The sequence below is a fragment of the Niabella aquatica genome, from assembly GCF_054779315.1.
In genome coordinates, this window is record NZ_BAAGYM010000021.1 from 1 (window position 1) to 57,671 (window position 57,671).

Consider the following 57,671-nt stretch of genomic DNA (forward strand, 5'->3'; position numbering starts at 1 on the left):
CGGATAACCATCTGACGGTTGGAAACTTTTTGCTTCAAAGTAACCGCCAGCTCGTTGTAATGGTTACGGATATTTTTGGTTTCACCCCAAACAGGCTGCCAGGTTTCATCAAAAGCAGCCGTTTGCTGGTCTGCCAGCTCAAAATTGTTGTACAGGGAAATACCGCTCCTGGTAGCAGCATTACTCTTTTGTATTTCCGTATTAAACTCCTGCTTTACAGAATTGTCCAGCAATTCTAGACCCAGCCTGCTTTTCTTAATAACCGCTCTCCCTTTATAATTTAACGCGTAAGCGGGTGAGCCATCCTGCTGTAACGAAAAATTCATGAGGAAATTACCATCAGGAGATTTTAACTGCTGAGCTTCTGCATGTAGAACAGCACTCACAATTAAGGCTGCAATCAGGAACTTTTTCATCATATTGTTTTGAATTATTACTTTTTTATTTTAAAATTTTGAGAACAACACATGCGTGGGGCGCCAGGCTTTTGGAAAATGATAACATTTCCCCTAAATCCTGATGTAACCAAATATCTCTTACCTTTTTTGCTCCCTTCAGGCCCAGGTCGGAAAAACTAATTTTTCTTGTTTTGAAAGCGGATTCTCTGTTAAAAAGAGCCACCACCCAGTCACCATTTGATAACTGGCCGGTCCACACCTGACTTTTTTCATCAGCAGGATCGCTGGCGAGAGGTTTGCCGACAAAACCGTCTTCCCGCAAAGCCAGCAACTCTTTGTTCTGGTACACCCATAGATTATCCCCGATAGAGTTATACCGGTCTGCAACAGTGACGGCCCCACCAGAAATGATACATGCAGATACCACGCTCTTTTTCTCCTCGTTATTTGAAAAAGTGTTGATCCGTAAGAAGTCCGGATCAAGGATCATTTTGCCTCGTCCTGAAATTTCAGACCAGTAAATAAGCCCATCCATCGCATTGGCATAAACAGACCAGCCCGTTCTTTTTACCCCCCGTGCATTATCGCTCCATTTCCACCACTTACCATCGCCTGCATCTTCATTAATCCTGATCATGTGTCCATACTTCTTTTCCAGCTCCGCATCATTATACAGGTGCGGCATTACCAGGCTAAGCAGCATCCCGTTCTCATCACAGGCTTCTTTTATCCATTTCAACGCTGTTTCGTAATAAGCACGAGGGCGTTTGGGGCCTACCGTGCCCATGTACCGGTCCCAGCCATCTTCAAACCAGGAAAGGAAATCCACTCTTAAATACTTCACACCCATGTCAGCATAAAACTGCACATAACCTTTTACATATGCTTCGGCGCCGGGCTTGTCCACCTGTACCCATTTAAACCAGGTAGCGTTCTCCCCCTCGTTCATAATGCTGGACAAAGGAATGTTTGTTCCTTTTATTTTTATTCCTTTGTCCGCTGCAGTTTTAATTACCCACAGCGGATTATTATAAATACCCAGCTCCATGCCCCGGCTTTTCAGATTTCGTGCCCACCAGGCATAGTCGTGTTTCCAATGTGTGGAATGCGAAGTGCGGTATCCGTCCCCGTTAAACTGGCTGTCATCTCCCCATCCGTCAATACATACCATTTTATAGCCATAATCTTTCAGGTTCTTATCCATCCAGTCTATGTTCTTTTCCCATTCTTCTTCGGGAATATAACCGTCAGTAATGATGTTATACTCGTAAGGGCTCCAGTACAATGGCCCTGTAAACGGGTTTTGTAAGGAATCTGCCGGGTGGATATCGCCATTGTTAGAATGCGACTTTTGGCAGCTGCTAACGGCAAGGAGTGCGAATGCTATGTAGCAGAAAAATCTCATCTGTATCTTTTACTGTTTAACGATTGAAATAGTTTCGTGCAACTGGTTAAATGTGATCTTGTAATTACCCGCTTCTGCGATCTTCCATTTATTATCCGGATTGCCCCCGGGAACAAAAATGGCATTGGTACTGCCGGGCCCTTCACCATTCACAGGTGGCATAAAGAAATCTGTACCCCAGTTTCCGGTAGAAACAGGTATTTTAAATTCACCGGCGCTTAAAGGACCTGTATAGGTAAACTCGTAAGGATTTCCCGGTGTTGCTACCATTGGTGTTGGCGTTTCAATATTCCATCCTGCAGGGGTAGCATCACCTACTATCCACATACCGGTATAAGGTGTAAATGGTACAATTTTAATAAATGGAGCGGTGCTGATGTTGAGCAAAATTTTGTACGGTCCGGGTTTGGCTATCCGCCATTTGTTGTCGGGGTTACCGCCGGGTATTAATTTAACTTCTGTGCTGGTAATATCCGGATTGTTGGTAGGCGGCATAAAGAAGTCGGTGCCCCAATTGCCGGTAGCCGTGGGAATTTTGAACTCGCCCGCATTCAGCACTTCGTTGAATTTGAACTGGAAAGCATTAGTGGGGTCCTTGCGCATAGGATTAGGATTTTCAATGTTCCAGCCGTTGGGCGTGGCATCGCCCACCACCCATAATTCAGCATAAGCGGCGCCGGTTGCAGCAGGCGTTACTTTAATGGTTACTGTGTTCGACACTGCCGAAATGTTTTTTGAAGGAACCTCTCCCAGCAGCGTTATAGTAAGATCGGCGGCAGTGCCTATTTGCATACCTAAACCATCCACCAGGATATTATTAAGCTCTCCGTGGTTAAATCTTTTGCTGATGGCCCCCGACGCTACATCAACAGAATCTTTCACCTCCCCATTTGATAAAACAAGCCGGTATCTTACCATAGAATTGGCAAACGCATCCCAGGTTACTGTTACGGCTTCATCGCCCGGCTTTGCAGAGTTGATGACTACATTATCTGCCGAGGCAGACAGCTCGCCTGTTTCAAATGGAAAGGGTGTAGGTGCTTTAAGCTCTTTTTTACAGGCCTGCAAAAAGAACACCGCTATAAAGGCTAACAAAAGCCCGGGCATCGCCTTTTTTGCTGTATCGACACTATTGTTATTCATTGCAAGTAGTTTATAAGAAAATATAATAGCTGTTAGATATGCTGAATTAATAACCAGGGTTTTGCTTTAAACCAGGCGTAAGGCTGATGACATTTTGCCCGATCGGATAAATCCTGGTATGGTCGTCATTATCGGGTTGTTTATCCCACCAGGCACCTACATTGAATTTTCCCCAGCGGATCAGATCGGTTCGCCGGCGCGCTTCAACTAAAAATTCACGTCCCCATTCATCCAGCATTTCCTGGTCGTTGAGCTGTACGCCGCTGGACTGGTACAAGCTTGCAGAACCTGCAGGATAATTACGTTTGCGCACCGCATTTAATAATACCGCAGCAGCGGCCTTATCCCCTGCACGGTATTTACATTCTGCAAGAGAATAATAAACCTCTGCCAATCTTATTTCAGCATAGGCTGATGCAATGGCGTTGGGATCGCCTGTAGGGTAAACAGGATACTTTGCTACCCATATACCGGAGTTATCATCCGCGTGATTCATGTTCGATTCTTTATCAGCAGGCTTTTCGCCAGGAGGCGTATCTTTGAACCAGCCTACCTGGTCACGCGCAAAAATGGTATAACCGCGGTTACTTTTTACCAGTTGACTGGGATTGTTATAATAAGGCAGATACCCGTAAAGGAACATGCCTTCTCTCTGGCTGTTGCCAAGGTTTTTATATTTTTTCAGCCTGAGATCATCAGCATACCGCTGAAACTTAATAAATGGCTTTCCCATAGAGAAAGCATATTCCACGCTGTCTACATCGCGGCCCGGCTGCAAGGCATAACGGGTATTCATACCGCCAAAGTCGGTAAAGCCGAAGAAATGCTGTGCCTGGTGCGGACCCATCCACCAGTACATATCTGCACTATAATGCCAGTGCGTACGTGCTAAAGTAGATGGAAATCCAAAAATCACTTCCGCCGAGTTGGCGTTGTCATAATCGAATGGCTTATACCAGGTATCTTCCAACCTGTAGTTGCCATACTTACCATCAATAATATCCTGGCAAACAGCTGCACATTCAGCCAATTTGCTTTGGCCGATATATACTTCTGCATTCAAATACAATCTCACCAGCAACGCCGCTGCCCCGCCTTTTGTCCAGCGGCCGATACCCGTAGCGCCCAGATCCTGCCTGAGAGGTAACCCGGGAAGGGCATCTTTCAGCTCCTTTTCAATAAAACTGAATGTTTCTTCGGGAGTTGCCTGGGGGGGCATCCCTGTTTGCCCTTTAACTTTTGTTACAATAGGTATATTACGGTACAGGTCAAAAGCACGCAGGTTCATCCACGCCCGGTGCACTTTCAGCTCAGCGATGAAATCAGCCTGCTCGGCCGCTGTAATGTTTACTTTATTAATGTCAACAGCCTCTATGTCTTCCAGTGAGTTGGTAGCCAGGCTGATCCCCTGGAACAATGCATTCCACATATCGCTGGTATAATCATCCTGGATGGTCCAGGTGTGGTAGTGCGCACGCTGGTATTTTCCGCCATCAAACCAGTCGCCGTCACGGTTTGGCGTCATTAACTGGTCTCCGGGCAGCTCCTGTGCGTAAAACAGCCCACCCCCCTGGATGGTCCAGTATCCATGTTCAAAAGAACGCAGGAAATCCCGGATTACATCATCTCTTGTCTGAAGAAAATTTTCAGAAGTAATGCGGTCGTATAATGTTTCATCCAGTTTGGTACAACCTGCAAATAAGAGCACAACTGCACCATATAATGGGATGAAAAATTTATTAGTAAAATATTTCATGTGTATATTTTTTATTATTTTTTATTGCCACATGGAATAGCCAGGATAATCTCCCAAGTAGTCCTTTGGACATGCTTTTGGATATAAATAATTTTTATGGCTATTTCATTTTCAATAATGATTATAAGTTTTAAAATTTTACCTGCAAGCCTACAAGCAATTGTGTGGTAGATGGATAATAAGAAAGCGATGTATTAACACCTGGCGCTAACCCGTTTATTGAAACAGATTCCGGGTCGCCGGTAGTGAATTTTGTAAACGTGTACAGGTTCCTGGCAGCGCCATATAAGCGGATAGAGCTGACCTGTTTTATGGGCGATTTAAAATTATAACCTAACGTAACGTTATCAATTTTTACGAAATCTCCTTTTTCCAGAAAGTAATCCGACAGCGTGGAATATGTTTGGGGGTTGGTAAGCGCAGCATATTTTCCATCACCGTAGGCAGACTGTAATACATTGGCGCCCCCCTGTGTAACCGGTGTGCCAATATAAAACGCCGTGGTATTGAATATATCATATTTGAACGCTCCTCTAAGGAAAACAGAAACATCTAACCTTTTATAAGTAAATGTATTTCCTAAGCTGGCGGTATATAATGGCAGGCCGTTGCCTACAAATTGCTTGTCATCTTCTTTTGCCGTATTGCCGGGAATAATATTCCCGTTTTTGTCATATACCATCAGCCGGCCTGTGGCATCAATACCTGCAGACTTGTACATATAAAAACTACCGATACGGCGGCCTTCTTCAAGCCTTTGCGCCGGGCCCGGGGATCCGGGAGCAGGCATACCGGCCATATACTGATAGTTTTGCCCCTGGTACACATTATTAGAAAAAGAAACAAAATTGTTATTATTAACAGCCCCGGTTAGAGACGCGGACCAGGAAAAATCGTTGTTTTCAAGCACCCTCGCATTTAACTGCATTTCCAATCCCGAATTTTTCATGGTGCCCACATTGGCGAAAGTAGTGGTTTGTACAAACGGCGGCACCGGCACGTTGTAATTTCCCAGCAGGTCTTTATTGGTCCTGATATAATAGTTGATGCTACCCGTCAGCCTTCTGTTCAGCAGATCGAAATCAACCCCCAGGTTAAAGTTCTGGGCTTTTTCCCATTGCAGGTTATAATTGGTATTCTGGCTGGGGCCCCAAACCTGGTAAGAACCGCCATTGAACGTAAAATAACCGTAGCCTGAATAAGTATCGAGCGATAAATAGTTCCCGAAATCCTGGTTGCCTGTTTCGCCATAGTCAGCACGCAGCTTCAAATCGTTTATCCAAGATACTTTGGGAAAGAAGTCTTCTTTAGTAATGTTCCAGCCCAGGGATACGGCAGGGAAATATCCCCATTTATTGTCGTACCCGAATTTGGAAGATCCTTCATAGCGCAGGCTGGCCGATAGAAAATATTTCTTTGCAAGATCGTAATTCAGCCTGCCGAAAAACGCGATCAGCCTGGAGTCGTTTTTATAAGAACCTACGGTCCTGAAAGTATAATCGCCCGGCTGCGGGTTAAGCGGGATAGGTATATTATACTGCCCAGTACCCAGATTATTATAGGTCAGTACATCGGAGGGGAAATTCTGGTTGCCCGCATTCATGCCGGAATAAACAAAGTAATTATAGGAGTAACCACCCATCAGGTTAAAATTGTGCTGTTTGATACGTTGCTTGTAGTTCCCTATCCATTCAAAAACATACTGGTCGCTCTTTTTGTATCTTCTTTCCGCAGAATTTCTGCCGTTTCTCTCATTAATAGCGCCCGTATTATAGGATGGTGTAAACTCGAAATCAAAGAAGTCAGAGGACTGCTGACCGAGCGTAACCTGCGAATACAGGTCCTGGGTGAGGTTCAGCTTAAAGGACGCGTTCCAGTCGAGGTACTTACCTTCTGTTCCGCTCAGCACGGTTTTCAACTCTTCCACCGGGTTATAAGCGCCGGTAAACCCTGTATTAATGAATAAGAATCTATTGGGATTTAACGTATCATAAATGGGTAATGTGGGGTTTAAGGTAAGGCTCTGATTAAAAGCGTTATAACTTGAGTTATTCGATTTCAGGTAACGCGGGGCGATATTAACCGTAGCGGTATATAAATTATTGGCTGAAGTATGAGTAAGGTTCAGCCTTGCACCGTATTCCTGCTTATCCGACCTTAAATCAAGCCCCTTAGCATCCCTGTAGTCGAATGACACAATATAGTTTGTTTTAACGCCGCCGCCGGCAAACTGCAGGGTATGTTTCTGGTTGAACGCATAGTTCCTGCTCACGGATTTAAACCAATCTGTTTTAGCGCCGTAGTTGGTTCCCCGGTTATGCGCTACAAACTCTTCAGGACTTAATACTTTTATCCGGTTAGTAGGAAGGTCAAAGCTGGTGTAGCCATCATACATGGCATAAGACGCACTTGAGCCTTTCTTCGTTGTAATAATAATAACGCCGTTGCTGCCGCGCGTACCATAAATAGCCGAAGCCGCACCGCCTTTCAGCACGTCGATAGACTCGATATCGTTCTGGTTCAGGTTATCTGCATTGCCGCCGGGCACTCCATTAATGACATATAACGGGCCAAGACCCGCGTTTCTTGAGGACACACCGCGCAACTGGATGCTGGGACCGGCATTCGGATCGGAGGGTGCAGTATTGACTACATTCAACCCTGCCACTTTTCCCTGCATGGAATTGAGCACGGCATTGCCGCCAAATACGTTAAGGTCTTTGCCGCTCAAATGGGTGATGGCACTGGTTACTTCCTTTTTGTCAAGCGTTCCATAGCCGACCGATACAACTGTTACCTCGTCAAGGTCTGTATTGGCAGGATTCAGTAATACACTGATCAGCCCGTCAGAAACAGGTACTTCCCGGGTTTCATAGCCAATAGAAGAAATGACCAGCGTAGCGGTTGTTTGAGGCACATACAGCGAAAATGAACCGTCTTTACCGGTTACTGTCCCTGTTTTAGCATTTTTGACATTTACGGACGCAGATACGACGGGAGTTCCTGCCGAATCCGTAACGGTTCCTTTTACCTCCCTGGTCTGTGCCCATGCAGCAGTTTGTATCATCAGCAGGCAAAGGCAACTGAATAATAAAAGTAATAATGGTTTGTGGATCATAACCTGAGTTTTAATTATATTGATGCAAGCTTGTTGTAAGCGATCTCTATAGCGTTTGGGATATATTGCTTTTGTGCAATTCAAGAAAAACAGTAATGGTCCGTGAACAATAGCAAAGCAATAACATTTCAATCGCCAGTTAACAAAATTCACATAACCAAACAATTAAGCTCATTCACAGCATCTCAATTTTATATCACAGTGTCTCAATTTGATTTTTTTGTCCTTTTATTAATTATTTTAGTTTCATAAGTGAATGTTTGAAAAGATATCTCATTATATACGCCGTTTGCATTTTGCTTGTATCCGATTATTTACAGGCTCAATCCCTCTATTTTAAAAATTATCAAACGAACAGCGGCTTGTCAAACAATACCGTCAACTGTATTATACAGGACAAGCAGGGCTTTTTATGGTTGGGTACAAGAAATGGATTGAACCGGTTTGACGGAAAAAATTTCAAGATTTTCAGGCATAGAAAAAACGATACCGGTAGTATTGGCAGCTCCTCGGTGCTCAGTTTGTGCGAGGACAGCAAAGGGAATTTGTGGATAGGCACTTCCAAAGGGGCGTATATCTATAACGCTATGCAGGAACGGTTTTCATTGATCGGTAATATACCAGCCGGAGAAGTCAGGAATATAAAAGCGGCCGGGAATGATAACTGGATTGTATGCGATGCTGCACTTTACAGGTACAATACCGTGGAAAAAGTTACCGAACATATAAAAATACCAGCATCGGTTAGGACTATTACCATGAGCAGACTTCACAACATACTGTTCGTAGCGCTTTATAACGATAATATTGAGCAAATTGATGTAGCAACAAAGAAGTCTGTGACTCATACGATATCTGAATTTAAAGGAGCTGACCAGCTAACACAGATACAGGATATTTACAGCCTGAACGACAGCCTGCTGCTGATAGGCACTTTTAACAGGGCCTACATAGCAAATCTTCATCAGAAAAGTCTGAAAAATATTTTTGCGGACAGTCCGTTGTTCAAAAATATACAGGTACACACTTTTATTGCACAAAACGATAGTATATTCTGGATTGGTTCGGAAACAGGGATCTATGTATACAATATCAATAGCCATAAAATCGTACATATTCCGAGAGACCGGTATAACCCCTATTCTCTTGTTCATTCTTTTTACAAAGACAGGGAAGGAGGCATTTGGGTAGGCACCTTTTTCGGGGGTGTGAACTACTTCTCCGACCAGCTCAACAATTTTAAAAAGTATATGCCCGGTGTGGATCCCAATTCCCTTTCAGGCAGTTTAGTACATGAAATATGCAGGGACAGGTATGGCAATATGTGGGTAGGCACCGAAGACGAAGGCTTAAACAAAATAGATGCTATTACCGGGAAAATCACTCATTATAAGGCTGATGGTAAAAAAGGAAGTATCGCCTACAATAATATTCATGGATTAACAGCCTGCGATAACGAGCTTTGGATAGGCACTTACGAGCATGGTCTTGATGTAATGGATATCAAAACAGGAAAAGTGCTAAGACATTATGACGGTGATGAGGAAAAGCATGGCCTGACGGGAAATTTTATAGTAGCTCTTTACCGGACAAAAGCAAACGATATTTTAGTAGCCACATGGAACGGATTGTTTAAATATGACAGGAAAAACAACCGTTTTATACGGTTCCCCCATTTCACCTTCCAGGTGCAAAGCATGCGTGAAAGCAGCGATGGCCTGTTGTGGATAGCAACCTATGGCAACGGCGTTTATGTGCTCAATCCTGATTCAGGGGTCCTTAAAAACCTGCGGTCAGAAGCCGGCAACAGTAATACGCTGTTGAATAATTATGTAAACAGCCTCTACGAAGATCACCAGGGCAATTTCTGGTTCTGCACAGAAGGTGGGCTGAGTAAATATGAGCGAACCGGAAAGTTTATCAATTATACAATAGATGATGGCCTTCCGGACAACCAGGTATATCGCGTAGAGGAAGATAAAAATCACCATCTATGGATATCCTCGGCAAAAGGATTGATCCGCTTACATCCGCAATCGGGGAAAATGACCATTTATAAGGCTACGGACGGGCTGCCTACAGAACAGTTTAATTATAACTCTTCTTACAGAGACAATGACGGCAGGCTGTTTTTTGGAACCATAAGAGGAATGGTCAGCTTTAAACCTTCTGCATTTATTAAAAACAATGATGTTCCCCCGGTGTATATTACCAATTTACTGGTCAATAATAAAGAACCGATTATCAGTGCTTCGGGCTTACTGAAGCAATCTGTTTTATATACACAAAACCTGCGCTTACCTTATGACAGCTCTAACCTTAGTTTTGATATAGCTGCTTTAAGCTTTATATCACCCGAAAGCAACACCTATAGCTATATTATGTACGGTTATGATAAAGACTGGACAACCTTTACAGGAAATCAAAAAATTTATTACAACAAGCTGCCTCCCGGTTCTTATCAGTTCAGGGTCAGAGGAGCAAACAATAGCGGTATTTGGAACCCGAAAGAAACAATACTGAATATCCTGGTTACACCGCCCTGGTGGTCTTCCACATGGGCCTATATATTTTATGCGTTAAGCATTGGAACTATAGGTTTTCTTGTTTTAAGATACTACATGCTCTTAATGAGGGCCAATAATACACGAAGAATGGATATCTACGAACGAAAAAAAGAACGGGAGATATACAACCTTAAGTTAGAGTTTTTCACCAACCTGGCGCATGAGATCCGAACACCATTGACACTTATAAAAATGCCGCTCGACAAAATAATAACTACTCAAAAATTTGCCGATAAAGAAACCAGCAGTAACCTGGCCCTGATACAAAAAAACACGTTGCGCCTGATACAACTTACCAATCAACTATTAGACTTTAGAAAAGCAGAAACTGATAATATGAGCCTTACATTTACTAAAACAGACATTAACGTGCTCTTAAGCGAAGTGTTTAACGACCTGAAGTACCTGGCCAGGGCTAAATCACTGAACTATGAGCTAATAATGCCACGAATGAGCCTTACAGCTATAGTGGATGAAGAAGCACTGAAAAAAATATTTACCAATCTTGCTCACAACGCGATTAAATATGCCGAATCGGAAGTGAATATAAAACTGCTGCCATTTAACAGCGACGATATTATGTTCAATGTTGAGTTTAAAAACGATGGGAATAAAATACCTTCTGATAAAAAAGAAAAAATATTTGAGCCTTTTTACAGGTTAAATGAACCAGATAAAGACACAGGAACCGGAATAGGATTACCGCTGTCACGTTCGTTAGCAGAATTACACAAAGGGAGCCTGTCACTCGTTATAAATGATGAAGAATACAGGAACTTTTTCCTACTATCTATTCCAATATTTCAGTACCAATCAATAGATATTAAGCAACTTCCAGATGAAGAAAAGCCAGATGATGAATTCTATACAGCAGCCCTGGAAAACAGCGATGAAATTGAGAAGCCCGTTATTCTTTTGGTAGAGGACAATAAAGAAATATTGACCTACCTGAACAAAGAGCTGCATACAAAATATACTGTTCTGAAAGCTACAAACGGAGCTGATGCATTGGATATTATTGATAGTAACAATGTACAATTAGTTGTTACAGATATAATGATGCCTATAATGGATGGAATCGCTTTGTGTAAAAGAATTAAAAGCGATATCCAGTATAGTCATATTCCCGTTGTATTTCTTACTGCAAAGAATGCGCTTGATGCCAAAATACACGGATTAGAAATAGGTGCGGATGCGTATATTGAAAAACCTTTTTCATTAGAATATTTGTTAGCGCAGATAAAGAATATTGTTAACAACCGTAAAATCATTAAGGAATACTTCACCAATGCTCCTATTTCTCACTTAAAAGAAATCAATGTTTCTGCAACAGATAAAGATTTCATAACACACCTTAATAAGGTCATATACGATAACATTTCCGACATTGACCTAAATGTTGAGGAGCTTTCAAAGTTAATGAATATGAGCCGCCCAACATTGTACAGAAAAATAAAAGGGCTTTCAGATCTAACGCCAAATGAGTTAATTATCGCTTCCCGGCTGAAAAAAGCAGCGGAATTATTATCCCAAAGTGATTACAGGATAAATGAAGTGGCCATTATGGTGGGATATAGCGTTCAGTCTAATTTTTCAAGAGACTTTCATAAACACTTTGGAATAACACCAAGCAATTTCGCAATGAAGCAAAATAATATAAAGGGATAAAATGATCGGCTCAAAATACGCTAATGTACCTGATGGCAACAAATATCCATCAAATGATTTTAATTGATATTCACTTTCCTTAATCCAATATAAAAAACTATTGATCAATACAGGTGTTGTTCAGCTCATTTTTTTCGTAACTCCTGTATGTAATCGGAAGGATACATTCCAAACTGTTTGTAAAAATTTCTGCTAAACTGCCTGTAAGACCCGAAACCCACTTTTTCGCTTACTTCATACACTTTGTACCCTTCTTCAGCCAGTAAGCTGGCAGCATACTTTAGCCTTGTTTCCTTTATCAGGTCATTTGGAGAAAGATCGGAGACCTCGGCAATTTTCCGGTAAAGTGTTGCCCTGCTCATGTTCATCATAGAGGCCAGGTGATCTACGTTCAGGTCAATATTATCTATATTATCATGTATAAGTTTGCTGATTTTGTTCCGGAAAACTTCTTCTACTTTATTGTGAACGGTTGTGTTTATATGCACAACAGGCGTATTTACAAAATATTGCCTGAGCTTGTCACGGTTCTGCAAAAGTGTAGCAACCTGCACTTTTAAGTATTTCGGAGAAAAAGGCTTTTCGATATAAGCTTCAGCGCCTAATTCAATACCCTCTATTTTTGATTGCAGCGTGTTTTTTGCCGTTAAGATGATGACAGGAATATGACTATATGCCACCGTTGATTTAATAATTTTACAAAGCTCGAATCCATCCATCTCCGGCATCATCACATCTGTGATTACGAGGTGAACCGCCTTCTCCTGCATTACTTTCAGCGCTTCCACACCGTTCAATGCAGTGAGTATGGTATATTCATCAATAAGGTCTTTTGTGATGAACCTTAATATATCTTCATTATCTTCAACTAATAATACGATCGGCTTTTCCTGTTCCATGCTAAACGAATGTTTTCACAACCTGATAACGGGTATTAGAGCAGCTTAATACCTAATGATTATTAACCGGCAATGTCAATACAAAAATATTTAAAGATTCCGGATGCTCCATTAAAATAAGATTTCCACCATGTAGCTGAGCCAAAGAACGGGCCAGCGACAAACCGATCCCTGAACCAGCCAGTCTTTCGGTTTCTTTTAACCGAAAAAAAGTTTCAAAAATTTTATCTCTCATCCTGGCAGGTATCAGGTTCCCGTCGTTCTTAAAAAGAATAGTAAATTCATTATCCTGCCCGGTTACTGACAAAAGCTCAACCACTACACTTTTGGTAGCATATTTAATTGCATTATCCAGTAAATTACTGATTATTTTATTCATCGCCTCAATGTCTACAAATGCTGTGAACGAAGAAGGATGGATCAATTCAAAATCGATATTTTTCTGTTCTGCTGCAATCAGGAACCGAAGATAATGATCGTTCAGCAAAGCCACGATATCGGTTTTTTCTGCATTAATATTAAAAGCATCGGCTTCAACTTTCCTGAAATCAAGTAATTGATGGGTTAGCTCTATCAGGCGATCTGTATTTTTTTCTATGATCTTAAGATTGGATTTAACAGAAGAAGGGTCGCCTGCATCATCCATTATTTTTTCCATTGGCCCCTTTATAAGTGTAAGAGGCGTTTTTATCTCATGTGCAACATTGGTGAAAAAATCTACTTTTGCCTGGCTGATTTCTTTTTGCTTTTTAAACTCGAGAAGTTCAAGGCGGCGTTTATTTTTTGCCAGATGATAGCTGTGATAGCTGCGTATGGCGGCAAACACACCGATAATTACCAGTACTGTATATATGAAATAAGCCCATTTGCTTTTCCAAAACGGCGGAAGCACCCGGATAGTAAGCAGCGCATACTCCGGGCTCCATGCGCCTTTGCTCACCGCGCTTTTTACCGTAAATGTGTATATCCCGGGAGAAAGCTCGGTGAAGAAAACCTTCCTGTTTGATTTCAGATAAGTCCAATCCTGGTCAAGGCCTTTCATAATATAGGCATACTCTGTGGCATCGGGTGTAGTAAAGCTAAGCGCTGCAAAATCAATGCTAAAGCTTGACTGATTATGCCTGAGTATAATTTCTTTAGAATAAATAATAGACTGCTTTAATGGAGAACCGGCAGACGCTACGCTTACCTCTTTATTATTTATCTGAAAGCCGGTAAGATATGTAGGTGGTTTGTAAGTGTTTGTTTCAAACGAATAAGGCATAAAGCTTATCAGCCCTTTAACACTTCCAAAATATAATGTTTTGCCGTTATCATCATTAAAGGCCGAATTATAATTAAACTGGTCTGTCAGGAGGCCATCTGATTTTGTATATACTGCCTGCACTTCTTCTGTGAAAGGTGAGAAATTTACCAACCCTTTAGAAGTGCTGATCCAGAAATCTTCTTTACCGTCTTCCAGAACCGCATAAATAAGATTACTTGGAAGCCCGTTTTCAGTTGTATAATTGGTAAAGGTATTTTTATCGCGGTTGAAGCGGCTCAGCCCGCCTTCTGTGCCCACCCATAACTGTTTACGGCCATCTTCAAAAATCCAGTTGATCCTGTTATTGATGATCGCATTTCCTGATGCTGATTCATATTTAAAATTTCCTTTTCTGCTTGTATGAGGGTTGAAATAAAATAAGCCTTCGCTATAAGAGCCTGCCCAGATGGTACCATCATCCGCTTCATAAATGTGCTTATAAAATACAGGAGGAATATCTTTAACAGGCTCAAACTTATTTTCTTCCGGTTTAAAATAACAAAGCCCCCTGTCAGTCGCCGCTACGATTTTACCAGACTTTGTTTTTATTAAATCACATACGAAATCGCTTTTCAGCGAATGTTTAAGGGCGCTGTAGTGCTGTAACAGTTTCCCGGAATTGATATCAATTACATCAAGGCCCCCATGAAAAGTACCTACCCATATTTCGTTCCCATTTACTAAAAGGCCGTGAATATTGGTATGAGACACTTTATACCTTGCGGAATAGGGTGTAAACTGCGTGAAGACACCGGTAGCCGGATCTAACTTATTTAAACCTGCATCTTCGGTGCCTATCCATAAATTCCCATTTTTGTCTTTACATATCTCGTGTATGGCATTCCCGTTTATCGCATTGCCCGTAGATTGCGGAAAATATTTTTGAAAGCAGGTAAGCTGTTTAGGATAATAATTAATCCCTCCAAAATAGGATCCCACCCACATACCGCCTTCTTTATCGGGCCATAAAGAATATATGGCATTGTCTGATAACGAATACGGATCTCCATAGTGCTTTTGGAGATGGATGATTTTGTCGTTTCTGAAGTTATAAACAAATATACCCGATTCACTAGCTATCCAGTATTCATCCCCGCTAAACTGGGCAAAGTCCCTGATAAAAACCTGGCTTTTATTTTCTTCCGGTAAATCTTTCTTCAAAAAGGTTTTTGCTGATGTATCAAAAATATACAATCCGTGGCTGGCTGTACCTACCAGTAAAAATCCTTTCCCGGTATCATATATTTTCTGAATCGCGCGAGTGGTAGAAGGTGTGTGAGAATTAAATACGTTAAAAGTTTCGACGGATAATGAAGACGTATTCACGCTGTGAATAAGCCCTTTTGCAGTAGTGACCCAAATCCCTTTACCTGCAGATGAAGAAACAGATGTAACCTCTTCCCCTCGTAACTGTTTAAAGAACGAAAACTTTTTACTTCTGAGATCGAGCCAGCCTAACCGGTTTCTTATTATCAGCCAAAGGCGTTCCTTATCATCGAGCATAATTCCTCTTATCACCTCCGCGGGCACCTGCGGCTGCAAAAAAAACTCCTCTTTTTGCGCGCTGTATTTAAAAAGCCCATAGTCAGTTCCAACCCAAAGCTGCCGGTTCCTGTCTTCATACAATGAGATGATAAAATTGCTGCCGATACTATTAGGATTTCCGTTTTGATTCTGAAATACTTTGAAAGTATAGCCGTCAAACCTGTTTAACCCATCTTTTGTTCCAAACCACATAAATCCTTTATGATCCTGGAGCATACAACCTACTGTATTATTTGAAAGGCCGTTTTCTACCTGGTAATGCCTGAAATAATATGGCTGGCTTATAGATACGGTAATCACTAAAAATAACGCGGCAAACAGATATATCACTTTTCGCATAACTACTGCATCATTTAAATGCTATTAAAAATAGCAAAAAAGTAATTGCGAATTTGCGCAGCAAAATTCATGTGCCGATGACAAAAAGGGTTATTACTTTGAGCGGAGCGTAGTCGAACAGTTTCCTGAATTAAAGAAATGATTCGGATGCACTTAGCATGATAATTAAAATTTATCATTGATTATCAAAAATTTAAGAACCCATCACTGGCAAACCTGCTTGCCGACAGGCAGGTGCCTTTATATAGGACCAATGACATATTTACAATAAATACCCAACCGTCTTTTCGATCCCGCAACAAAAGAAGAGAAGAAATCTCACCGTAAGGCCTACTCGTTGAGCCATTTCCTTCTGGCCCTTCAAATATGATGGTACCTGTATAATGTCATCACTTTTTGATTTTGCATCCCAAATTGATCAGCCGGAATAACGACCGCAGCAATTAGGAATGCACCTCAGCAACTGAAAGGTAAAACAATAATTCTACACATGTGTATGGCTAATGGAATGAATTAGAATGATCCAATAATTGGATTACGGAAAAAGATTCATTACCGCTTCAACTTCATCACTTCACTGGCTGCCAATAAAAAAGCACCGGTTCCATATACTTCCCAGCTATCAGCACTAAAATTTTTTCCCGGGCTTGCTCCTATTGGCTGCACCCATCCCACGCGGCCTTCTTCGTTAACACAATTCATAAGCGCTTTCCATGCTTTTTCCACAACAGGCAGAAATATGCTTTTATCTAAAATCTTATTATTAATACCCCATGCTAAGGAATAACAGAAAAATCCTGAGCCGCTTACTTCTCCTCCCGGATAAGATGCAGGATCTAATAAGCTCGCTCTCCATAATCCGTCTTCCTGCTGAAGCGGCGCCACTCTTGTTGCCATTTCCTTTAACAGGTTTTCATAAAAAGAACGTTGAGGATAGTCTGCCGGTAGCTCCTGCAGTATGCGAACCAAACCACCCATTACCCAGCCATTTCCTCTAGACCAGAATATTTTTTGGCCATTCGCCTCTCTTTTCCCCGACCCGTCAGGCTTTATAACAAAATTCAGATCCCTTGCAAAAAGCTTTTCCTCTGTATTATAAAGCAAATCGTAGGTTTCCTTAAAATACTGATCGTTGGCATCAAGATATTTTTTATCGCCTGTTATAAGACCTAATTTCACTAATACAGGCGGCCCCATAAATAAGGCATCGCACCACCACCATTTAATCACTTCCACATCATTTTTCCGGGGGTAAGGCCTTGAAAGGAGCAGATCGACAGTATCTATAGTTGGTTGAATCATCTCCTGCTTTTTCTCTTTCCGGTACAGATCCAAATATGTCTGACAAATAGCAATATCGTCTGCATGGTACCAGCGTTTAAAAGGCTGCCATCGCTCCATATTTCCCATGTTCATCAAAGATTTGTAAATATCCTTAGACTTTGTTGTTTCCCATGCGGCCACAACGCCCGCATAAAATGCACCATTCGTCCAATCTTTCGGATCATGCTTAGGATGCGCCAATTGCCATTGAACAGCTTTTTTCATTGTCTGTTTAATGTGCTTTTTATTGAAGGCTTTACCGCCTGCCTGAGAGAACCCTGCCACTGAAAATGTCAGAAACGACATAATAATGAATAACTTTTTCATCTATATATTTTATTGTTTTTAATTGTCAGATAGAATTTTTCATAATCCCGATAGATTCGGGAGTATCCGAAGATTTTCATGGGACCTATTATTACTACTATTATCAATCAAACTTTCAGGTAAAACAAAATATTATACCCTCTATGTTCATGCTTTATAAACCCATAAAGGATGGTTGAGCGGATTGGCAGCTATGCATCTTGGGTATACCAGATGCATGAATCATTTTGCAGGACACGCATTCAACCATCAATAATGTTGTATATTATTATAAGATATTTTTTATCCCGGGTCATTTATCCTTTCCTGCAGCTATCAATACTTTGAATCAATTTTTGATAGCGTGGTCTGCCGGCATATCTTTTCCGCTCCATATTTTTTTCTGAGTCCACTCAGCATTAGGTTTTTTCCAGAAATCATCATCCGGTGGCAGGCCCAGTACTAAATAGGCGACCGAGCACAAATACAGGCTGCCTGTTGAAATATAACCTTCACCCATACCGGGCTGGCTTCCGTAAACGCCAATGCGCAACCAGCCCTCCTGATCAAACGTACCCGGAGCTTCTATTTGATTTTTAATTACACTATATAACGCACAGCGAACCTGCTCCGGCGTAACTTCAGGGGGAAGCTGGTGCAGGAACGCTATTTGTGACAGTGACTGAAATGCACCAAAACGATAGGCCAGTGAACGCCCAATGGGAGGATAGGTTCCCTCGGGCGAAATAAAACGTTCCTGTACAGCCGCATAGCGTTGCGCCCTGCTCATTACAAGTGTATGGATGCGCTCATCTTTAAAGCCTGCCGCTGTTAGTGTACGCGTTACATCCACTAACATAGGCTGAATAACAAAACTGTTATAATAGTCCCAGTGAAATGCAGCACCATCCCCATAAGCGCCATCTCCTTTATACCAGTTCATATGCATCCTGATGGCATAGTCCATACGCATACGGTCTCCTGAGTTATCAAATTTCAGCAAGGCGGCCTCTACCATAGCACTAAACAAAAGCCAGTTACTTTGAGAAGGAAGAATAATACGGCTGGATTTGAGCTCACGTATCACGTTTGCTTTTGTGCTTTCATCAAGCCGGCCCCAGAGTTGTTCAGGAGCTCTTAACAAAGCCTGGGCAAGGAATGCAGCGTCAACAAGCGGCTGCCCTCCCTCGTTAAAATTCATATAATCGGGCGACCGTGGGTCTGCAGCATTTTTAATACCTGCCACTGCAAGTTGTATATACTTTTCTCTTAATTTACCTTCTGCCGTGGCATCAGGGCCCAGCTCCAGCCATGGCGCCATGCCTGAGAGTAAACGTCCTAATGCCTCAAGATAGGTATACCGGCTTCTGTCCGTTACTCCTTTTGCGGCTTCTACCGGCATTTTCTTTTTTAATTCGCCTTTGCTTAACGCCTGTAAAACCGGGTCTCCGATTTTTACTAAACTCTGTACAAAATAGGCACGCTGCTGTAAGCCGTCCGGTTCCTGTGCTGTAATCTTTTGTTTACCGGCTGCATGTTTTGCAGCTTTTACGGATCTCTGGGCCATCGTTACACCGGTAGCCAGCATACTAATTATTAATAAAAACAGCTCTAAATGAAATTTAAATTTTCCAGATATCATAGATCCCATTTTGTATATCTTTTCACTTTATTTAGTATTCAATTCAACATTGCTGAATAAAAAATTATGATGCGGGCTCTCATGGTATTTCTTTAGATGCGTGGAGTAGGTCTTCACATCCAGGACTTTAGTTTTTCTATTGTATTCAACAATCCTGATGTAACCATTTCCGCCACGCTGTGACCCTATAACACCTCCCTGGAAATTTGCAAGCATCTGGAACACTTTGTTTCCATGCTTCCCAGTAGAAACTAATGTACCAACACCCGAGTTTAAGACATGACCACAAACAACCATTAATATATTCGGGTGTTGCGATACCAATTTTTCCCATATCCGCGCACCATTATTGGCAGCAGCATCGCCTGTTGATTTTCCGATACCATAGCTCGCCGGCTGCCACTTATGATCATTATTCATTAACGTACTATCCGAATAAAGATAAGCATGCGTATTTACAATAATAGCTCTGTCAGGGTACTGGTCTGCTATTTTATTTGCCCAATCAAGAACCGCGTTGCGTGGCCCGAACTCCAGGGTCATAATCATCCATTTCACACCTCCGGCATTCAGCAAGTTATACATATTATCAATTTTACCATCTTCAAAAGCACCGCCAAATGTTTTATTCTTCTTAAATCCTTCCAAAGGAAAATATTTATTAGCCATACTGGAATTACGCACGTCTGAAGCTTTACCCGGAGCTGATCCCATATCATGGTTGCCCAATGCCATGGTAAAGGGTATTTTTCCATTCAGCTTGTCCATAATTTTTTTTGCAGCATACCATTCAGAAGGCGAATTATTCTGGGTCATGTCGCCAACATGGATCACATAATCAAAGTCCCTTTCCTTTGATGCAATCCAGCCTATTTCCTCTTCGTACATTTCAGGAAATGATTCTATATAATTTTGAGGATCGGGTATGATCACAAAACGGGAGACCTGCGCAGCAATACGTTCGGTTAGCAATAACAGCAATGCAAGTATAAAAGAACAAAGTTTAGCTGACATATTTATTTAAACCTTTATTGTCAAAATGCTGATGTCTTATTTATTACCCTTCCCGGCCCATAACCCTGTATTTCCTTTATTCCACAATGGTAAGAGACTGTTTATAATATCAGGGTGCGTATCTGCTATATTATGATTCTCGGAGGGATCGGCTTTATGATCGTATAATTCTACCGCAGGCTCTTCATTCCTGAAATATTTTGTGAACCGGTAATCTTCAGTACGTACCGTTATTCCCCGTCTGAAATAACTGTATGCCACATTACTCCATTTTTTATCTGCAGGATTCATGAGTAAAGGCATCAGGCTTTTCCCATCTGTTTGATAAGTCATTTTTATGCCACACAGCTCCATCAATGTAGGATACATATCAACAGAGCTCACGATCTTATTACACGAAGCACCTTTTTTCCTGCCGGGAGTTTTGATAATCAACGGGCTTCTTAGCGCCCACTCCGAAAGTGTATGTTTGCCCCAAACCCGGTCGTCGCCCAGGTGCCAGCCATGGTCGCCCCAGATAATTACAATGGTATTTTGGTCCAATTTCAGCCTTTTTAATTCAGCAAGCACTTTACCTACCTGCGCATCTACATAGCTAATGCTGGCATAGTAGGCATGCCTGAGCTTGCGGGCATATTCGTCAGATACCGGTTGGGTTAAAGAAGCCTTTTCTTCTCCCAGTTTGTAACCATTAAACTCTTCACTCTGATGAAAGCTGGCGACACTTACATTCTTTGGAATTTCGGGGGATGGAGTCAGGGAAATTTTCGACTCATCATACATATCCCAATATTTCTTCGGAGCATTAAAGGGAAGATGAGGTTTAAAAAAGCCTACTCCAAGAAAAAAGGGTTGATCTTTAGCGGCTAACTCCTGCAGCTTCTGAACAGCCAGCCCGGCTGTAAGGCCATCCGCATAGCTTTCATCGCCTGCAGCAGCGCTCTCATAAGGCTTTACAGCCCCTTTAAGCATATTGCGGTTGGTTCCGTTTGCATAACCAAAAAAAGCATTCCATCCAGTCCCCCATTTACCGGCATCGAATAACATTTCATTCCAGCTTTCGGGTAATTCCAGTTGTTCGCTTTTAGGTTGCAGGTATTTATATACATACCCATCCGGAGAATGGCTGATTTTGCCAATACCTACTGTATAATAACCGCTCCTGCGCAGTGCATGGATGAACGTTTCGGGCACATGGTTTTTTACTGCACCTGCAACTTTATGCGTCATCGCTTCATTACTTACATCCTGTACAGAGCGAGGCAAACGACCGGTAAGTATACTTGCCCTGGAAGCCCCGCATGTAGGTACCGCCACAAAATGATTTAAAAACACCATGCCGCCGGAAGCCAGCCTGTCAATATTGGGCGAATGAATATAATCACGACCGTAACATCCCAGTTCAGGCCGCAGATCATCTACAGCAATAAACAAAACATTGAAATGACCGGTTTGCTTCAGCTTTTGACTATAAACAAAAGAAGTTGCAAAAAACATCGCTAATGATAGAACCGCTTTCTTTGTCATTTTTTATGTATTAAGATCTTTTTCAGTTTATCACCATCCCGGCGCCTGGCTCAATTTAGGAGAATTCAGAATCTCATCTTTCTTTATCGGCATCAAGTACATTTCGGGTCTGAAAATACGCTTCCGGGCTTCACTTATAATTGAGATCTCTTCATAAGTAAAAATACGGCTGGTTGCGGTACCGGTATTGGTAATCTTGATCGCCAGGTTATTTTTATTCAGAGAATCTACAGCGATCATCCACCTGCGCACATCATAAAAGCGGCTATCTTCAAAAGCCAGCTCTATTCTTCGCTCATTTCTGACGATCGCTCTCATTTCTTCTTTCGTCATGCCTGGTTTTAAACCATACATGTTATCTGAGCCGGCATCTATACCCGCACGTTCCCTGATCTTTTTGATCATTTCATAAGCTTCGTTCATATTGCCTGCTTCATTGCTTGCCTCGGCATAATTAAGTAAGATCTCGGCATAGCGAAGCAAAGGAGCAGACCGTTCTACCCTGGTCTTATTCACATTTGAAGTTTCTTCCTTACACATCTTCCGGCAATAGTATCCGGTAGAAGTAACCCCTGTAGATGAAGTAAAAGCAAGATCTAAGCCATCATTTGTTTTTCCCGGTCCGTTATACGTCCATACTTCCTCTAATGTAGCTGTGTTTCTTGACCATTTTGAGCCATTATACATTACAGAATAACCCAGGCGCGGATCCCTGTTGGCATAAGGATTCTGTGGATTAAATCCCGATCCGGGCTCATCAATGGCCTTACCGTTCTTCATGGGAAAACACTTTACGAAATTGTGAGTGGGATGCCCGTAAGACCCACCCGAACGCGTCAGCGGATTCCAGAAATTCTCATATTCAAAATTAGATGGCTGAGGTATAAAAAAGACCAGCTCTGTGGTAACTTTCTTAATAAACAAATCGTAAAAACCATAGCCGGGTTTTGTGGTATTGTCTATCTCCAGGGTGTAATATCCTGAATTGATCACCGCCCTGGCAGCATCCGCAGCTTTTTGCCAGCGATTCTGATCATAATTGGGATAAGTAGCTGCTTTAATTCTTTCATCCAGCTGATCCTGTACCCGGTACTGAGATTTAATATTCATTAATCCTCCGTTAAATAAAGGACTTGCTGCGAATAACAGCACACGCGATTTCAGGCCCAGGCAGGCCCCCTTTGTAACCCTGCCAAAATCTTTTGGATCATATTGTTCCGGCGCGGGCACCAGCTTTTCAGCATCTTCTAACTCCTTCACTACGTAATTCACACATTCTTCATAAGATGTCCTCGGCACATTCAAATCGGATTCTGCGTCGAAAACAATATCTCCTAAAACCGGAACAGCACCAAAAGCATTTAACAGGTATGAATAATACCACGCTCTTAAAAAACGGGCCTCTCCTTCCAGGCGGATTCTTAATTCATTATTAAATGGCATATCATTAATATGGCTCAGGAACAGGTTCACCCTTCTTATATTCCGGTAGGGCACCACCCACATATTCCATATCTGGGCATTGTAATTGGCCGCAGGGGAAAGCGTTGCATTTACAAATGCGGATACCTGCTGTGTATTTCCATAATACCTCGACTCTTCGTCATCTACAGTTTGTTCTTTGTTGGTTTGTCCATTATAATCTCTTTTCAAAAAAGAGAACCTGGTGTCTGCATATATCGCATTGAGAAATTCAAAGATCTTGGTACTATCACTAAAAACCTGAACTTCATCAATAACCTCAAGATTCTTGGATTTATCTAAAAAATCTCCCTTTTTACATGACACGTAAACTAACAATATAACTGCAATACTAAAAAAATAACGTTTTTTCATAATCAGAATTTTAAACCATTCTATCATTAGAAAGTTAGAGAAGCTCCAATATTTAATGTGCGCTGTGGCGGATAAACAGACCGGTCATTTCCTGAAGCTGCCTCCGGATCAAACTGATATAGCTTTGATAGTTTAGACCAGGTTAATAAATTATACCCTGATACATATATCTTCACATCCTGGAACTTCAGTTTGTTTCCCCAGTTCCTGGGAAGAGAATAACCGATCTCCAAGGTTTTTAAACGCAGGTAATCGCCCGGGATCAGCCAAAAAGTTGACGAATAATTGGTTCCCTCTGAAGTATTATTAACCGATAACCGCGGGTATTTTGCATTGTCGCCTAATTCAGGGGTCCAGGCCTCCCTGTGAATGGGTTGCATATTTGACAGGAAAGCCTGTATAGCGCCCTGCCTCGCCCTGAATGAAAAGTTTCTTGCACCCTGTAAAAGCAAACTAATACTAAGATTTTTATAAGCGCCCCCTAAAGACAATCCGTACGTGGTGGTGGGGAAATTAGGCTTCCCGAAAAAAGCCCTGTCATTTTCGGTAATAACTCCATCTCCATCAAAATCTTCAAACTTCAGATCTCCAGGTAATGCCCCGGTTGGTGGCTTCACCACATTTGCATTGTCGATATCGCTTACAGAATAAAATCCTATCCATTTATAAACCAATATCTGTCCCATACTCTGGCCGGTTGACTGTTGCCAGGGAGCATCCAGATTCACGGGTTCGTCTAATTCCAGCACCTTATCTTTCACATAAGAATAGTTTGCATTGATAAAATAGCTGAAATCATTGCCCAACCGGTTTTTGAAAGACAGCTCTGCTTCGTAACCCGAGTTTTTTACTCTGCCCTTATTTGCTTTAGGAAGCGCTACGCCAATCATATTGGGTACGCTTTCCCTGCTAATAATGATATCATAGCGCAGGTGATCAAAATAATCAACATTTAGCGACAGCTTGTCCTTTATAAAAGATAATTCTGAGCCGACATTAAACTTACGTTCCTTTTCCCAGGAAACATCGTCATTCCCCAAGGCTTTTTCTCTTAACAGCTTTAAAACAGAAGTTGTTCCTGAATTTCCAAAAACAAGACCCGGGAGATAGTTGGCATCGCCGGCCTCACTACCCGTTGCATAAACAAATTCGTGCACATAGGTGGTCTGAATACCAGAACCTATATTATCGCTACCTACTATACCGTAAGATCCTTTTATTTTCCAACGGCTCAGCCAGCTTTTCAACGGCTTCATAAAAGGCTCTTCAGTAATATTCCAGCCCAGTGAGCCTGACGGGAAGAATCCATATTTTTTTCGGGCAGCAAACACATCTGAGCCGTTATAGGCGCCGTTAAACTCAAACAGATATTTCTGCCTGAAGTCATAACCGAGCCTTGCTGCATAACCGCGTGTATTGGAGGGTATATAATTACTGGTAACAGCGGAGCTGGAACTAACAGATGTCTGCCGGTTGATCAAAAACATTCCTATAAAATGATGATCGGAGAAACGCCTGTCATAATTCAGGAAGCCCTGCATGTTCAATCTTCTTAAAGGACTACCGGCATTATATGTTAACGTGGGATCAACAATCCTGTAAACATTATCATTCCAAAGCTGATAGGTATCTGTTTCCCTGTCATAGCTGTACGAGGGGAAAGAACTGGGTGCGTTATTATCAGGAACGCCCATATTACGGCTAAATGACTGTAAGGAGGCATAGGAAACCACTCCTTTTAAAGATAATCCCTTCGTAATAAAATCTAATTTTTGCGAAGCATTTGATGCCAAATAGATATTATTTTCAAAGCTCCTGTTATACCCGTTATAAGTAAGCCTGCCTACCACATTATTTTCACCTCCCAACCCCGGGCTGATTTCTTTTACAGGATGATTGAATGTGCCATTGGGGTTATAAACCGCATAAGCGAACGGAGACAAAGTTCTGAAGTTTATATAATCCTGAAACAGGTCAGTATGGGGATTGGGGGCATTCTTCTCCCCGTTATTACCATAAAGGTCAATCCTGATATCAAGCGTTTTTGAAGCCTTTATATCCAAATTCGACCGGTAATTGAATCGTTTATAGTAATAATCTGTTCTTAACCCATTCCGGGATCCAAAATCATTAAGCATCCCGTTTTGCCATAAGTATCCCCCTGAAATAAAATACTTCACATTCGGGCTTCCGCCGCTGATGTCTATATTGGTTCTGTTCGTAGTACTGAAATCCCTGAAAAGGGTTTCTTTCCAATCTACATTCGGATGGCCCCAGGGATCTTCACCTGACTTAAATAACCTTAAATCTTCATCTGAAAAGCGCCGCTGGGGTAAAGGCGTATTGAGATATATACTATCATTTACCTGCGCCTGGTTATACAACAAAGCAGATTCATATGCATCAAGTACCTTAGGAAATATAGTAGGCTGCGAAAAACTCAATTCCGAGCGGGCGCTAACTTTTGGCTTACCCAGTTTCCCTCTTTTAGTAGTTACCAAAACCACACCATTAGCTCCTTTAATACCAAAAATGGCTGTGGTTGAAGCGTCTTTCAGTATACTGATTGATTCAATTTCGTTAGCATCCAGACGTGAAAACTGACTGTAAGAGTATTCGATATCATCCACCAAAATCAATGGGCTGTTGTCTCCATTAGGCGAGCTGCGTCCCCTTATAAAAAATGCAGCTCCGTCATCGCCAGGAACACCTGTTCGCTGCTGTGAGGAAAATCCGGGAAGCCTGCCACTTAAGGCGTTTTGTAAACTTGGAGTAGGAATATTTTGTATATCTTCTCCTTTAATAGAAGAAACAGCGCCTGTAAGTGTAACTTTCTTTTGTTTGCCATATCCTATTATAACCACATCTTCCATCTCTGATGCACTCTGATCTATTTCCAATGTAATATTGAGGTCTTCTGCTGATGATACATTTACTTCCTTGGATTGATGCCCCACTGCAGCTATTACAATGGTTTGCGACTTGCCTAACAGTTTAATTTCAAAGTACCCGTTTTCATCGGCTGATGTGCCATTACCCGGCAAATCTTTTTCAACTATGGAAGCACCCGCCAACGGGCCTTTTTCGTCTTTTACCCATCCTTTTATAAGTTGCGCATGGCTAAAAAGAGTAAAAAAAGCAAGGATTAAAGTGAAGAAAAAATATTTCATCCGTATATTTTTTTTGTTTGCTGCTGCACAAAGATTGTTTAGATCGGATGCCTGCCTGTTCGGCAAACAGGGAACTGCGCTTGTGCCTACCTCACCGGCGGGCAGGCATTCTTCTGTTCGAAGAACTCCTTTCGGAGTTTGAGAATAATCTATCATGCTGCGTTTCATGAACTTATATTTATCTATTAAGCTAACCATCTATTATTTGGTATCTGAACGTAAGGTTACCATCCCTCATTCTGAATAAAATTTTTATTCTTGGAAATTTCGCTGTAGGGAATGGGCATCCTGTATAAGCGCTGACTGAACTTAATATTGGCTGCGGCTTCCTCTGCGTATGTGAATGAGTTATTTTGACTTTTAGTAATCGATATTCCATGAAGTTTTCCGTTGAGCACCTCATCTGCAACTTTCCATCGCCGCAAATCCCAGAACCGATGCTCCTCGAAGGCCAGCTCTACCCTTCGCTCCTGCCTGATAAGCGTACGCATCTCATCCTGGGTAATGCCGGTTTTTATTCCATACCTGTTTGGAGCAACTTTGCTGGGCTCTATTTTTGCCCTTTTTCTTAATTCGATAATACTTTTCACGGCTTCTTCTGTTTGTCCCATTTCATTAATAGCTTCGGCATAATTCAAATAGGCTTCGGCTAAACGGAAAATTATGAAGTTGTGGAACTGGGTCGTATAAGTCGTATTGGTATTGGTAGGATTATCAAAATAGCCCATAAACTTTCTAAGATAATAACCGGTTTGCGTTTGTATAGCGGTTCCGCCAGGCCGGTCTTTTCCTCCTTTATAGGTTTCCACCACGCCCGGAGCGGCTAACCATCTGCGCCCATTATATAACACGGTCCATCCTAAGCGGGGGTCGCGCTTAGCATACGGGTCAGTATCTTTATATACAGTACCCGGATCAGAAATAACTCTTCCCGTGGTATCTGTGAATGCATTCACTAATTCCTGCGTGGGGCTTGTGTAGCCTCTGCTAATGACGGTTGGAGAAGCAAAACCAACAGGCCCGTGATTTTGTTCAAGATCTGCAGTTTTGGGTTTTAGATTTACAAGCAATACTTCCCTGGGATTGATAGTTGTAAAAACATCCCTGAACTCCGCCTGGAGGGTCAAACCCTTTTCTGAAGCATAATTTAAAAGATCCTTTGCGGCTTTGGCAGCGCTATCCCACCTGGACGGCTTATAATCCAGGTAACTATTCAGCTTTCTTACATTCTCATTTTGCTCAAATCCTCCGCCATTAAATAAAGGACTTGCAGCATATAATAATACCCTGCTTTTTAATGCCAGCGCAGCAGCTTTCCCTACCCTTCCCCAATAATTCACATCCATTGGGTCTGGGCGCAGAGAATTCATGACAGCATTGCATTCACTGACAATGTAGCTAACACATTCTTCATACGTGTTTCGGGGTATTTTTAAATTATCTTTTAAAGTAAAAACCTGGTCTCCAATAATGGGTACTCCTCCGTATCTCCTGACCAGCTCCCAATAGCACAGCGCTCTTATAAAGCGTCCTTCAGCCTTCCAATACCGGGGCAAGGCATCATAGGTACCATCCGGCGTGATTTTAAATGATATCTTATGAATATTCTTAAGAAGGATATTGACAGCTCTGATACCTTCATAGCCTTTTGCAAAAAATGCATCGGGATAATTCTGGGCATTTAAATTACCATTGGTGAAATAAGCAACCGAAGTGCTGTTCCTGGACGGGATGGCATCGTCAGTAGCAGCATCCAAAAAATCACCTCCTATCCGGTCAAATCCATCGGGCAGATAATTGTAAAGGTTGTTTACAAATTGCGTTGCATAAGTACCAAGGCTATCGGTAACATCCCATACAAGATCTTCGTCAATATCATTAGCCCTTCTGTCTTCAATATCTTTTTTGCATGAAACGGCAATAATACATGCTGCCAGCACAAATGAGCATAATAACGGTAATCTCTTTAGCATTAGCATTATATTTAAAAATTAATGGTTAATCCTCCGCTGAATGTTTTAACAATAGGGTATACATATCCGTAAACTTCAGGATCTACCCCTTTATATGCGGAAACTGTAAAAAGGTTGGTAGCGTTGGCGAAAATCCGGAACGATTCAATTTTAATATCCCTGGTCCATCTTCCCGCAATATTGTAACCAAGCTCCATGAACTTCAGGCGCCCGTAACTTCCATCCTTATACCAGTAGGAGGAGTTTGATATATGATTATTAATATTCGTACCCACAGTAAGCCTCGGGTAAGAAGCATTGGGGTTGTCGGGTGTCCATCTGTCAAGATGATGTTCAAATGCCTGGCCCAGTCCCCTGTTCTGAAATTCCCATTGAGAAGCACCGGTTAATGTAATATTACGATGAAGCGCTCCCTGCAGCAATGCTCTAAGGTCAAATCCTTTATAAGCTAAATAAATATCGGAGCCAAAAAATACCAGCGGCTTTGTTGTGCCAATCGGCGCTTCGTCATAAACCGTGATCCGGCCATCCATATTATAGTCCTTATACATAATATCTCCCAAGCGTGGCGTATAACCATCAATAGTTGCAACGCCCGGCCGGTTAAAATCTTCCGGAGTACGGTATAGCCCAACTGCTGTATATCCAAACGCCTGTCCTACCTGGGCACCTGTACGCCTCATCCATTCATAAGGCTGATCTACTTCGTCGATAAACACTACCCTGCTTTTTGCAATATTTGCATTAGCTGATATGTTATAGGAAAAGGAAGAAGCGCTTTTGCCATTATAACCAATCATCATATTCAAACCAGAGTACCTGCTTTTACCCAGGTTTTCAGCCGGATAGCTATTCCCGATAATAGTAATGCTTGTACCCCGTGTCCTGATTAAGTCGTAATAGTTATTTATATAGTATTCTAAAGAAAAGAACACCCTGTTTTTTAATACAGCCCCTTCAATACCCAGGTTCAGCTTATTGGCTTTTTCATAATCAAGATCTGGGTTTGCCAAAGCACCTTCTGCAACGGCAGGATTACTGCTCGGGGTTGTGCCAAAATAAACATTGGTACCACCCACATAGTACTGCCTGAAAGAATAATACCCGTTTCCGTCATTACCGGTTTTACCATATGAACCGTACAGTTTTAGCCGGTTTACCCATGAAATATTTTCGAGAAACCGTTCTTTATGCATATTCCACCCCAACCCTGCAGCAGGAAAAAATCTTAACCGGAATCCCTCGGGATAACGGTTAAACCCGTTATATCCAAAAACAGCTTCAGCTATATACTTTTCGTCATAATTATATGCCATGCGGCCTGACAGGCCTTTAAATCTTAATGGCAAATTGGAATTAATTCTTGTGCTGATGCTATTGTATAACAGTAAGCCACTGAAGCCATGCTTACCGAACTTCCTATCATATCCCAGATCAAATTCGGTATAGCTCTGGATCCACTGGTCTGCTATAGCGTCTGTATTGTTCTGTGCCCCGTCACTATTAAATCTCCTGTAGGTAGTGTCAGTTAAACCGGAGGTCTCATTGGGCATCAGATCCATCTGGTATACGGCAAATGTCTTGCTCCTGTTAATATTTTGAACAAAGGCCCCGCTAAACGACACAAGGCCTTTTACCCATAAACCTTTTGTGACAGCATCAAGGTTCCTTTTAAGGTTTACATCGGTTAACACGTTTCTTTCATAAGCCTGCCTGTAACCAGACCGGTTTAATTGCCCGTATGTGTTGTCTTTAAATTCTAATACACCCCCTAAAGATCCATCGGGATTGAGCCGGGGATAAGCGTTATTGGGCGAATTATAAATACTGTTCCTGATTGTGTTAGTAGTAGCGCCAGGCTGTGATGATTCAATTACCCTGCCTAAAACGTTGATGCCGACAATTGTTCTTTCATCAAGATTCACATCTACGTTGGTCCGCAACATATAGCTGCTAAAATCATTGTTTGTATTATACGTGTTCTCATCTTTATTTGTGTTGAAAATACCTCCCTGGCGCAGATATTCTCCTACTGCAAAATATCGCGCAGTCCTGTTACCACCCGTAACATTCATCGTTACCCGGTCCATACGGGTAGTGTTTTTGTAGGCGAGTTCAGCCCAGTCTATATCAGGATGCCCGTAAGGATCAGTATGATTCTTATACGCATCCAGATCTGCCGGGGTATATACAGGTGCAATGCCATCATTAGCCAGCGCTTCATTATACAATGTGGCATAATCGTAAGCATTTAAGCCGCGTAAAAATTTACCGGGCTTTTGAATACTGCTTTGCAATGATGCCTTTATCTTTTGCTTGCCAATTTCTCCTTTTTTAGAAGTAACCAACAGCACACCATTAGACGCCTGCGGGCCATACATAGCTGTAGCCAAAGCATCGCTCAATACAGAAACCGACTCAATCTCTTCAAAATCAAAAATGCTGATATTTTGAGGAATACCATCTATAACAATTAACGGAGATTGCCCTCTCAAAGAGAGTGAGAAGGCGCTTTCATTGGTAGTACCGCTGTTGGAACTGGATTGATTTATAAATAACCCGGGCAATTGTCCCGCCAATGCACCTTTCAGCTGGTTCCCTGGCATAGAAGCCAGCTTCGCACCGGGAATACTTCGTATAGACGCAATATTCAAAGAGCCCGGAGATTTCATATTATAGAGCATCGGCACTACAGAATCTTTTCCGGCCATATCAAACGGTGTTAAACCACGGGAAACAGCTGTATCTGATAGTGCATTCTTTACCTCGTTATGCTGGGCATACGCCTGAAAAGCACATAGAAAAAGGAAAACAAAAAGTAAGTGCCTTTTTAAAAAGGAAAAACCGGCCATATTTTGTTTTACTTCCCACTGATAATGATGCCTGAATGTGGAGAATGAAAAAGATTGTTTCATAAGACTTATTAGTAATAATATACAGATGAATAAAAGTATATTGGCGTTAAAAACGCTACATGGCAAGATATTGCAAAATTCCCGTCATCATTGAACAAGATATTTTCATGTCATCTTACCTGTTATCAATATGCCGGTAATTTTTAATCATTAACACTCTTTGATAAAATGTCTGAACTCTGGCAAGCCTCATATATAAGTTTTTACATGAGTATTGAATAAATGTATCGCTTTGAAACAAAAATAAAAATTAGCAAATGCAACTATCGTCTATTTCGTATCAGTTTTGTTTTATTTTGTTGCAATCCCGGTATTTTACAGATAAGTACCATCTCCCTGTAAGTAATATCTCTCACAGGAGCACACAGCCTGTTGTTGTGCTATCTATTTTCCCCGATAAAAATGGTAATAAACCGGTTCGTATATTATTCTGAAGAAAAATCTTCCGGATTCACATCTCTTCCCAAGTATTACAATTACAAAAAATGCAGCATTTTCCGGGAATTTGAGCATGAAGGCTGTTTTATACTCATGAATTGTATTTTTCAGAACGAATGTGCAGAAATTGATGTATCCGTTGTAGCCTGCAAGTTCCGGCTACCCGGTTCCAAATATGTTTAATCAAATTAAGTTGAGCTTAATTAAGATGGGGGTTTTCATGATGGGTAGTATCCAGCACATAATCCGCAACAGGCAATACTTCTTTCTTTAACCGGTCGCACACCCGGCAGTCCCATAAAATTTGCTTTTGGAGTTCAGTTACCCATACATCGGTTAGTGTGCCATGATAGCATTCCAATACAATAATTGAGCTCTTGTCTTTTTTTCCTGATCAATTTTTTTATAGCTTCAGCAATGGATTTCCAGCCCAGGAAACTCGTATGATCAGGAATATTTACTTCGGGATATTTATTATAATTTGATTTTGCAGGTGGCATTATCGACTATTCTATCGCTTTACAAAAATTTATTCGGGGGCGCAATTTGGGTTTAGGCGCGTTCGTCATTTGCTTTATTGAGTATTTCCACCATAGCGCTCACCTCCTGCGCATCTGCTATATACACACTGCCATAATCACTTACCCTTGTGTTGATGTACCTGACAGGGTTATCCGCTTTTTTCCTGGCAGATGCATGATATTCATATGCACCACACTCCTGTATAAGTGTTGCCAGGTTTGATGAGTTTACGCCCGCTCCGGGCATAATGCTGATTCTGCTTCCCGCCTGCTCTACCAGTTTGGCAAGCACAGCTCCGGCTTGCGGGGCACCGGTTTCCTGACCGGAAGTCAGCACCCTTTCGCAGCCACAGGCTATAATATCTTCCAGCGCAGCGTAAGGATCCGGTGCGCAGTCAAATACCCGGTTACAGGTAACACCCATAGGACCGGCCCAATCCACCACCCGCTTCATTCGCTCCTTATCTATAACAGCGTGGATGGTTTGTACGCCAACAGAAATACCATCGCAGCCAAGCTCCCTGCACATTAATATGTCTTCTTTTAAAATATCAAACTCTTCATCAGAATAATAATAGTTGCCTGAACGTGGCCTTAAAATCGGATACAGCTTCATTGAAATTTTTTCTCGTACTTTTTTAATCGTCCCATAGCCAGGCGTGGTTCCGCCTTCAATAGGATTATCGCAAAGCTCAACCCTGTAGGCGCCCGCTTGTTCGGCAATGATGCACGATGCTATATGAAAAGCACACACTTCCAATCTGAATTTATTTTCCATTCTGTATAATTATTTGATGATTATTTATAATGACTTTCTGATTTTATAATACGTTCTGTGTCATTGCTCCTTACAGACAGCGTGAAGCCTGGCTGCAGGCTATAGCAACCGTATGCACCGTTTTTTGCCAGTGCAATAAAGCCCACCTGGATTTCAGAAGCCTTTTTAGGATTGATTTTAATAATCCGTTCAACAGCCGCTTTGCAGGCAGCTGTTGGCGAAAGGCCGGCGCGCATTTGCTCTACTACCAGGTGTGAGCCCACAATACGTATTACTTCTTCACCAACACCGGAAGAAGTGGCGGCACCCACTTCATTGTCCACATAAAGGCCGGCACCGATAATTGGCGAATCGCCCACCCTGCCATGCATTTTGTATGCAAGGCCGCTTGTAGTACAGGCCCCGCTTAAATTTCCTCGGGTATCCAGAGCCAGCATTCCTATTGTATCATGATTCTCCGGGCCGCCGGGCATGGGGTCATTGTCCTTACCGTATTTTTTATTTTCAATATTTTTTTCGGGCTGATACTTAGATGTTTTCAGCCACTCTTTCCATTCAGCTTCACTTTCCGGGGTTAAGAGGTTGATCTTTTTAAACCCATTGGCCAAAGCAAAATCCAGCGCACCCTGTCCCGACAACATTACATGTGGCGTTTTTTCCATCACCAGCCTTGCCACCGAAATAGGATGCATGATATGCTCCATGCAAGCCACAGATCCGCAATTATAATACTCATCCATTATACTGGCGTCCAGCGTCACATATCCATCCCTGTCCGGCAAGCCGCCATATCCTATTGTGTGGTTTCCCGGATCGCTTTCCGGGATTTTCACTCCCGCTTCCACAGCGTCCAGCGCGCGGCCCCCGTTTCCAAGTATTTTCCAGGCTTCGGCATTAGCCGTCTTGCCAAAATCCCAGGTTGAGATTACCACAGGTTTCTGTATTACTTCACGGTTCCTCTTTTGCGGGCGGCTTAGTGCAAATGCACCCCCGCTGCTCAAAAGAAAAGAACTTAGGGATGCTGTTTTTAGAAAATTTCTTCTTGAAAACATAATGGATATTTTTATTATAATGGCTCTATAATATAGCTATAGGTATATTTTTTGGCCGTCAGCCGGTAAGATGCGTGAGGTAATGCCCCCCAGCTGTTATCTCCGCCCACACCGCGCTGCCCGAGATCTATATGCAGGGAAATAAAAGGTCTTTCATGCAGGTCTGCAGGATGCTGTTGCTTCCTGGTCAATCCGGGATCCAGATCTTCTGCCATATAAGGTAATGCGCTAAAACCTATAGGCTGCATCCCAATAACTTTAATTCCCTTTCCCGACGCATCAGCCAGCGCAAGCCAGCGCACATCTGTGCGATAGCCGTTTTCCTGCGGACGCAGATAATTTGCGGTAAACTGCTCCTTCAATTTCTGGTACAAACCGATAAAGGCCGCACTCTTTCTGTCAGCATAATTTTCCCAGGGCCCCCTGCCATAAAAACTTATGTTACTATAAATTTCAGGTACCTGCATACGCATTCCAAACCTCGGCATTTCTGGAAGAGATAGGTTTCCGAGGTTCACCGATGCGGTTATCTTAACAGCACCATTATTCAGAACATCGTAGGAAACACGGTACGGTACATTGACATCTGAAAGTAAATATTCAACGATCAGCTTAACGCCCTTTGATGTCTGTTCTTCTGCTTTTACATGTAACATTTTTCGATTGGCTGCGGCAGAGCGCCATATCCCCAACCGCTGCGGCATTTCATTACCAAAATCATTATCAGTAGGCGCCCGCCAGAAATAAGGTTCGGGAAACTGATCCAGTAACGGCAGCCCTGCCTGTTCGTAAGAAATCCAGCGCCCGTTTCGGATATCAAATTTCCCTGCTGTTTTGCCTGATTTGAAATACAGATACTTATCCGTTTTAACAACCTGCAGTACTCCTGCTGGTTCTTTAAAGTTACTAAAAAAACGGTTTTGACCTGCTCCAAATTGTTCGGAGGCCACCATCGTTCCCCCGGGCACCAGTCCGTTTTCGCTTTGCGTAAACGCATATACATTCAATAAAACCTCATCGTTTTCGTAACCGGTCTTAACAGGAAGATATATCATTTCTGATTGCCCGGGAAGAAGAGATATCTTCAATTCCCCGCTTTGCACCGCAGTCCCGTTTTTCCGCAACTCCCATTTAAAAATAATATTGTCGGTTGATAAGAAGCTATACTCATTTTTAACAAGTATCTTACCAATTCTCCATTCCTTGTCCGTAAAAGAAATAGATTGGTACACTTTCTTTACTTCATAAATAGCAGGGTGACAGGACCTGTCTGAAGCAACCAATCCATTGCCGCAAAAATTTTCATCGTTGTGCAAATGTCCCGATCCCAGGTCACCTCCATAAGCCCAATACACTTTTCCATCCACCGTTTTGCTTTTAATACCCTGATCGGCCCAATCCCAGATAAAGCCCCCCTGCATATGGTCTGAGGTGCTTATTATATCAAAATACTCCTGAAAATTACCGCTGCTGTTTCCCATAGCATGTGCGTACTCGCACATAATATAAGGACGCTTTTGGGTTTTGTCGCGCGCATATTTTTTCATATCATCAATATCCGGATACATAGGGCTTACAATATCTGTATTGCTGTTTTCGCCTGCCTGTTCAAACATTACCGGGCGCGTGCGGTCTTCCTGCTTAAGCCAGCTATAAGCATCCCTGAAAACCTGTCCGTTGCCGCATTCGTTACCCATGCTCCATATAATAATGCTGGGATGATTTCTGTCACGTACTACCATCCGTTTAATACGATCCATTATGGCAGGCGCCCAGGATTTTATATATGCAGGATGGCGGGTGGTATCAAAAGCACCCTGAAAGTTTACCCCCATTCCATGAATCTCAATGTTAGCTTCATCCACCACATATAGCCCGTATTCATCGCAAAGCTCCAGCCAAAGAGGATCATTAGGATAGTGGGAACTACGTACCGCATTAATATTATTTTGCTTCATTAATGCAATATCACGAATCATTTCCCCGCGGGAAATAATATGACCGGTGCTATCGCTAAACTCGTGCCGGTTTACACCATGCACCATAATCCTTTTACCGTTTACGAATAATTGCGCATCCCGTATTTCTATTTTTCTGAAGCCCACATTGCGGCAGACCGCTTCAATTACATGCCCTTTATTATCCTTTAACAGTAACACTAACAGGTAAAGATGGGGCGTTTCAGCACTCCATGTTCTTATATTTTTTACTGTTAAATTCGGGAAACCGATAAGTAGGTCAGATACTGATTTTTTGGATGCAACCTTGATGAGGCCTCCTGCAATATCATACAGTTTTGCATCAACAGATAGTTTACGGCGATCCGGGTTCTTCAATTTTACATTAACAGTCAGCATTCCCGTTTTATATGTTCTATCCAAATCTGTTACTATTCCAAAATCTTCAATACGGGTTTTATTTTTTGCCACAAGCCATACATCTCTCTCTATGCCTGTAAGGCGCCACATGTCCTGGTCTTCCAGATAACTACCGTCATGCCAGCGGAACACCTGCAATGCCAGCATGTTTGAGCCTGCTTTTAAATAAGAAGTAATATTAAATTCTGCGGGCAGCTTACTGGCTTTGCTAAAGCCCACAGCATGGCCATTGATATATAAATACATAGCACCGGATACAGAGCCAAAATGAATCCATACATCTTTACCGCTCCAGTTTTCCGGAATATTGAAATGATACCGGTAGGTACCCACAGGGGCAAACTGATGATCTATAAACGGAGGGTTTACAGGGAACGGGTATTTGATGTTAGTATAGATCGGGATCCCATAACCATTCAATTCCCAGTTTCCGGGAACAGGCATAGTGCCCCAAGCAGAATCATTATACAGCGGTGTATAAAAATCAACAGGCCTTTTTTCAGGCTGGCTGGTATAAAAAAACTTCCAGCTACCATTCAACAGGCGAACCCAGGGATTTGCATTTTTATTTGCAGCCAATGCCATTGCTTCATCAGGGAAAACAGTAAACGAAGCGGAGGCCGGCTCTTTATTGATATCTATGATCGTTTCGTCTTCCCACTCTTTATAAGTAAAAGTTTGCGCCCCTGATATATACGGGAGGCAAATACAATAAAATAGTAAAAGTATTTTTGTTATAAATCGAAATATTTTATCAATCACTGTTTGTATTTTAATTACTTTAAAATATTTTCAAAAGTTGCTTACCTGCACAGCAGGAATGTTGTCATTTACCCATCGGTTCAAATTCAAACACAGCAGTGCCCCTTTTCGTACTACTGATTGGTAAAAAACCGATGCGATACAAGGCTTTGCCCCAGCTGTTAATCATTTTAGGATCGTCCATTATCTTTTGTTCAATACCGGGTTTCATTATTGATGCATTATATTTCAGTTTCATTACGCGTTCACCTGCTGCATCATAAAACACAATAGTTCCCGGCGCTTCCACCTGTGGGTTGCAAACAGTTAAGAAATGTAAACAGGTGGTGCCTATTACATTGACCAAATCATACGATTCCGTAAGTATCATTTTATCCTTTTCCAAAGAAAAAGAACGCTTCCATTGCCTGACAGCTGCTTCCGCAGGATATGCCTGCGCAATATCGAGGCTGATTAAGGTTTTATTTTTTGTTGTATTCATAGCAAACGACGTTGCCCTGTAAGTGCGCCCTTCATGCTGCATGATTCCATTGATAGTAGGACAGTTGTGCCATTGCGACTGCATGTTCCAAAGCTCGTATCGTCTGTTGCTGAAAGTTTGCGCAGTATAGGTACCTACACCGGCATCTACAATTACGGGCTTCCCGCCTATATATAAAATAAAATTGCCTACATCATTATGATTATGACTTTCTTCATTATGCCCCCCCTGTACAGCCAGAAAAAGTTCTTTGGCAGCACCTGGACCATTTCTGGCTATCGCTACCTGAAGATCCGGAAATAAAATATCCAGGGGGCTATGCACTGCAGAAGATGTATGAGCAAGCGTTTCAAATAATGTAGCCGACTGCACAAAATTTACCAATGTTCTGGAAGCAACTATTTTGCCTTTTTGGTTCAACAGGTAAGCTGCAAACTGCTTCAGTGCTTTATTACCGAACATTTCACCAAAAAGATAAACACTTTCGGGGTCAGGAATAAATTGTGGTACGGCATCTGCAAAATTCACAAAGTAACTGCCATCTATATGCATTTTATAGATGTACGAACCCATGTTAAGCAGCAGCTTATTATTATTCCAGTTTAGCGCACCGTTTGATGCGCTATTAGCCAGGGACAATAATTGTATCAATTTTCCTGCCGCTTCATTCCAGTAAGAGCTGCCTTCATCACAACCCCCATCGGCCGGATACTGGTTGATAAAATAGTCGGCACTGAGAAAGACCTTGCTGATCAATTGTTGAAGTACGCCCATATTCTCTTCTGCCAGTAAGGCGGTATATAGCACGTTGGTATTGATCCAGGCATTCCAGTTATTAACACGCTGTCCGCTGAACCCCATCCACCAGAAATCATTTCGTTTCAAATAAGGATCCAAAAAGCGATCTTTCAGCTCCCTGGTAATGCGTTTATTAATTACAGGCGAAACCTTTTCAATCTGTTCGTGCAGCAGAAACTGAACCATCGCAATATTCACTGCCGTTTCAGCATTCACGAGGCCAACAACCGGCTCGTAAGGATCGGGCAAATCTGCGCCTGCCTTTTGCAGCGCTACAATTGCCGGAATTTCCCAGGTACTTTCTTCGAGAGTAGCCCACAGCCCGTTGACCAAGGGCGGGAGATATTTTTTTTCATGCGTCAATAAATAAGCAATTACCAGATTATAAAAATTCGCCCGCCGTTCCAACTGCATCTTTTCAAATCCTATACGGTTGCCTGTTTCCTTATATTCAAGAAAAGAGCTGGCAGGTAATGCCTGCCAGCAAAAAGATAATGCCCTATCCGCCTTTTCCCGGAAATGATGCTTTATAGAATCCGGTAATGCAGCAATCTTCTCAAAAGTACGTTCCCTTTGTATTTGCCGCCAGCTATTAATGCCATTTCTATCAGGCTTCCATCCGGTAGCGCGCAAAGCCGAAGTAAGATAGTTTGCCGCTTCGTTCACCTGCTGCGCAGCAACCCTGCTACCCGTAAGGGTTAATAATAATCCCAGGAAAAACCCCGCTGCATAATTCATACATTCTTTCAGCATCCTGCCATTCTCCCTTCTTGTATTGTATGCTATTACCAATTAGGATTCTGAGTAAGTTGTTTATTCAACGCCAGTTCTTTTGTTGGCAGTCCCCATAAATAATCCCTGTCCGGGTTAAAACCACGGAATGACTGCGCCTCAAGCAATACATAACCATTTAGTAAATTAGGCGTAGTGCCTGAGGGGTTTTCTGCGGGAAAATACTTTCTGCCAAGTATAGCTTTAGGTAATAATGTCTCTGCTGTTTTCCAGCGCAGCAGATCCCAGTACGCATGTCCCTCAAAAGCAAGTTCCACGGTCCTTTCCCGCCTGAGCTCCGTTTGCATGCTCAATCCATTCGCACTCACAAATGCATTGGTAAGTAATGGCAACTTACCGGTATCGCCACCTGTGGCACGATTGCGCAACGCGTTAATGGTAAGATTCAGGTCTTCATCGCTGATCGCCCCATTCAGCTCAAACTTAGCTTCTGCATAGTTCAACAATACTTCTGCATATCTTAATATATTAAAGTTAACATAGCTCACATTAGAGGCCCAGTCGCTCACAATCCAGTATTTCCTGTAACGGTAATTGATTCCCGCGTTATAGGTAATAAGTCCACCCGTTGAGGGAGTTGTCATGGTATTATTATAAACAGACATTTCCATCCTCGGGTCCCTGTTCCTGAACTCGGTAAGAGAGCTTGTCTGGTTAGCAGAAGAATCATAGGCCGATAGTCCCTGCGGCAAACCATCCTTATATAAATACATATCCATCATTTGGCGCGTGGGAGCAATATGTGCCTGATCGAGATATTGTCTTCCGAAGTTGTGTGAAGTGATATTATTATTCTGGTTCTGCCCGTAAAGTTTCACCAGTATATTCTCCTTGTTAGTGCCATAAGTATAATTCACCTGGGGACCCACTATTGTTTGAACCGGATTGCCGCCGGCACCGCCGTCATATTGAAACAAATAAAAATAACTCTGCGCTCCCTGTGCTTTATACAGGGAGTGTTTGGCTTCATTAATCAATGTGGTGCCTGCATCAACAGCCGCCTGCAGATTGCGCGATGCAGTGCCTATACTTCTGAACTTATCCCAGGTGCCCTCAAACAAGCCTGCCCGTGATTTGTATGCCAGTGCCGCAGACCGTGTAATGCGGCCATATTCAGCAGCAGCCATCACGTCAGGCTGGGGACAATTAGCCGCAGCAAAATCAAGATCGGCATACACACTGTCAATTACCTGCTGCCTGGGCGTCCGTGCAGCATACAACATTTCATCGTTGGCTGTAAGCGTGCGATTAATATAAGGCACATCCCCAAAACGTTTTACCAGCTCAAAATAAGCCATCGCCCTAAAGAAACGCGCTTCTCCAAGATATCTTTTAATTGTATTCGCATCGCCGGTTACCGTTACCGACTTTTCCAGGATATTATTTGCAGCCCTGATTGCTTTATAATAGTTGTTCCAGTCATTAGATGTTGCCGGTGCCACACTGGAACCATCGCCAAAACCAACAGAGCGGTCGCCAAACGCCTTATCCGAATAATTATCCTGCAAAGGTGTAGGATAGCCGGAGGGGTCATCCGCTGCATTAAGACCATTTAAAAATGTGTACAGATAATTACATGCCTGGCTCATATCAGAAGTTGTTTGCCAGAAGTTATTATCAGCCAACTGAGACCCCGGCTTTAGGTCCAACTTTTTCATACAGCCGGTTACTGTAAGTGCAGCAACGGGCAACAACCACTGCATAACCTTAAAACAATATTTTTGTATCATTGATTTATATTTTATATGAATCGATAGAAGAAATACTTAACTTTTAAACAATCCTGTTTTATCCGTTAAAAATTGACGTTTATGCCCAAAGCGTACACAGAAAAATAGGGATACGCATAAGAAACATTACTGGGACTTTCCGGGTCGAAATACTTATACCAGGCTTTAGTGGCTGTCCATATATCCTGGCCACTAAAAAATATTCTTGCCTTTTGCACTTTCAGTTTGTTTAATACCTGTAAAGGAAGTGTATAGCCAATCTGCAGGTTTTTCAATCTCACGTATGCGCCGTTCTGAACAAATGCGCTATTTATATGCGTATTGGTACCACCACCGGCCAGGGGCCTTGGAAAATTTGCGTTCCTGTTATCTTCTGTCCAATAATTATCAACATAATTAGCAAGCGGATAGCGCCAGCTTTGCACAAAGGGCAGCGCCTGGGTAGGATAAATTATGTAACTGCGCTTACCGGTTCCCTGCAGGAACACAGAGATATCGAAGTTTTTCCATTGCGCCCCAAGATTAACACCAAAATTATACCGCGGAGAAGTATTGCCCAGGTACACGAGATCTCCGTGATTCTCCGGCGTACCGGTTCCGCCACTGATTATATTATCACCGTTTATATCCTCATATTTGATATCTCCCGGCCCCTGGTTCGTAGCTCCAAATTGTTTAGGGCTCTGGGCTACCTCATCCTTACTCTGGAAATATCCCAGTGAGCGATAACCAAATATTGAATTGATAGGCATTCCAGGTATAGCAGTATTGATACCCTCTGAGTACACAACATTGCCCAGGTACTTAGTAATCGTATTGGTATTATCACTTATATTAACCCCGGCAAAGTAAGAAAACTCCCCTATCCGGTCTTTCCAGCCCATATCAAAATCCCATCCTTTTGTTTGCATAGCTGCCGCATTAGTGGTGCTGGGAGCAACGCCCAGTACTGCGGGGAGATTTATGCTTATCAGCATATTATCATTTACCCTTTTATAATAATCAAAACTACCGCTTAAACGCCCCTGTAATAATCCGAAATCAATACCGATATCAGATGTAGTTACGGTTTCCCAGCCAAGCCCCTCAGACGGCAGCGCTGCCTGGTACACATACGTTGTAGCCGTATTATTAAAAGGGTACACCCCTGTATTTAGCGTTGCGACAGACAAATAATTGCTCTCGTACAACTCACCCAGCTGTGCATTACCCAGCTTACCCCAGGAACCTCTCAACTTAAGTTCGCTGAACAGCCCCAGGTTTTTGATCCAGTCTTCCTGCGACAGGCGCCATGCGGCAGAAAACGCCGGAAATGTCTGGCTGCGGTGACCCGGGGCCAGGCGCGAACTCGCATCGTTTCTCACCGTAGCTTCAAAAAAGTATTTCCCCTTGTAATTATAATTAAATCTTCCAAAGAATGATTGCCATGCATTTTCCTGCAGATTATCCGCAACGGCCGTTACCGGCAATTGTGAGTTTGTTGTATAATTCAGTGTAGGTAAATTATTATTGGTAAGATTCGACTGGTAGGCATTTACAAGGTCATAATTATAGTACTGGTACTGAAAACCGCCCATTGCCTGAAAATGATGGTCACTGACATCAAGTGTATAATCCGCCAACGCATTAAAAGTATACCAGTTTTGTGAAGTACGGTATTTCCTTAAAGAGTTGGCTTTGTTCAGCCATGCATTCTGAACAAAATCGCCCGAACTTTTAACGAAATTATACAGTGGTACTGTTTTGTTAAACAGGTTTTGGTTTATCTGCTCAATATGCGGACTATAGTTGGTGCTCAGCACAAGACCTTTTGCCAGGTTTTCTGCCTTTAAAGTAAACACCCCGTCCAAAACATTTTGTTTAGATTCGTTATAGCCACCGTCTTTCAATGTAGCATAGGTATTATTTCCGGAGATGGATGCATATTTTGTTTCGTTGCTGCCTGGTACAAACACCGGATAGATAGGACGCAAGTTGTATATATTATACAATAATCCGTAATCCCCCGTCAGCGTTCCGGCAGCCTGCCTTATGTTATTCTGAATAAAAGACAGGCGGGAATCCAGGGTTAGTATCCGGTTTAACTTTGTTGTAAGGTTAACGCGCATATTATACCGTTGGTTATTATCAGGCCCTACTTTAAACATCCCATTGTTATTGTTATACCCTAATCCTATAAAATACCGGGTTTTATCATTACCACCTGTAACATCAAGGTTGTGCTGCCATGAACGGAACCGCTTGTTTACAGTCATGCCTACATAATCCATCTCCTGATAATAAAAAAGATTTGCAGGATCGTCAGGCACCAATGTTATAGACGGATCTTTAAACATAGCGATCTGCTTATCTGTAAAAGACGGCGAACCACCATTATTAATATTGGCAAGATTCTGCAATGCGGCGCTTATATGAAAAGGTACTGTTTCAGGCAGGCTTATCGGTGTTTTGATCTGGTACATACCCGTATAGTTTACTGTTACTTTACCGGCCTTACCAGCCTTTGTGGTAATCAGCAACACCCCGTTAGAAGCTTTCGCCCCATAGATGGCTGCAGCAGAAGCATCTTTCAATACAGTTACAGATTCAATATCGGATGGATTGATCAAGGTAAGATTAGCATATTCCACACCATCGACAATTAATAATGGCTTGTTGGTACCATTCAAAGAAGAGTACCCGCGAATATTGATATTCCAGCCTTCCGCGCCGGGTTGTCCGCTAGACCGGCTTACCACCAGGCCGGGAGAAAGGCCCTGCAAGGCCTGAACCGCATTGTTTACCGGCCGGTTTTCAAGTTTATCTTTACCTATTACAGATACAGCGCCAGACACATTAACTTTTTTCTGGGTACCATACCCCACCACAACTACATCAGACAACGTGTTATTGTTCTTCTCAAACATTTTAAGGTACACTTTATTAGCTTTAATAACATGAAACACATCATTGTACCCTATATAAGAAAACAAAAGCGTATCGCCCGTTCTGGCGGTAATGGTAAACGCTCCGCGGGTATCGGTTGTAGTAGCAACCCGAGAACCCGAAAGCTGAACGGTAACGCCCGGCAGCGGCTCCTCATTCTCATTGACAACAGCTCCTGTTATTGTTTGGGCAAGCAAAATATTTCCCATACAGCAGAAGACAATAAAAAGCAATAGCTTTTTTAATGATCGATTCTGAATCATAATCTAATTTTTACAGTTTTATTTTACACGAAAAAGCAAATGGTTTCAACAATCAAAAACACCTGAATCTATGCATTAGATCTGTTAAAAGAAAGCAGGCGCCAATTAAAAATGTTTATCGTTAAAAATATTTGAAACCGCCTTTCGACATTCCTGTCTACTCCAGTTTCAAAAAAATAAAGCAATCGGAACTATTATTATGAGATATGTAACCGTTTTTATTCCTGAGTATTAATATAATCAAAAGTAGCATGCCAGCGAAGCAGTAACAACGTCAAAATTTGCTAAGAAAAGTAAAATTTTTGCCGGCACCTTCTATACATACAATCTGATTCGCATAGCAATCGGCAGAGGCCGTTTCATCCACCTTTAAAATAATCAGCGTTGGCAATATGCCGGCCTCATGTGTCGTTTCAACGCTTTTAAATCACCCGTATTAAAATCACATCTGAAAAAATTCTTCCGAAACCTTATATACACTACAGAACAGCATACCAGGTCAACAAGCTGCCTCATTGCGCCTCGTTAATGATCGCCGTTAGCTCTATATTGATGCTTTTACAAAGCAGCAAGCCTTTATCAAAAATAGTACAGCAATACAAACAGTACAACTTCAAAATTTGCAAAGAATGGTCAAATTTTTGCCTCCCGATATTTTTGGCTCATAGCAGCAGTAACGGTCTATGACGCTGCTTTTTCCTTTAATCAATCAGCTCCTTTTATTTCAGCTAAAACAAACTGCCAAGAAATATGTTTTTACAGGCCCCCCGATAGCGCCGTATAAATTTTTAATAGGATAAACAAGGCAAAAACTCTTTTAGGGCCAATGAATCAGGCTCATAATGCCGGCTTTCGCTTAGGGGAAAGCAGCAGAATAATTACCCAGGCAAAAAGATAAGAAAGACTGCAAATCACGAATAGAATATTATACCCCTCCATAAGGTTCCCTGTTAATTTATAATGGTCCAGCAAGGCCCCTACCAGCATGGGGAACAGAATGCCTCCAACCGACCCCGCCATTCCGCCTATTCCAATTACAGAACTCAGCGCGTTCTTAGGAAACATATCTGATGCAAATGCAAAAATGTTAGCGCTCCAGGCATTATGTGCAGCCGCCGCCAGTGAAATCATACCAACAACCTGCCAGCTGCTGGTGGCATATTGCACGGCAATAACAGGAAGCACGAGTACGGCAGCAATCAGCAGGGATATCCTTCTTGCTTTAGTAAGCATCAATCCCTTTTTCACCAGGAATAAAGACAGGTACCCGCCACCAATGCTGCCAATAGTTGTTGCCGCGTACACGGCTCCCAGTTCCAGGCTGGGTTTGGTAAGATCCATATCAAAAGCAGAAGAAAAATAAGAGGGCAGCCAGAACAAAAAGAACCACCATATAGGATCAGTAAAAAACTTGCCCGCTATAAATGCCCATGTAGCTTTAAGTCCAAGCAGTTTTTGCCAGGGAACTTTTACAGAGGCATCATCTGTTGCGCCTTCGTCATCACTATGAATATGTTCAAGCGCTGCCCTCGGCAATCCCTTTTTAGCCGATGGAACCTGGTAATACCGGAGCCAGAAAAACAGCCATATAAAACCCAGTACGCCCGTTATCACAAATGCCTCCTTCCATCCCCAGGCACCAAGAATCAGTGGCACAAAAACAGGAGCCAATACAGCACCCACACTGGCACCGGAATTAAATAACCCCGTGGCAAACGCCCTTTCCTTCTTAGGAAACCACTCTGCCACCACCTTGATGGCGGCCGGAAAATTGCCCGACTCTCCCAGCCCCAGCAGTGCCCTCACCCAAATAAAGCCACCCGTACTTTGTACAAATGCGTGAAGCATTGCCGCTATACTCCAGAAAATAATAGATACGGCATATCCACGCTTCGAACCAATTATATCCACAATACGGCCCATCAATACCAACCCTATAGCGTAAGCTGCCGAAAAGGCCATTACAATACGGCTGTAATCCTTTTCGGTCCATTGAAAAACCTTTTCAAGTTCGGGTTTAAGTAATCCTATAACCTGTCGGTCTATATAATTGATCGTTGTTGCAAAAAACAATAGTACAACAACCCACCACCTGTAATTACCGGCTGCTTTATTAACATTCATTTCTGATGAGGGTTAGGTTTAAATAACACAATCCGTGCACAGATTTACTCCCACAAAATCGGGAGCATAGAGACGGTACGCTTATGCTCCATATGCTGCGCTCATTTTTTCCAGGATATGCCCGTTTACTTCTACAAGATGCCCGGTAGTTCCCGCTTTAAACCATTCAAAGAAACGGTCCTGGTGATAAAACGGCTCGGGAGTAAGCAATTCATTTTCCAGGTAACTGATCAGGCTGGAATAGTAGCTGTCTTTTTCTGCCGCGATCATTAGCCGGGCTCTGAGCGCATTATATTGATTGAGCTGCTCATTGATCGTTTGTATATATTGCAGATGCCTGAAACTTCCGGGATTTTCCGTTTCCAGTATTTCTTTAACAAATACACCGGCGCCGCCATCGTGGTTAGGAGCAGGCAAGCCCATCAGGGCGGCGATTGTAGGAGAAATATCCGTATGCTCAAAATAAGGTAATGTTCTGTTTGCAGCTATCCCGGGACCTTTAAACAACAGTGGAGTAATACCACTATCAGGTTCAATAACAGGATGCCAGCCCTTTTCACATTGTCCCTGATCCGAAGTAACAACCAGGAGCGTTGCATCCAGCATCCCTTTTTCTGCTAACGCCGATACAAACCGGCCCAGCAATACATCAGCAGTTTCAATACTCTTTACATACGGAGAGCCATCGCCCCAGATATTTCTGTAATAAGGTTTGTCGGGTGTGGTATAGGTAAGGTACCGCCCTTCATTACCCGGTGTCTGCAAGTGTATCCTGAAATACTTTATATCATGACGGTTCATTAAATCAATGCTTTGCGTTACTACCTGCTCATCCGACATTTCGGGATTGTGTATATTGATGGTAAAGCCTTTGCTTACCGAGAGGTATGCTTTAGTATTCGTTACAAAAGCAGAAACACCGGCAAACACATCCTGCAACATTCTATTGCCAGGCCTGATAAACAACGTGCCCTCCTGCAATACCGGGTTAGGAAAAGAAGAGGTATGTATGCGTCCGTATTCTCCCACTGTAGGATGGTGCGGGGCAATCATATAAGACTGGTTGATATAAGTTCCCTCCTTTATCAACGCATTTAAAACAGGCATTTTTAATTTCGATGGAGCTTTCCAATGCAAACCATCGATGAGGAACACCACCACCCGTTCCGGATTTTTTATAACATTATTAAGCATCATTCAAAAAAAATTAAACCGTCAGTTAACAATTTGCTCTTTTACCAAACACCGCACCCTTTTCGAGCGGCATTACATTATCAGCATAAAATTTAAGCCAGTTATTTTCAAGCTGCCTTTCTAAAGGAGCCCAGCTATTCATGCGACTATCAAACGAATCTTTGTGAATCAGCAAATCTATCTTTCTTTCATGCAGATCAATTTTAATCGGATCATTTTCCTCAACAATAGCCAGCGGCCCCCCAAGTGCGGCTTCAGGCATCACCTGCCCGATGGTGATTCCTTTATTCAGACCAGACAGTTCGCCATCCGTAACAACCGCAACAGTATCGGCCAGGCCGGCTCCGGATAAAGCCGCCATAAAACTACAGGCAAATACAGTTCCCGGACCACCAACAGGCCCCAGCATCCGCAATACAACAATATCACCGCTGCTTATTTTCCCTTCAGCCAAAGCCTGCATTGCCAGGTCTTCATCATTGTACACTTTTGCAGGCCCTTCAAAAACCCTGCGGCCTGCATCAATAGCCGAGAGCTTAACAATCGCGCCGTTAGGCGCCAGGTTCCCCCTGATAATGGTAAGCCCCGGTTCTTTCCTGAAAGGATTGCCGGTGGACCTTATGTATGTTTCATCTATTTCCACAGGATCATTTAATATATCAGAAAGAAACTGATTGTTCACGGTTTGCACCTCCAGGTTCAGCTCGTTCTTCAACCGTTGCAGAACAGCCCGTGTGCCGCCGGCTTTATCAAACTGTTCAATACGGTCAGGGCCATTAGGCCTGATACGCGTGATCTGTGAAAAACGAGTCGCTTCTTCTTCAAACATTCTAATGACATCAAGGTTCAATCCTGCTTCTATCGCAACCGCAGTAAGATGCCTGACCGTATTCACAGAACAGCCGATAGAAACAGCTACCCGTATAGCATTCTGAATACTTTCCCTTTTAATGATATCCCGTGGCCTTAAATTATCATTTACCAGCTCTATTATTTTTTTACCCGCTTCCATTACCACCTTTTTCAGCGCTTCACTATCAGCTCTTATAGGTGTAGAGCCAGCCAACGCCATCCCCAATGCTTCGGCCATGCAGTGCATTGAATTAGCGGTTGCCAAACCGGCGCATACGCCGGGGCCTTTAATAGCGCACCTTGTCCATTCCTCCATTTCTTCCAGGCTCATCTTACCCGTCAAAACAGTGCCTACTCCTTTATACACTTCTTCTATATCCACCTGCCGGCCATTACAATGCCCACCTAACTGATAACCGCACGCCACCACTACAGCCGGTATATTAAGACGGGCCGCTGCCATCAGATGAGCCGGTGTGGTTTTATCACAGGAAGATAGCAAAATCATTCCATCCAGCTCGGCGCCCTCAACCATTACTTCAATATCATTTACCAGCAAATCGCGCGAGGGCATTAAATATCGTGCCTTCTTACCGGCAGAGGTAATAAAATCAGAGGGAGCAATGGTGCATACTTCAAAAGGGAGTCCGCCGGCTTCCTTAACCGCAGCCTGGGCCATCCGGCTATATTTTCCCAGGTGCTGATAACAAACCGACAAGCCCGAAGATGAATTGATAATTGCTATTTTAGGTTTTTCAAAATCTTCTTCCGCAATGCCCATCGCAATCCATTGGGAGCGCCTTACCGCCCACCTGGTGCTGCCTTTTTCAAAATTGCTTCTGAGTTTATTCATATGCCGTTTTTAAATGCTTTTGTTTCATCCATAAGGCAACATCTTTACCCGTAAGCCCGCCTGCACTTATATTTTCTGACAACATCAAACTGCAGGCCGCGCCAGTGGCATAACCCATCCCGAAACATTGTGCAGTAACTCTTGCAGAAGCCAGTGCTTCGTGCTCGGCAGACAGGCACCTGCCTGCCACTAAAAGATTTGAGGATCTTGCAGGGATCAGTGTTTCAAAAGGAATATCATAATAATCATCCTCCAGGTATGCGATTTTAAGAGTGCCCGATGCATGCAGCTCTATAGGCCATGCCGAAAAGGTTACTGCATTTTCGCTTTTATTGCCTTTGATTACATCTTCGTTTTTCAAAGTCGCCTTGCCCAATACAGAACGGGTTTGCCGGATGCCCACCTGCGCGCCGGTTTCTGCCATATAAGCATTTTTGAAAGCCGGAAAGGTATTTATTAAAAAAGAAGCATAGGCTCTTGCCTGTTTCCGCCCTTCTATTTCTGCGTAGGTAATATCTTTTGAGTAAATGCCTATTGGTACAGATCCATCAGGGAAAGTGATCTTCGTCATATTACAAAGCACTTCGCCGGCGTTAGGTGATGCGAAAAGATACACATGATGCCTTGGCAGCAAACTATTCCCCTTTTGGTAAGCCGCATATATTTTCCGGCCGATTTCTTCCTGGTCTGTTTTCAAAAATGACGGCATGTCCACATTAGCCATTTTAAAAATCATTGTAGGTGTTTGCACTACTCCGTTATTACCTACTGAAAACGGATGCTGTAAGCTATGCACTATTGCTGCATCGCCCGATGCATCAATAACATATTTAGGTTGTATAGCAAATTCTCCTTCGCCTCCTTTTACAATAATATACTTAATATACGTATCGGAATCAGTAATTGCTCTAAGAAAGTACGTATGATATAATATATCACAACAGGTATCTGAAAGTAACGCATCAGCAGTCTCTTTCCATTTAAGGCTGTCGTGCGGCACCAAAAGTGTTTTCCCAAAAGGTACAGGAGCCGTAACGCCCTTTTTTTGCTGAAGCAGGCGATAAAACTCATCAGCAAAGCCAAACACTATTTGCCGGGGATTAGCCCCCGATGAAAACAACCCGCATATTGTACCGCTAAGCCCCGCCACAGCGGCGCCTCCGCAAAAACCGTATTTCTCAACCAGCAATACCGATAAGCCCGCCCGGGATGCGCCCACAGCTGCTGCAATGCCGGCAGCTCCACCGCCAATAACGCAAACATCGGGCTTATACCAAACCGGCACTTTATAAGATGCCACCTGAAGCTGCTCTGTCATATAAAAGCAAAGTTTTATCGTCGTCGGAAAAATATTTAAGGTTACATATATGCGTCGGCATTTTTCCATTTAATACATCCAGTACTGCCTGAGCCGCACTTATTGCTATACGCTCATTCGATTCCCTGGTAGATCCGGCCACATGCGGAGACAGAATCACATTATCCAGTTGCAGATAAGGGCTTTCCGGAGAAAGTGGCTCTTCCCTGAAAACGTCCAGCGCTGCGCCAGCAATATCGTTGCGCCGCAGCGAGGTCACCAGGTCATTATCATTCACCAGCTCACCGCGCGATGCATTAATAAGATAAGCCTCCTTTTTCATCCTCTTTATATAATTTTGATTGATAAACCCACGGGTTTCTGGTGTTACAGGACAGTGAAGACTTACAAAATCAGATTCGCTAAATACGGGATCCGGTGTTTCTACAAAGCGAACAGACCGCTCCTGTTCCGGAACAAAAGGGTCATACACCAACACTTTCATACCAATAGAACAAGCCAGTTTTGCGGTGGCCCTTCCGGTTTTTCCAAAGCCTATAATACCCAGGATTTTTTCTTTTACATCTATTTGCCTGGAAGAAAAACGTTGGCTCCATTGCTGGGTACGAACAGCTTTATCCATTAGGAATATCTGTTTAGACATTGCAAAAATGAGTGTAAGCACATGTTCCGCTACCGTATTATCATTCGTGCCCGGCGTGTTGCAAACAAGTATGCCTTTCTGCGCAGCAAATTCGAGATCCACATTATCAACGCCCACACCTGTTCTGGCTATTACTTTTAAATCTGTTGCCCGGTCAATCACTTCCTTATCAAATACTGTCGTAGCCCTCAAAATAGCGGCATCGGCATCAGCTATTAACTGTAATGCAGTATCTTTTTTAGTATCAGGAGCAAAAACAAATTGTACTTTATCTTTAAGCAGTTCAATCCCTTTGATATTGATAGGTTCTGATACAAAAACTTTTGGTAAAGCTTTCATTTATTATTATCTTTTGGTAATTATTCAAACATTTTTATCAAAGCGCTAAAGTCCAGCATCCCCAGGTTCCTTTCTATTAGCAGGCTCATTTCCTTTTGAACCAGTAATGTTCCCGGCAAGTGTAATCCTGCATTCAATGCCGAATCATTGGCAATACGCAGATCTTTGTTATACAACTGAAGCGTAAAGCCCGGAGTAAATTCATTTGCTATTATTCGCTCACCAGCTACTTCCAAAGCCTTGCTAGCAGCAAAGCCGCCCAGCATAGCTGCTCTAAGCCGTACCAGATCCACACCCGACTTTTTAGCCAGTGTAAAGGCCTCCGCTATCCCCTGAGTAGCCAGTGCCGTAGCTATCTGGTTACAGGATTTGGCAACCTGCCCGGCTCCGTTATCCCCCATATGTATCACGCGGCTCCCCAGCACCTCAAACATCGGTAAGGCCCGCTCAAAAGCGCGCTCACTGCCACCCACCATTACCGAAAGCGTACCGTTTACCGCTCCCTGCTGTCCGCCGGATACAGGCGCATCCAGGCATTCCACATTTTTTTGTTTCAACCGCCTGCTGATATCACGTTCAGCAGCTGCATCTATTGTTGACATGTCAATATACAAAGCACCGCCCATCACGCTTTCTATAACCCCGTTTACACCCAATACCACCTCCTGTACCTGCGATGTATCTGGCAGCATGGTTATAACTATATCGCTTACGGCAGCAACTGCTGCTGGTGACTTCAGTAATGTAGCCTCCAACGCCTGCAACTCTTGCTGTGTAGCTGTATTTTGAGTGCAAATATGCAGTTTAAACCCGGCCTTGATAAGATTTAGAGCCATTGGTTTGCCCATTATGCCCAAACCTATAAACCCAATATTCCTGTCTTTTTCCATTTGGTGCATTTATAAAATTTATACTCCATTGCTCAGTTGCGATTTCATCGCCGATACTGCTTTCCCGGCCCCATTGCTGATAAAAAAAGCATCAGTTCCATAAGCAAAGAACCGTACACCCATATCGTAATACTTTTTCAGTTGATAAGGATCTGATAACAATATACCCACCTGCTTATTAAACCTTTGTGCTGCTTTCACAATAGCATCAACCGCAGCGGTAAACGAAGAATGATCCAATTGTCCGAAAACACCCAAAGCCATAGAAAGATCAGAGGGGCCGATGAATAAAACATCCACCTCTTTAACAGCAGCAATAGCCTCTAAATTTTTAATCGCATTTATCGTTTCTATTTGAATAACACACAAAAGTTCCTCGGATGCATACCTTTGGTATTCATCAAACCGGGCACCATATTCCGAAGCCCGGATCAGCTTTGCCACGCCCCGTGTTCCCTTTGGCGGATAATACATCGCACTAACCGCCGCTCTCACCTCATCAGCAGTTTCAATCCGTGGGCACATAACTCCCTGCACACCAAAATCAAGCACCTTATTAATTCGCTGGCGCTGGTTACCTTCAACCCTTACAAAGCATGATACTTTCTCAGGGTCAATCCCCTGAAGCTGATGCAACACATCCGTTTCTGATCCCATCCCATGCTCCAGGTCTATCATTACCCAGTCAAATCCTGCGCTGGCCACTATTTCAGCAACAACTGCATTTCCCAGGCTAAGGAAAGTTCCCGTTAACATTTCGCCGTTTCTTAAACGGCTTTTCAGGTTATTCATTCATATCATTTTTTGAAAAAACTATTTTATATCAGGCATGCGCTCAAGGCATTTTTTCTTTACCAGGCAAGTCAATCAAATAACTTCAACAAAAGAACTTAAAATATCAAAGAACAGCAACCTCATAATTTGCAAAAAAAGAGACAATCTTTGCCCTCCCTGTTGGTAGTTCACTACCATACAGGCAATGGGTCATTCTGTATTGGCATTGAAGTTTCTTAATCTGGAAAATGTTACATTTGAAAGAGATTTTTGATATTCACGTATTAAATACTTAAAGCAACAGCTCTTGTCAATATGAAGCCAATATTAATTAAAAACAGTCCTCCCCCCGATCATTCTTTCAGTATAGAGGAACGCATCAGTAAGCGCTTCAGCGTTCCTTACCATTTTCATCACGAGTATGAGTTAACTGCAATTTTAAAAGGAAAAGGTTCGAGGTTTGTGGGCAATAATATTTCCCGGTTTGACGACACAGACATGGTGCTGATCGGAAAAAATCTACCTCACCACTGGCATAACGATAACACCGAAGAGGAAACTCCTGAAGATTATATAAGAGCCATTATTCTCAAATTTGACGCCGACTTCAACGGCATCCGGATTTTTGATCTGCCCGAAAATTACCAGATCCAAAGAATCTTGAGCAAGGCCGACAAAGGCATCCGGATTATCGGCGAAACTTTTGACAGGCTTATCCATTTAATGGAACGGCTGCTAAACGCAAAAGGGCCGGAAAGAATTTCCTTATTACTTAAAATATTGAATGAAATTGCTATCTCCAGCGATATTGAGGTACTGTCTGATACAGAATATCTGCCACAGGTAAAAGAAAACGATATAGACAGGATGAACAGGGTTTATGATTATATCCTCAGGCATTATTTAGGAAAGATAAGCCTTCCGGAAGCCGCCTCTGTAGCCTGTATGAACGAAACGGCTTTTTGCAAATACTTCAAGAAAAGATATGGGAAAACATTTATACAGGTAGTAAATGAAACGAAAATCAGCCATGCCTGCCGGCAGCTTATGGAAGATGATGTTACCGTAACCGAAGTTTGCTATTCCAGCGGGTTCAATAATATATCCAACTTTACCAAATCGTTTAAAAAAATAATGGGAGTAAGTCCCAATGAATATAAAAAGAAAGTCAAGAGAATGGATACTTAATGATCAACTGCGCCCATATTATTTAAACAACTTTTCGCTTACAGAATTATCGCCGCTCCATATCTTTTGCTGCGTCCATCTTACCGGAGGCATTGTCCAGAACGGATCCGCAGGTGGAATACCTAAATGAGTGAACCCCATTGTGCACATATACAGCGCCCCTGTATAATTATACCAATCGCGGGCCCCGGGCTGATACCCCACCACTCCCGCATTCAGCCAACCGCAGGCATCAAAGGTACCCGGCATTTCCATCATATTCCTCACTACCGATGTAATGGCAGCCCGCGTAGCACCGGGATGAAGCGACCCTGGTAAGCGGCCGTTCCGGAAAACCGTATACTCCAGTTGTTGCAACATAGCTATCCTGTAAACAGATGAGCGCCCCATCACCGGAAAAGTACCTTCGGGAGAGATCAGGTGCTCTGTAATTTCAGCATATCTTTCGCCACGGTTGATGGCATCTGCCAGGGCTTTCTCTACACACATACCCATTTCACGGCAGGTTCGTAAGGTTTCTGTAAGTAAAGGCGAAATAACGTAACTGTTATAATAATCCCAGTGAAAATCCGGCCCGTCTCCATAAACTCCATCTCCCAGGTACCATTTTTCATGCTTTTCAATCGCATATCGGATGGGTTCTTTCATGCAGGAACCGGTCAGTTTCCAAAGTGCAGTTTCTATAATAGCAGGGAATAATAACCAGTTACTCTCATTTGGTTTAAAGTCACGGTGTGTTTTTAATGCATCTGCAATAGAACGCTTCTGGGCAGTGGTGAGCGGATCCCACAACTGCTTTTTTGCCAGCAAAAGCGGATACGCGACGTAAGCTGCATGTACAATACGCTCCTGGGTAGCCCCTCCAAACAAATAATCTCCCGATGCAGGATCGGTGGCATTTACCAGGCATTGCCTTGCCAGTTGTATATACTTGGCTCTCAGCTGTCCTTCGGGCGACGCATCTTCTCCCAGCGACAGCCAGGGTGCCATACCCGAAAGCGTTCTCCCAAAAGCCTGTAATGGCGAAGTATGCAGATTATCTTTACGGGTTTCCCAATCCTTTACCGGTAGTAATTGCCGGAGTTTTTTTTTGATAAGGCATCCAGCACGGGATCTGAAATTTTCACCAGCATGTTGATAGCATAATCCCTGTCTTTGTTTCCACTTATTACCGGAACGGGACTCCATGCCCTGGAACCTGCAGAAAGTAGCTTATACACTTCACTTCCTGCCAGCAGAAAAGCGCCGGTTCCATAGGTTTCGCTATCCTCATATTTTACATTTGTAGGAGCATCCCCTACTTCCTGAACATATCCCAGCTTACCATTAGGATGCAGCGATGTTATCAAAGCTTTCCATCCTTTTTCAATCACCGGAAGAAAAATTTCTTTTTCCAGCAGGTGATTATTTACGCCCCATGTCATGGCATATACAAAAAATCCCGTGCCGCTCGATTCCTTCTGAGGATAGTTTTGAGGATCCAGCAGGCTTTGGCTCCAGAATCCGTTTGGCATTTGAAGTTGCTTCAGTTTATAACACATCTGCCGAAACTGGTTTTCAAAAAAACCGCGCGATTTGTGATCCTTAGGCATGTATTGTAATATTCTGGCAAGTCCTCCTACAACCCAGCCGTTACCCCGCGACCAGAATATCCTGGCACCATTAGCAGATTTCATTTTAAAAAACCGGTCATCCCTGAAAAATAGACTATCCCCCGGCGCATACAAATAACCGGAAGTACGTTTCCATTCGCGAATCATATGATCCATGTATTTAGGCTCTTTCTTCAATATGGCCAGGCGCGCATACGCCGGAGGCGCCATAAAAAGGGCATCGCACCAGGACCACCATTCCCACCAGTATTTATTTTTATCAAAGGTGATATCAGGATCCAGTTCCCTTTGCATGGTAGCATCCATCACAAATCTTGACTTATCAATCATATAATCCAGGCCTGTTATTTCATACAGCTCCAGGAACACCTGCGATATGGCCAATACATTGGCATCGTAAGGACGGGCTACCGGTTCCCAATTCACCGTTCTTCCCATATCCATTATCGCATCGTAGTACTTTCTGTCAGAACAGGTTTGGTATAAAGCCATCAAACCTGTATAAAAAGGCGCATACTCCCAGGAGTTCAACTGCTTGCCCGTCGGATTATTGAGTTGCCAGTCGGCCACTTTTTTCATCACCGATAAAACATCCTGTGGTCTTGTTCGTTCAAAAAGATTCTTGATTCCATCCGCTCCGGGTAAAGAAGCGGCCAATATGCTTGCCCGGAAAAAGACAGTGCAAACAACAACAATAAATACTCTGTTCATACTAATCAATGATTTTAATACATTAAGCCAACCGCCGTATACAGCAGATACCCGGAATTTATATATCCTTTCATATCCTGCTCAAGCAATCCTCCTATAAGAAATCCAAAGTAACAACACCTGCCCTGATCCCCCAACTTCAAATTTTGCTAATACCTGTACAATTTTTGCTTTGTTCGTTAAGATTTCAACGAATCATTTGAGAAAATAATAGAAGCTATCTTCTATGTTTGTGTGAGAATGAGCAGCAAGTGAGCTTTCAGTTTAATCATAACAACTAATTAGTTTAGGAGTAAAACCAGCTGATAATAATTAAAAAAAGCAAGTTTAAAGTATTAATACTAAAAAAATCAGAAGAGTTGAATATTTTGAACTTCCTGAAATTGAAAATTCCAAAGTTAAAA

The 57,671-nt window shown here is 42.7% G+C and carries 33 protein-coding genes; 2 read left to right on the top strand and 31 right to left on the bottom strand.

Annotated elements, in window-relative coordinates:
• From ACYVBM_RS16365 to ACYVBM_RS16385, 5 genes are all read right to left on the bottom strand, one after another.
• On the bottom strand, positions 1 to 419 hold a 419-nt coding region (locus tag ACYVBM_RS16365; protein ID WP_460686766.1), incomplete at its 3' end, for a glycoside hydrolase family 97 N-terminal domain-containing protein.
• Between the two features lie 22 nt (positions 420 to 441).
• On the bottom strand, positions 442 to 1,803 hold the full coding sequence (locus tag ACYVBM_RS16370; RefSeq protein ID WP_460686767.1) for an alpha-galactosidase: 1,362 nt from the start codon (positions 1,801 to 1,803) through the stop codon (positions 442 to 444).
• A gap of 9 nt (positions 1,804 to 1,812) precedes the next feature.
• Positions 1,813 to 2,946: a SusF/SusE family outer membrane protein gene (locus tag ACYVBM_RS16375; RefSeq protein WP_460686768.1), complete on the bottom strand. Its 1,134-nt coding sequence runs from the start codon at positions 2,944 to 2,946 to the stop codon at positions 1,813 to 1,815.
• Between the two features lie 46 nt (positions 2,947 to 2,992).
• Positions 2,993 to 4,702 (bottom strand): RagB/SusD family nutrient uptake outer membrane protein, encoded by a 1,710-nt coding sequence (locus ACYVBM_RS16380; RefSeq protein WP_460686769.1) that lies wholly within the window; start codon positions 4,700 to 4,702, stop codon positions 2,993 to 2,995.
• 130 nt (positions 4,703 to 4,832) lie between these two features.
• Positions 4,833 to 7,820, bottom strand: coding sequence for a SusC/RagA family TonB-linked outer membrane protein (locus tag ACYVBM_RS16385; RefSeq protein ID WP_460686770.1), 2,988 nt, complete (start codon positions 7,818 to 7,820; stop codon positions 4,833 to 4,835).
• 260 nt (positions 7,821 to 8,080) lie between these two features.
• On the opposite strand from ACYVBM_RS16385, the gene ACYVBM_RS16390 reads away from it, so the two are divergent.
• Positions 8,081 to 12,055, top strand: coding sequence for a hybrid sensor histidine kinase/response regulator transcription factor (locus tag ACYVBM_RS16390; protein WP_460686771.1), 3,975 nt, complete (start codon positions 8,081 to 8,083; stop codon positions 12,053 to 12,055).
• Positions 12,056 to 12,180: 125 nt separating this feature from the next.
• Here ACYVBM_RS16390 and ACYVBM_RS16395 read toward each other — a convergent pair whose 3' ends face one another.
• The 24 genes from ACYVBM_RS16395 to ACYVBM_RS16510 all read right to left on the bottom strand — a co-directional run bounded on the left by ACYVBM_RS16395 (position 12,181) and on the right by ACYVBM_RS16510 (position 53,773).
• Positions 12,181 to 12,954, bottom strand: a complete 774-nt coding sequence (locus ACYVBM_RS16395; RefSeq protein ID WP_460686772.1) for a response regulator transcription factor — start codon at positions 12,952 to 12,954, stop codon at positions 12,181 to 12,183.
• Between the two features lie 52 nt (positions 12,955 to 13,006).
• Entirely contained in the window at positions 13,007 to 16,144 is a 3,138-nt protein-coding gene (locus ACYVBM_RS16400; RefSeq protein WP_460686773.1) for a ligand-binding sensor domain-containing protein, read from the bottom strand.
• A 552-nt stretch (positions 16,145 to 16,696) separates the two neighbouring features.
• Positions 16,697 to 17,794, bottom strand: a complete 1,098-nt coding sequence (locus tag ACYVBM_RS16405) for a glycoside hydrolase family 88/105 protein (protein WP_460686774.1) — start codon at positions 17,792 to 17,794, stop codon at positions 16,697 to 16,699.
• A 328-nt stretch (positions 17,795 to 18,122) separates the two neighbouring features.
• Positions 18,123 to 19,415: a DUF2264 domain-containing protein gene (locus ACYVBM_RS16410; RefSeq protein WP_460686775.1), complete on the bottom strand. Its 1,293-nt coding sequence runs from the start codon at positions 19,413 to 19,415 to the stop codon at positions 18,123 to 18,125.
• A 27-nt stretch (positions 19,416 to 19,442) separates the two neighbouring features.
• Entirely contained in the window at positions 19,443 to 20,429 is a 987-nt protein-coding gene (locus tag ACYVBM_RS16415) for a metallophosphoesterase (protein ID WP_460686776.1), read from the bottom strand.
• Positions 20,430 to 20,465: 36 nt separating this feature from the next.
• A complete protein-coding gene (locus ACYVBM_RS16420) occupies positions 20,466 to 21,956 on the bottom strand; it encodes a sulfatase (RefSeq protein ID WP_460686777.1) in 1,491 nt (496 codons plus the stop codon).
• 30 nt (positions 21,957 to 21,986) lie between these two features.
• Positions 21,987 to 23,792: a RagB/SusD family nutrient uptake outer membrane protein gene (locus ACYVBM_RS16425; RefSeq protein ID WP_460686778.1), complete on the bottom strand. Its 1,806-nt coding sequence runs from the start codon at positions 23,790 to 23,792 to the stop codon at positions 21,987 to 21,989.
• Positions 23,793 to 23,818: 26 nt separating this feature from the next.
• On the bottom strand, positions 23,819 to 27,130 hold the full coding sequence (locus ACYVBM_RS16430; RefSeq protein ID WP_460686779.1) for a SusC/RagA family TonB-linked outer membrane protein: 3,312 nt from the start codon (positions 27,128 to 27,130) through the stop codon (positions 23,819 to 23,821).
• A gap of 56 nt (positions 27,131 to 27,186) precedes the next feature.
• Positions 27,187 to 28,935 carry a RagB/SusD family nutrient uptake outer membrane protein gene (locus ACYVBM_RS16435; protein ID WP_460686780.1) on the bottom strand — a complete coding sequence of 583 codons (1,749 nt, stop codon included), beginning with the start codon at positions 28,933 to 28,935 and terminating at the stop codon, positions 27,187 to 27,189.
• 11 nt (positions 28,936 to 28,946) lie between these two features.
• Complete coding sequence (locus tag ACYVBM_RS16440) at positions 28,947 to 31,850, bottom strand: SusC/RagA family TonB-linked outer membrane protein (RefSeq protein ID WP_460686781.1); 2,904 nt, start codon at positions 31,848 to 31,850, stop codon at positions 28,947 to 28,949.
• Positions 31,851 to 32,487: 637 nt separating this feature from the next.
• Positions 32,488 to 32,649, bottom strand: a complete 162-nt coding sequence (locus tag ACYVBM_RS16445; RefSeq protein WP_460686782.1) for a hypothetical protein — start codon at positions 32,647 to 32,649, stop codon at positions 32,488 to 32,490.
• 191 nt (positions 32,650 to 32,840) lie between these two features.
• Positions 32,841 to 33,587, bottom strand: coding sequence for a copper homeostasis protein CutC (locus ACYVBM_RS16450; protein WP_460686783.1), 747 nt, complete (start codon positions 33,585 to 33,587; stop codon positions 32,841 to 32,843).
• A 20-nt stretch (positions 33,588 to 33,607) separates the two neighbouring features.
• Positions 33,608 to 34,639, bottom strand: a complete 1,032-nt coding sequence (locus ACYVBM_RS16455) for a N(4)-(beta-N-acetylglucosaminyl)-L-asparaginase (RefSeq protein WP_460686784.1) — start codon at positions 34,637 to 34,639, stop codon at positions 33,608 to 33,610.
• Between the two features lie 14 nt (positions 34,640 to 34,653).
• On the bottom strand, positions 34,654 to 37,779 hold the full coding sequence (gene lacZ, locus ACYVBM_RS16460) for a beta-galactosidase, LacZ type (RefSeq protein WP_460686785.1): 3,126 nt from the start codon (positions 37,777 to 37,779) through the stop codon (positions 34,654 to 34,656).
• Between the two features lie 64 nt (positions 37,780 to 37,843).
• Positions 37,844 to 39,850: a heparinase II/III domain-containing protein gene (locus ACYVBM_RS16465; RefSeq protein WP_460686786.1), complete on the bottom strand. Its 2,007-nt coding sequence runs from the start codon at positions 39,848 to 39,850 to the stop codon at positions 37,844 to 37,846.
• Positions 39,844 to 41,580: a RagB/SusD family nutrient uptake outer membrane protein gene (locus tag ACYVBM_RS16470; RefSeq protein ID WP_460686787.1), complete on the bottom strand. Its 1,737-nt coding sequence runs from the start codon at positions 41,578 to 41,580 to the stop codon at positions 39,844 to 39,846. The genes ACYVBM_RS16465 and ACYVBM_RS16470 overlap by 7 nt, the downstream gene beginning before the upstream one ends.
• A gap of 65 nt (positions 41,581 to 41,645) precedes the next feature.
• On the bottom strand, positions 41,646 to 44,768 hold the full coding sequence (locus ACYVBM_RS16475) for a SusC/RagA family TonB-linked outer membrane protein (protein ID WP_460686788.1): 3,123 nt from the start codon (positions 44,766 to 44,768) through the stop codon (positions 41,646 to 41,648).
• 837 nt (positions 44,769 to 45,605) lie between these two features.
• Positions 45,606 to 46,892 (bottom strand): MFS transporter, encoded by a 1,287-nt coding sequence (locus tag ACYVBM_RS16480; RefSeq protein ID WP_460686789.1) that lies wholly within the window; start codon positions 46,890 to 46,892, stop codon positions 45,606 to 45,608.
• Positions 46,893 to 46,973: 81 nt separating this feature from the next.
• Complete coding sequence (locus ACYVBM_RS16485; protein WP_460686790.1) at positions 46,974 to 48,089, bottom strand: sulfatase-like hydrolase/transferase; 1,116 nt, start codon at positions 48,087 to 48,089, stop codon at positions 46,974 to 46,976.
• Between the two features lie 22 nt (positions 48,090 to 48,111).
• Complete coding sequence (ilvD, locus tag ACYVBM_RS16490) at positions 48,112 to 49,791, bottom strand: dihydroxy-acid dehydratase (protein WP_460686791.1); 1,680 nt, start codon at positions 49,789 to 49,791, stop codon at positions 48,112 to 48,114.
• Entirely contained in the window at positions 49,784 to 51,109 is a 1,326-nt protein-coding gene (locus ACYVBM_RS16495; protein ID WP_460686792.1) for an FAD-dependent oxidoreductase, read from the bottom strand. The genes ilvD and ACYVBM_RS16495 overlap by 8 nt, the downstream gene beginning before the upstream one ends.
• Positions 51,078 to 52,091 (bottom strand): hydroxyacid dehydrogenase, encoded by a 1,014-nt coding sequence (locus ACYVBM_RS16500; RefSeq protein WP_460686793.1) that lies wholly within the window; start codon positions 52,089 to 52,091, stop codon positions 51,078 to 51,080. Before ACYVBM_RS16500 ends, ACYVBM_RS16495 begins: the two co-directional genes overlap by 32 nt.
• 20 nt (positions 52,092 to 52,111) lie before the next feature.
• Positions 52,112 to 52,981: an NAD(P)-dependent oxidoreductase gene (locus tag ACYVBM_RS16505; protein WP_460686794.1), complete on the bottom strand. Its 870-nt coding sequence runs from the start codon at positions 52,979 to 52,981 to the stop codon at positions 52,112 to 52,114.
• 18 nt (positions 52,982 to 52,999) lie between these two features.
• Positions 53,000 to 53,773 carry an HpcH/HpaI aldolase family protein gene (locus ACYVBM_RS16510; RefSeq protein WP_460686795.1) on the bottom strand — a complete coding sequence of 258 codons (774 nt, stop codon included), beginning with the start codon at positions 53,771 to 53,773 and terminating at the stop codon, positions 53,000 to 53,002.
• A 297-nt stretch (positions 53,774 to 54,070) separates the two neighbouring features.
• Here ACYVBM_RS16510 and ACYVBM_RS16515 point away from each other — a divergent pair, with 297 nt between their 5' ends.
• Complete coding sequence (locus ACYVBM_RS16515; RefSeq protein ID WP_460686796.1) at positions 54,071 to 54,943, top strand: AraC family transcriptional regulator; 873 nt, start codon at positions 54,071 to 54,073, stop codon at positions 54,941 to 54,943.
• A gap of 18 nt (positions 54,944 to 54,961) precedes the next feature.
• Here the strand turns inward: ACYVBM_RS16515 and ACYVBM_RS16520 are convergent, their stop codons facing one another.
• A complete protein-coding gene (locus ACYVBM_RS16520) occupies positions 54,962 to 56,038 on the bottom strand; it encodes a DUF2264 domain-containing protein (protein ID WP_460686821.1) in 1,077 nt (358 codons plus the stop codon).
• On the bottom strand, positions 56,005 to 57,267 hold the full coding sequence (locus ACYVBM_RS16525) for a glycoside hydrolase family 88/105 protein (protein ID WP_460686797.1): 1,263 nt from the start codon (positions 57,265 to 57,267) through the stop codon (positions 56,005 to 56,007). The genes ACYVBM_RS16520 and ACYVBM_RS16525 overlap by 34 nt, the downstream gene beginning before the upstream one ends.
• Positions 57,268 to 57,671: the final 404 nt, after the last annotated feature.

Excerpts from the sequence above, each read along its gene's own strand:
- ACYVBM_RS16470 (WP_460686787.1), bottom strand. The coding sequence starts at position 41,580 with ATGATACAAAAATATTGTTTTAAGGTTATGCAGTGGTTGTTGCCCGTT.
- ACYVBM_RS16400 (WP_460686773.1), bottom strand. The coding sequence starts at position 16,144 with ATGCGAAAAGTGATATATCTGTTTGCCGCGTTATTTTTAGTGATTACC.
- ACYVBM_RS16410 (WP_460686775.1), bottom strand. The coding sequence starts at position 19,415 with ATGATATCTGGAAAATTTAAATTTCATTTAGAGCTGTTTTTATTAATA.
- ACYVBM_RS16375 (WP_460686768.1), bottom strand. The coding sequence starts at position 2,946 with ATGAATAACAATAGTGTCGATACAGCAAAAAAGGCGATGCCCGGGCTT.
- ACYVBM_RS16420 (WP_460686777.1), bottom strand. The coding sequence starts at position 21,956 with ATGACAAAGAAAGCGGTTCTATCATTAGCGATGTTTTTTGCAACTTCT.
- ACYVBM_RS16425 (WP_460686778.1), bottom strand. The coding sequence starts at position 23,792 with ATGAAAAAACGTTATTTTTTTAGTATTGCAGTTATATTGTTAGTTTAC.
- ACYVBM_RS16395 (WP_460686772.1), bottom strand. The coding sequence starts at position 12,954 with ATGGAACAGGAAAAGCCGATCGTATTATTAGTTGAAGATAATGAAGAT.
- ACYVBM_RS16380 (WP_460686769.1), bottom strand. The coding sequence starts at position 4,702 with ATGAAATATTTTACTAATAAATTTTTCATCCCATTATATGGTGCAGTT.
- ACYVBM_RS16480 (WP_460686789.1), bottom strand. The coding sequence starts at position 46,892 with ATGAATGTTAATAAAGCAGCCGGTAATTACAGGTGGTGGGTTGTTGTA.
- ACYVBM_RS16435 (WP_460686780.1), bottom strand. The coding sequence starts at position 28,935 with ATGCTAAAGAGATTACCGTTATTATGCTCATTTGTGCTGGCAGCATGT.
- ACYVBM_RS16515 (WP_460686796.1), top strand. The coding sequence starts at position 54,071 with ATGAAGCCAATATTAATTAAAAACAGTCCTCCCCCCGATCATTCTTTC.
- ACYVBM_RS16440 (WP_460686781.1), bottom strand. The coding sequence starts at position 31,850 with ATGAAACAATCTTTTTCATTCTCCACATTCAGGCATCATTATCAGTGG.
- ACYVBM_RS16505 (WP_460686794.1), bottom strand. The coding sequence starts at position 52,981 with ATGGAAAAAGACAGGAATATTGGGTTTATAGGTTTGGGCATAATGGGC.
- ACYVBM_RS16405 (WP_460686774.1), bottom strand. The coding sequence starts at position 17,794 with ATGAAAAAGTTATTCATTATTATGTCGTTTCTGACATTTTCAGTGGCA.
- ACYVBM_RS16430 (WP_460686779.1), bottom strand. The coding sequence starts at position 27,130 with ATGAAACGCAGCATGATAGATTATTCTCAAACTCCGAAAGGAGTTCTT.
- ACYVBM_RS16510 (WP_460686795.1), bottom strand. The coding sequence starts at position 53,773 with ATGAATAACCTGAAAAGCCGTTTAAGAAACGGCGAAATGTTAACGGGA.
- ilvD (WP_460686791.1), bottom strand. The coding sequence starts at position 49,791 with ATGAATAAACTCAGAAGCAATTTTGAAAAAGGCAGCACCAGGTGGGCG.
- ACYVBM_RS16495 (WP_460686792.1), bottom strand. The coding sequence starts at position 51,109 with ATGACAGAGCAGCTTCAGGTGGCATCTTATAAAGTGCCGGTTTGGTAT.
- ACYVBM_RS16450 (WP_460686783.1), bottom strand. The coding sequence starts at position 33,587 with ATGGAAAATAAATTCAGATTGGAAGTGTGTGCTTTTCATATAGCATCG.
- ACYVBM_RS16525 (WP_460686797.1), bottom strand. The coding sequence starts at position 57,267 with ATGAACAGAGTATTTATTGTTGTTGTTTGCACTGTCTTTTTCCGGGCA.
- ACYVBM_RS16415 (WP_460686776.1), bottom strand. The coding sequence starts at position 20,429 with ATGTCAGCTAAACTTTGTTCTTTTATACTTGCATTGCTGTTATTGCTA.
- ACYVBM_RS16485 (WP_460686790.1), bottom strand. The coding sequence starts at position 48,089 with ATGATGCTTAATAATGTTATAAAAAATCCGGAACGGGTGGTGGTGTTC.
- ACYVBM_RS16455 (WP_460686784.1), bottom strand. The coding sequence starts at position 34,639 with ATGTTTTCAAGAAGAAATTTTCTAAAAACAGCATCCCTAAGTTCTTTT.
- ACYVBM_RS16500 (WP_460686793.1), bottom strand. The coding sequence starts at position 52,091 with ATGAAAGCTTTACCAAAAGTTTTTGTATCAGAACCTATCAATATCAAA.
- ACYVBM_RS16475 (WP_460686788.1), bottom strand. The coding sequence starts at position 44,768 with ATGATTCAGAATCGATCATTAAAAAAGCTATTGCTTTTTATTGTCTTC.
- ACYVBM_RS16385 (WP_460686770.1), bottom strand. The coding sequence starts at position 7,820 with ATGATCCACAAACCATTATTACTTTTATTATTCAGTTGCCTTTGCCTG.
- ACYVBM_RS16370 (WP_460686767.1), bottom strand. The coding sequence starts at position 1,803 with ATGAGATTTTTCTGCTACATAGCATTCGCACTCCTTGCCGTTAGCAGC.